Annotated in this window: 51 protein-coding genes, 16 tRNA genes and 2 rRNA genes (2 of these 69 only partly in view); 61 read left to right on the top strand and 8 right to left on the bottom strand. The window is 45.7% G+C overall.

The annotated features are described in order from the left end of the window. The 4 genes from MKX34_RS28190 to MKX34_RS28175 all read left to right on the top strand — a co-directional run. Nucleotides 1-790, top strand: the 3' portion of a protein-coding gene (locus MKX34_RS28190) for a PhzF family phenazine biosynthesis protein (RefSeq protein ID WP_249267772.1). The gene continues 29 nt to the left of window position 1, outside the view; only the last 790 of its 819 coding nucleotides appear in the window; its start codon lies off the left edge, out of view; it ends in the stop codon at nt 788-790. 88 nt (nt 791-878) lie between these two features. Then, nucleotides 879-2,069 (top strand): SAM-dependent methyltransferase, encoded by a 1,191-nt coding sequence (locus tag MKX34_RS28185; RefSeq protein WP_081384002.1) that lies wholly within the window; start codon nt 879-881, stop codon nt 2,067-2,069. Nucleotides 2,070-3,644: 1,575 nt separating this feature from the next. Beyond that, complete coding sequence (locus tag MKX34_RS28180) at nt 3,645-4,607, top strand: hypothetical protein (RefSeq protein WP_339203919.1); 963 nt, start codon at nt 3,645-3,647, stop codon at nt 4,605-4,607. A gap of 367 nt (nt 4,608-4,974) precedes the next feature. After that, complete coding sequence (locus MKX34_RS28175) at nt 4,975-6,306, top strand: hypothetical protein (protein WP_339203917.1); 1,332 nt, start codon at nt 4,975-4,977, stop codon at nt 6,304-6,306. Here the strand turns inward: MKX34_RS28175 and MKX34_RS28170 are convergent. Together MKX34_RS28170 and MKX34_RS28165 are read right to left on the bottom strand one after the other, a co-directional pair. Continuing rightward, a complete protein-coding gene (locus MKX34_RS28170) occupies nt 6,295-6,951 on the bottom strand; it encodes an SdpI family protein (protein WP_076224259.1) in 657 nt (218 codons plus the stop codon). The two genes, MKX34_RS28175 and MKX34_RS28170, sit on opposite strands and share 12 nt — an antisense overlap. Then, nucleotides 6,951-7,289, bottom strand: coding sequence for an autorepressor SdpR family transcription factor (locus MKX34_RS28165; RefSeq protein WP_051491108.1), 339 nt, complete (start codon nt 7,287-7,289; stop codon nt 6,951-6,953). Before MKX34_RS28165 ends, MKX34_RS28170 begins: the two co-directional genes overlap by 1 nt. A gap of 216 nt (nt 7,290-7,505) precedes the next feature. Between MKX34_RS28165 and MKX34_RS28160 the strand changes: the two genes are divergently transcribed. The 20 genes from MKX34_RS28160 to MKX34_RS28065 all read left to right on the top strand — a co-directional run bounded on the left by MKX34_RS28160 (nt 7,506) and on the right by MKX34_RS28065 (nt 24,870). After that, nucleotides 7,506-8,264 carry a glucose 1-dehydrogenase gene (locus MKX34_RS28160; RefSeq protein WP_076100948.1) on the top strand — a complete coding sequence of 253 codons (759 nt, stop codon included), beginning with the start codon at nt 7,506-7,508 and terminating at the stop codon, nt 8,262-8,264. Between the two features lie 350 nt (nt 8,265-8,614). Next, the gene (locus MKX34_RS28155) at nt 8,615-9,229 is read left to right on the top strand and encodes a DedA family protein (RefSeq protein WP_036680184.1); all 615 of its coding nucleotides are present in this window, start codon (nt 8,615-8,617) and stop codon (nt 9,227-9,229) included. After that, the gene (locus tag MKX34_RS28150; RefSeq protein WP_036680182.1) at nt 9,226-9,792 is read left to right on the top strand and encodes a thioredoxin family protein; all 567 of its coding nucleotides are present in this window, start codon (nt 9,226-9,228) and stop codon (nt 9,790-9,792) included. Before MKX34_RS28155 ends, MKX34_RS28150 begins: the two co-directional genes overlap by 4 nt. A gap of 4 nt (nt 9,793-9,796) precedes the next feature. Next, nucleotides 9,797-10,426, top strand: coding sequence for an MBL fold metallo-hydrolase (locus MKX34_RS28145; RefSeq protein ID WP_076100951.1), 630 nt, complete (start codon nt 9,797-9,799; stop codon nt 10,424-10,426). 545 nt (nt 10,427-10,971) lie between these two features. Next, a complete protein-coding gene (gene sigY / locus MKX34_RS28140; RefSeq protein ID WP_036680178.1) occupies nt 10,972-11,517 on the top strand; it encodes an RNA polymerase sigma factor SigY in 546 nt (181 codons plus the stop codon). Next, on the top strand, nt 11,504-11,833 hold the full coding sequence (locus tag MKX34_RS28135; protein WP_036680177.1) for a YxlC family protein: 330 nt from the start codon (nt 11,504-11,506) through the stop codon (nt 11,831-11,833). The genes sigY and MKX34_RS28135 overlap by 14 nt, the downstream gene beginning before the upstream one ends. Next, nucleotides 11,830-12,045 carry a hypothetical protein gene (locus MKX34_RS28130; protein WP_036680176.1) on the top strand — a complete coding sequence of 72 codons (216 nt, stop codon included), beginning with the start codon at nt 11,830-11,832 and terminating at the stop codon, nt 12,043-12,045. Before MKX34_RS28135 ends, MKX34_RS28130 begins: the two co-directional genes overlap by 4 nt. A gap of 52 nt (nt 12,046-12,097) precedes the next feature. Next, nucleotides 12,098-12,289 carry a PLDc N-terminal domain-containing protein gene (locus tag MKX34_RS28125; protein WP_036680175.1) on the top strand — a complete coding sequence of 64 codons (192 nt, stop codon included), beginning with the start codon at nt 12,098-12,100 and terminating at the stop codon, nt 12,287-12,289. Between the two features lie 17 nt (nt 12,290-12,306). Further along, nucleotides 12,307-13,203 carry an ABC transporter ATP-binding protein gene (locus MKX34_RS28120; protein WP_244886395.1) on the top strand — a complete coding sequence of 299 codons (897 nt, stop codon included), beginning with the start codon at nt 12,307-12,309 and terminating at the stop codon, nt 13,201-13,203. Next, nucleotides 13,200-13,970: an ABC transporter permease subunit gene (locus tag MKX34_RS28115; RefSeq protein WP_076104199.1), complete on the top strand. Its 771-nt coding sequence runs from the start codon at nt 13,200-13,202 to the stop codon at nt 13,968-13,970. Before MKX34_RS28120 ends, MKX34_RS28115 begins: the two co-directional genes overlap by 4 nt. 147 nt (nt 13,971-14,117) lie before the next feature. Next, a complete protein-coding gene (locus MKX34_RS28110) occupies nt 14,118-14,501 on the top strand; it encodes a hypothetical protein (RefSeq protein WP_036680170.1) in 384 nt (127 codons plus the stop codon). A gap of 256 nt (nt 14,502-14,757) precedes the next feature. Further along, entirely contained in the window at nt 14,758-15,255 is a 498-nt protein-coding gene (locus MKX34_RS28105) for a sigma-70 family RNA polymerase sigma factor (RefSeq protein ID WP_036680329.1), read from the top strand. A 24-nt stretch (nt 15,256-15,279) separates the two neighbouring features. Beyond that, nucleotides 15,280-16,584, top strand: a complete 1,305-nt coding sequence (locus MKX34_RS28100) for a DUF4179 domain-containing protein (RefSeq protein WP_076297342.1) — start codon at nt 15,280-15,282, stop codon at nt 16,582-16,584. A 26-nt stretch (nt 16,585-16,610) separates the two neighbouring features. Then, the gene (gene gatC, locus MKX34_RS28095) at nt 16,611-16,898 is read left to right on the top strand and encodes an Asp-tRNA(Asn)/Glu-tRNA(Gln) amidotransferase subunit GatC (RefSeq protein ID WP_036680166.1); all 288 of its coding nucleotides are present in this window, start codon (nt 16,611-16,613) and stop codon (nt 16,896-16,898) included. Nucleotides 16,899-16,925: 27 nt separating this feature from the next. Beyond that, entirely contained in the window at nt 16,926-18,383 is a 1,458-nt protein-coding gene (gatA, locus tag MKX34_RS28090; RefSeq protein WP_036680165.1) for an Asp-tRNA(Asn)/Glu-tRNA(Gln) amidotransferase subunit GatA, read from the top strand. A 23-nt stretch (nt 18,384-18,406) separates the two neighbouring features. After that, complete coding sequence (gatB, locus tag MKX34_RS28085) at nt 18,407-19,840, top strand: Asp-tRNA(Asn)/Glu-tRNA(Gln) amidotransferase subunit GatB (RefSeq protein WP_172628862.1); 1,434 nt, start codon at nt 18,407-18,409, stop codon at nt 19,838-19,840. A gap of 122 nt (nt 19,841-19,962) precedes the next feature. Further along, on the top strand, nt 19,963-20,433 hold the full coding sequence (locus tag MKX34_RS28080) for a GNAT family N-acetyltransferase (RefSeq protein ID WP_076100957.1): 471 nt from the start codon (nt 19,963-19,965) through the stop codon (nt 20,431-20,433). A gap of 45 nt (nt 20,434-20,478) precedes the next feature. After that, the gene (locus tag MKX34_RS28075; RefSeq protein WP_256715446.1) at nt 20,479-22,380 is read left to right on the top strand and encodes a DUF4097 family beta strand repeat-containing protein; all 1,902 of its coding nucleotides are present in this window, start codon (nt 20,479-20,481) and stop codon (nt 22,378-22,380) included. A 126-nt stretch (nt 22,381-22,506) separates the two neighbouring features. After that, nucleotides 22,507-22,938, top strand: a complete 432-nt coding sequence (gene perR, locus MKX34_RS28070; protein ID WP_036680160.1) for a peroxide-responsive transcriptional repressor PerR — start codon at nt 22,507-22,509, stop codon at nt 22,936-22,938. Between the two features lie 210 nt (nt 22,939-23,148). Further along, nucleotides 23,149-24,870: a glycosyl hydrolase family 18 protein gene (locus MKX34_RS28065; RefSeq protein ID WP_076297343.1), complete on the top strand. Its 1,722-nt coding sequence runs from the start codon at nt 23,149-23,151 to the stop codon at nt 24,868-24,870. Between the two features lie 117 nt (nt 24,871-24,987). On the opposite strand, the gene MKX34_RS28060 is transcribed toward MKX34_RS28065, so the two are convergent. Beyond that, nucleotides 24,988-25,353 carry a DUF2614 family zinc ribbon-containing protein gene (locus MKX34_RS28060; protein ID WP_036680151.1) on the bottom strand — a complete coding sequence of 122 codons (366 nt, stop codon included), beginning with the start codon at nt 25,351-25,353 and terminating at the stop codon, nt 24,988-24,990. Between the two features lie 127 nt (nt 25,354-25,480). Between MKX34_RS28060 and MKX34_RS28055 the strand changes: the two genes are divergently transcribed. The 19 genes from MKX34_RS28055 to MKX34_RS27965 all read left to right on the top strand — a co-directional run bounded on the left by MKX34_RS28055 (nt 25,481) and on the right by MKX34_RS27965 (nt 33,086). Next, nucleotides 25,481-26,359, top strand: a complete 879-nt coding sequence (locus MKX34_RS28055) for a nucleotidyltransferase-like protein (protein ID WP_076224245.1) — start codon at nt 25,481-25,483, stop codon at nt 26,357-26,359. 426 nt (nt 26,360-26,785) lie between these two features. Next, nucleotides 26,786-28,343: ribosomal RNA gene (locus tag MKX34_RS28050) — 16S ribosomal RNA — on the top strand. 232 nt (nt 28,344-28,575) lie between these two features. Continuing rightward, nucleotides 28,576-31,502: ribosomal RNA gene (locus MKX34_RS28045) — 23S ribosomal RNA — on the top strand. Together the 16S and 23S rRNA genes with 16 tRNA genes alongside form the textbook arrangement of a ribosomal RNA operon. Nucleotides 31,503-31,563: 61 nt before the next feature. After that, nucleotides 31,564-31,639, top strand: a tRNA-Asn gene (locus MKX34_RS28040). Nucleotides 31,640-31,642: 3 nt separating this feature from the next. Next, nucleotides 31,643-31,735: transfer RNA gene (locus MKX34_RS28035), tRNA-Ser, on the top strand. An 18-nt stretch (nt 31,736-31,753) separates the two neighbouring features. Continuing rightward, nucleotides 31,754-31,828: transfer RNA gene (locus tag MKX34_RS28030), tRNA-Glu, on the top strand. 55 nt (nt 31,829-31,883) lie between these two features. Further along, nucleotides 31,884-31,959: transfer RNA gene (locus tag MKX34_RS28025), tRNA-Val, on the top strand. Between the two features lie 16 nt (nt 31,960-31,975). Next, nucleotides 31,976-32,052: transfer RNA gene (locus MKX34_RS28020), tRNA-Met, on the top strand. A gap of 25 nt (nt 32,053-32,077) precedes the next feature. Continuing rightward, nucleotides 32,078-32,155 (top strand) — tRNA-Asp (locus tag MKX34_RS28015). Between the two features lie 10 nt (nt 32,156-32,165). Continuing rightward, nucleotides 32,166-32,241, top strand: a tRNA-Phe gene (locus MKX34_RS28010). Between the two features lie 28 nt (nt 32,242-32,269). Further along, nucleotides 32,270-32,345 (top strand) — tRNA-Thr (locus MKX34_RS28005). A gap of 5 nt (nt 32,346-32,350) precedes the next feature. Next, nucleotides 32,351-32,436 (top strand) — tRNA-Tyr (locus MKX34_RS28000). 6 nt (nt 32,437-32,442) lie between these two features. Beyond that, nucleotides 32,443-32,516 (top strand) — tRNA-Trp (locus MKX34_RS27995). 23 nt (nt 32,517-32,539) lie between these two features. Further along, a tRNA-His gene (locus tag MKX34_RS27990) sits at nt 32,540-32,615 on the top strand. Nucleotides 32,616-32,658: 43 nt separating this feature from the next. After that, nucleotides 32,659-32,734: transfer RNA gene (locus tag MKX34_RS27985), tRNA-His, on the top strand. 19 nt (nt 32,735-32,753) lie between these two features. Continuing rightward, nucleotides 32,754-32,828: transfer RNA gene (locus MKX34_RS27980), tRNA-Gln, on the top strand. A 6-nt stretch (nt 32,829-32,834) separates the two neighbouring features. After that, a tRNA-Gly gene (locus MKX34_RS27975) sits at nt 32,835-32,909 on the top strand. 10 nt (nt 32,910-32,919) lie between these two features. Beyond that, nucleotides 32,920-32,993 (top strand) — tRNA-Cys (locus tag MKX34_RS27970). A 14-nt stretch (nt 32,994-33,007) separates the two neighbouring features. Further along, nucleotides 33,008-33,086, top strand: a tRNA-Leu gene (locus MKX34_RS27965). Between the two features lie 137 nt (nt 33,087-33,223). Here the strand turns inward: MKX34_RS27965 and MKX34_RS27960 are convergent. Next, the gene (locus MKX34_RS27960; protein ID WP_076296415.1) at nt 33,224-33,979 is read right to left on the bottom strand and encodes an AraC family transcriptional regulator; all 756 of its coding nucleotides are present in this window, start codon (nt 33,977-33,979) and stop codon (nt 33,224-33,226) included. A gap of 329 nt (nt 33,980-34,308) precedes the next feature. Here MKX34_RS27960 and MKX34_RS27955 point away from each other — a divergent pair, with 329 nt between their 5' ends. The 9 genes from MKX34_RS27955 to MKX34_RS27915 all read left to right on the top strand — a co-directional run bounded on the left by MKX34_RS27955 (nt 34,309) and on the right by MKX34_RS27915 (nt 44,276). Then, nucleotides 34,309-35,448: a BMP family ABC transporter substrate-binding protein gene (locus tag MKX34_RS27955; RefSeq protein ID WP_036685574.1), complete on the top strand. Its 1,140-nt coding sequence runs from the start codon at nt 34,309-34,311 to the stop codon at nt 35,446-35,448. A 117-nt stretch (nt 35,449-35,565) separates the two neighbouring features. Then, the gene (locus tag MKX34_RS27950; RefSeq protein WP_076134098.1) at nt 35,566-37,128 is read left to right on the top strand and encodes an ABC transporter ATP-binding protein; all 1,563 of its coding nucleotides are present in this window, start codon (nt 35,566-35,568) and stop codon (nt 37,126-37,128) included. Further along, on the top strand, nt 37,121-38,167 hold the full coding sequence (locus tag MKX34_RS27945) for an ABC transporter permease (RefSeq protein ID WP_076296416.1): 1,047 nt from the start codon (nt 37,121-37,123) through the stop codon (nt 38,165-38,167). The genes MKX34_RS27950 and MKX34_RS27945 overlap by 8 nt, the downstream gene beginning before the upstream one ends. Next, nucleotides 38,164-39,102 (top strand): ABC transporter permease, encoded by a 939-nt coding sequence (locus MKX34_RS27940; RefSeq protein ID WP_036685567.1) that lies wholly within the window; start codon nt 38,164-38,166, stop codon nt 39,100-39,102. The genes MKX34_RS27945 and MKX34_RS27940 overlap by 4 nt, the downstream gene beginning before the upstream one ends. Nucleotides 39,103-39,142: 40 nt before the next feature. Beyond that, entirely contained in the window at nt 39,143-40,099 is a 957-nt protein-coding gene (locus tag MKX34_RS27935) for a nucleoside hydrolase (RefSeq protein ID WP_076272248.1), read from the top strand. A 3-nt stretch (nt 40,100-40,102) separates the two neighbouring features. After that, a complete protein-coding gene (locus MKX34_RS27930; protein WP_076272249.1) occupies nt 40,103-41,500 on the top strand; it encodes an ADP-ribosylglycohydrolase family protein in 1,398 nt (465 codons plus the stop codon). Nucleotides 41,501-41,986: 486 nt separating this feature from the next. After that, nucleotides 41,987-42,748: an ATP-binding cassette domain-containing protein gene (locus MKX34_RS27925; RefSeq protein ID WP_081383877.1), complete on the top strand. Its 762-nt coding sequence runs from the start codon at nt 41,987-41,989 to the stop codon at nt 42,746-42,748. After that, the gene (locus MKX34_RS27920; protein ID WP_036685560.1) at nt 42,741-43,403 is read left to right on the top strand and encodes a methionine ABC transporter permease; all 663 of its coding nucleotides are present in this window, start codon (nt 42,741-42,743) and stop codon (nt 43,401-43,403) included. Before MKX34_RS27925 ends, MKX34_RS27920 begins: the two co-directional genes overlap by 8 nt. A 42-nt stretch (nt 43,404-43,445) precedes the next feature. Then, the gene (locus MKX34_RS27915; RefSeq protein WP_036685556.1) at nt 43,446-44,276 is read left to right on the top strand and encodes a MetQ/NlpA family ABC transporter substrate-binding protein; all 831 of its coding nucleotides are present in this window, start codon (nt 43,446-43,448) and stop codon (nt 44,274-44,276) included. Nucleotides 44,277-44,365: 89 nt separating this feature from the next. Here the strand turns inward: MKX34_RS27915 and MKX34_RS27910 are convergent, their stop codons facing one another. The 4 genes from MKX34_RS27910 to MKX34_RS27895 all read right to left on the bottom strand — a co-directional run bounded on the left by MKX34_RS27910 (nt 44,366) and on the right by MKX34_RS27895 (nt 49,415). Further along, complete coding sequence (locus MKX34_RS27910) at nt 44,366-46,900, bottom strand: FtsX-like permease family protein (RefSeq protein WP_076296417.1); 2,535 nt, start codon at nt 46,898-46,900, stop codon at nt 44,366-44,368. Further along, nucleotides 46,897-47,595, bottom strand: coding sequence for an ABC transporter ATP-binding protein (locus tag MKX34_RS27905; protein ID WP_036685550.1), 699 nt, complete (start codon nt 47,593-47,595; stop codon nt 46,897-46,899). The genes MKX34_RS27910 and MKX34_RS27905 overlap by 4 nt, the downstream gene beginning before the upstream one ends. Nucleotides 47,596-47,697: 102 nt before the next feature. Continuing rightward, nucleotides 47,698-48,735 carry a HAMP domain-containing sensor histidine kinase gene (locus tag MKX34_RS27900; RefSeq protein ID WP_076296418.1) on the bottom strand — a complete coding sequence of 346 codons (1,038 nt, stop codon included), beginning with the start codon at nt 48,733-48,735 and terminating at the stop codon, nt 47,698-47,700. Further along, nucleotides 48,732-49,415 carry a response regulator transcription factor gene (locus tag MKX34_RS27895; protein WP_076104862.1) on the bottom strand — a complete coding sequence of 228 codons (684 nt, stop codon included), beginning with the start codon at nt 49,413-49,415 and terminating at the stop codon, nt 48,732-48,734. The genes MKX34_RS27900 and MKX34_RS27895 overlap by 4 nt, the downstream gene beginning before the upstream one ends. A 417-nt stretch (nt 49,416-49,832) precedes the next feature. Here MKX34_RS27895 and MKX34_RS27890 point away from each other — a divergent pair, with 417 nt between their 5' ends. From MKX34_RS27890 to zwf, 9 genes are all read left to right on the top strand, one after another. Continuing rightward, nucleotides 49,833-50,138 carry a hypothetical protein gene (locus MKX34_RS27890; RefSeq protein WP_036685544.1) on the top strand — a complete coding sequence of 102 codons (306 nt, stop codon included), beginning with the start codon at nt 49,833-49,835 and terminating at the stop codon, nt 50,136-50,138. 44 nt (nt 50,139-50,182) lie between these two features. Further along, nucleotides 50,183-50,860, top strand: coding sequence for a PspA/IM30 family protein (locus tag MKX34_RS27885; RefSeq protein WP_036685541.1), 678 nt, complete (start codon nt 50,183-50,185; stop codon nt 50,858-50,860). Between the two features lie 4 nt (nt 50,861-50,864). Then, nucleotides 50,865-51,332 (top strand): PspC domain-containing protein, encoded by a 468-nt coding sequence (locus MKX34_RS27880; protein ID WP_036685653.1) that lies wholly within the window; start codon nt 50,865-50,867, stop codon nt 51,330-51,332. Nucleotides 51,333-51,335: 3 nt separating this feature from the next. Beyond that, entirely contained in the window at nt 51,336-52,040 is a 705-nt protein-coding gene (locus tag MKX34_RS27875; RefSeq protein ID WP_036685540.1) for a PspA/IM30 family protein, read from the top strand. A 194-nt stretch (nt 52,041-52,234) separates the two neighbouring features. Beyond that, nucleotides 52,235-52,882 carry a cell wall-active antibiotics response protein LiaF gene (gene liaF, locus MKX34_RS27870; RefSeq protein WP_036685537.1) on the top strand — a complete coding sequence of 216 codons (648 nt, stop codon included), beginning with the start codon at nt 52,235-52,237 and terminating at the stop codon, nt 52,880-52,882. A gap of 30 nt (nt 52,883-52,912) precedes the next feature. Next, nucleotides 52,913-53,947, top strand: a complete 1,035-nt coding sequence (locus MKX34_RS27865; RefSeq protein WP_036685535.1) for a sensor histidine kinase — start codon at nt 52,913-52,915, stop codon at nt 53,945-53,947. 18 nt (nt 53,948-53,965) lie between these two features. Then, the gene (locus tag MKX34_RS27860; RefSeq protein ID WP_036685532.1) at nt 53,966-54,619 is read left to right on the top strand and encodes a response regulator transcription factor; all 654 of its coding nucleotides are present in this window, start codon (nt 53,966-53,968) and stop codon (nt 54,617-54,619) included. Nucleotides 54,620-54,811: 192 nt separating this feature from the next. Next, a complete protein-coding gene (locus tag MKX34_RS27855) occupies nt 54,812-55,627 on the top strand; it encodes a YwmB family TATA-box binding protein (protein ID WP_076104863.1) in 816 nt (271 codons plus the stop codon). 205 nt (nt 55,628-55,832) lie between these two features. Beyond that, on the top strand, nt 55,833-56,889 hold the 5' portion of the coding sequence (gene zwf, locus MKX34_RS27850) for a glucose-6-phosphate dehydrogenase (protein WP_036685526.1). The gene runs 494 nt beyond the window's last position; the window shows 1,057 of its 1,551 coding nt (coding positions 1-1,057); it begins with the start codon at nt 55,833-55,835; its stop codon lies off the right edge, out of view.

Below are 56,889 nucleotides of genomic sequence, written 5' to 3'. Positions count from 1 at the left end.
TATCGATGCTTTTGCAGAACAGGCTTATTCAGGCAACCCTGCGGCGGTATGTTTACTGGAGCATCCCGTCGATGAAGGTTATATGCAGAAGACAGCAGCGGAAATGAACTTGTCAGAGACAGCTTTTCTCTGGCCAGAGGAAGATGGATATCGCCTGCGCTGGTTTACACCTAAAGTTGAGGTCAAGCTATGTGGTCATGGGACTCTAGCAAGTGCACATGTATTATGGGAGAGGGGACTGCTAGCTCCTGATATGGAAGCAAGGTTCTATACACGCAGTGGGTTGCTCAGAGCTTCTCGTTCAGGAGATTTGATCTCACTGTACTTCCCGCCTTATCAGCTTCAACCCTCTCCTGTAATTTCAGGTCTCGCAGCAGCGCTTGGTATTGCAGAAGCGAATGTGGTGGAAACTATGCGATATGCTGACAATGTGCTTGTACGACTGGATCAGGAAGCACGGGTTCGCGAACTCAGCCCTGACTTCGGAGCTTTATCCGGGCTTGAAGGGAGAGGCTTCGCGGTTACCGCAGAAAGCTCTATCGAAGGTATTGATTGTGTATCACGTTTTTTTGCGCCGAAGGTAGGAGTGAATGAGGATCCGGTAACAGGCTCAGCGCATACTGCACTGGCACCTTTTTGGGCGGATAGACTCAATCGTACGCAGTTGACCGCTTATCAAGCTTCGAAACGTGGAGGTTTGCTTCAGTTAGAGGTAAGTAAAGACCAGATTAAGATGTCTGGGCGAGCATTAACTATAGTTAGTGGAGAGCTGCATGTTAAGCCCTGCTAGAACAAGGAACGCCCCTTGTTAACACGTGATATAATGAACGATGATGGTTAGGAGACATAGATTCTCCATTTTTAATCCCGAAAGTGAGATGTGCGTTGTGGAATCTTTAACAGCTCTAATTGAACAACTAATTAACGACCGTACTTTGATTACAGCTACCCTAAGTCAAGTGCGTTATAAAGGCGAAAATTGTACCAAGGTGCAGGTTAAACCTGTTGAACTAAAGGGTAAGCTGCATTATCAGTTTGCGTCCTATATTGGTACAAAGGTAGAACATCGCAACGTACCCGCAGAATTGGCGGCGGAAGAGATATCTCTTTTATTTAGAGAAACATATCGGCAAGGCTTGTTGTGTACAGTAGAAGCCGATTATCAGGTGCTTATTAGCAAAAAATTCAAAGTATCAATCCTAACTAAGTCTCCAAGTAAAAAAGAAGAGCCGGATCTAGCTCACAACCGCCGCAAACGTTATGTGCTGGAGGATGGAGAGCCTGTGCCATTTCTGGTGGAGCTTGGCATCATGAACAAAGAAGGCAAAGTGCTGGCCAAAAGATATGATAAATTTCGGCAGATCAATCGTTTTCTGGAGATGGTAGAGGACGTGCTTGCCGATCTGCCAACCGGCCGACCCTTGACGATTGTGGATTTTGGTTGTGGAAAATCATATTTGACCTTTGCACTGTATCACTATCTGACCGTTCGCAAGAAGCGGGAGCTTAATATCATTGGATTAGATTTAAAAGCAGATGTGATTGAGCATTGTAACGAACTTGCTGCCAAAATCGGTTATGATCACTTGAAGTTCTTCGTGGGTGACATTGCTGAGTACAATGAGCTGGAGCAAGTAGACATGGTGATCACACTTCATGCTTGCGACACAGCTACCGATGCTGCCCTTGAAAAAGCAGTACGTTGGGGAGCGTCTGTAATTTTATCTGTGCCTTGCTGCCAGCATGAATTATTCGCACAAATCGAAAATGAAGTAATGAGCCCTATGCTTTCGCATGGCATACTGAAAGAGCGTTTTTCTGCCTTGGCTACAGATGCCATTCGCGCCAAATTGCTCGACATGATGGGCTATAGCAGCCAGCTGCTGGAATTCATCGATCTGGAGAATACGCCGAAGAACATTTTGATTCGTGCCGTTAAGAGTTCAGCCGGGGACAACTCCGTCAAATGGCGCGAATACACCGCATTCCGCGATTTTCTGGGAGCAAAACCCTACCTCGAACGCGTATGCGCTGATCTGCTTCCCACTGGGAGTTCGGTAGAAGGGTAGAGGGTATTAAGGTAGAGAGCGTAGAACGGTAGGACTGTAGCATGGTAGAACGGTAGTACTGTAGAATGGGCACTTATAGGTGCAGGCTAATTCGATCAGTTGTGCTTTTTACAACTATATAGCATTTTTAATAGGAAATTGGATAGTACAGCTAGTGCGATCTAATGGTTAGGACGGTACGGCTAGTGTGATCTAATGGTTAGAACGGTGCAGCGAGTGCGATCTAATGGCGAGTTGGTTTAGTTGTACTTTGTGCAATTAAATATGCTCAGAAGCTGCGTTTTAGTGATTTAGTTGCACTTTGTACACTTAAAAACGAACAATACTCTGCATATGGCGGGATTCACGAAAAACAGTTGCACAAAGTACAATTAAAGTGGAAGTAAGCATGGAAAGTACAGGGTTAGTTGTACTTTTTACAACTATATAGCTTTTTTGAATGGGAATTCGGATAGGCAGCTAATGCGATCAAATGGTTAGGACGGTACGGCTAGTGTGATCTAATGGTGAGGACGGTACGGCTAGTGCGATCTAATGGTGAGGACGGTACGGCTAATGCGATCAAATGGTGAGGACGGTACAGCGAGTGCGATCTAATGGCGAGTTGGTTTAGTTGTACTTTGTGCAACTAAATATGCTCAGAAGCTGCGTTTTAGTGATTTAGTTGCACTTTGTGCACTTAAAAACGAACAATACTCTGCATATGGCGGGATTCTCGAAAAACAGTTGCACAAAGTACAATTAAAGTGGAAGTAAGCAGCGAAAGCACGGGATTAGTTGCACTTTTTACAACTATATAGCTTTTTTGGATGGAAATTCGGATAGGCGACTAATGCGATCAAATGGTGAGGACGGTACGGCTAATGCGATCAAATGGTGAGGACGGTACAGCGAGTGCGATCTAATGGCGAGTTGGTTTAGTTGTACTTTGTGCAACTAAATATGCTCAGAAGCTGCGTTTTAGTGATTTAGTTGCACTTTGTGCACTTAAAAACGAACAATACTCTGCATATGGCGGGATTCTCGAAAAACAGTTGCACAAAGTACAATTAAAGTGGAAGTAAGCAGCGAAAGCACGGGATTAGTTGCACTTTTTACAACTATATAGCTTTTTTGGATGGAAATTTGGATAGTACAGCTAGTGCGATCTAATGGTTAGGATGGTGCAGTGAGTGCGATTCAATGATGAGGACGGTACGGCTAGTGCGATCTAATGGTGAGTTGGTTTAGTTGTACTTTGTGCAACTAAATATGCTCTGAAGCTGCGTTTTAGTGATTTAGTTGCACTTTGTACACTTAAAAACGAACAATACTCCCCATACGGCGGGATTCTTGAAAAATAGTTGCACTAAGTGCAATTAAAGTGGAAGTAAGCAGCGAAAGCACGGGATTAGTTGTACTTTTTACAACTATATAGCTTTTTTGAATGAGAATTCGGATAGTACAGCTAGTGCGATCTAATGGTTAGGACGGTACGGCTCCTTTGTGGAGAGGTATCGTCTTTTTGCGTTCTAGTCTTGTATAAGGGAAATGTGGAAAGGATAGAGATAAATTAACGAGTACAGGGGTATCTAAATGTGGCGTTTTAAAAAAGACCGGAATCTGGAATCATCAATTGCATATATTTGTGGAGCCTTAGTGATAGCGGCTGGTGTGGGTGCTTGTTTGTTGCGGGGATTGTTTTTTACTGAGGAGATGTATCCCTTTCTAACCTTATGGTTTGTGCTGTGTTGTGCGTGCTCGCTTTATTATCTTGTTGGGGTTGGTGCATGGAGAAAAAGTGGGGGAGGAGTAGGTGCAGGTGCAGGTGCAGGTGCAGGTGCAGTAAGAGGTATTACGGGAGTCAATGGAGTTAGTGAAGTTAGTGGAGAAAATAGAGCGTTAAGAATATTATTAAGCGTCCCTTTAATTATTCTATCGCTTTATGTGATTCATTGGCTGTGCGGGCCACTTTCTTCCCAGGGAACTATGAATGAAATGCTGCGGTGGGGCTTGTATGCTAGCTTTGCAATATTGGTTTGTTTTTGTGCGGTGAACCGGGTGGGACGCCGGATTTTAAATGTAATTTGGTCTATGCTGGGTATGACTTTATGCCTGAGCGCTTTATTGGCTGTGTGTGGAGTGGTAAAGTTGCCTTTCGCTGTGGCCTACAGCAATTCAGCAGAAGTGAGCGCCACAGGGGTTAGATTAGCAGGATTGATGGAATATCCGAATGCTTTTGGTGCTGTGATGGCTGTTTTTCTGCTGGAACGGCTATTTGCTGTTGCTGTTTATTATGGGGATCCAAAAAAGAGCGCGAATATGTTGGAGGCAAGAAGTGTTGGGCTGGGGATGGAGTGCGCAGATGAGGAACGGAGGAGCAGAGGGGAAGAAGGCGTAGAAGCGGAGCAGGGAAAAGCGGGAAGCACGACCGCCGCGCTGCTGCGCTTGCTGCCGCTGTTCCCGTACACCGCCGCGCTGCTCCTCACCGAGTCGCGCGGCGCATGGCTGACGGCGGCTTGCGCCTGCGCCGCCGTCTTGCTCTGGAAGCGCGGCTAATCGCGCCGCTTCTTGCTGCTGGCGCCGCGCCCGTGGCCGCCGCGGCGCTACTCTACCGCCAACTGGCCCGTGCCGGGTTGGCGGTAGAGCCAGTGCCCGGCCTGCTGTTGCTGGCCGGGCTTTGGGCCGGCGCGCTGCTAGCCGGCCTATGGCTGTGCCGCCGCCAGCGCGGCGCGGCGGGCACTGCCCGAGCCGCCATGCTGGCATTGGCGGCGGCAGGTTGGACGGCGGCGGGGATCGCCGTCCTCCTGCACGTGCGCGAGCGGATCACCGGACCGTCATCGACGGTATCCGCGCGCGGGCTGTTCTACCGCGACGCCTGGCGGCTAGCGGCAGAGGCACCTTGGCTGGGACGTGGGGGTGAGACTTGGCGGCATTCATACCTTGCCGCCCAATCTCTCGCCCTTATGTGGGCAGCCAGGTGCATAATGGATACCTCGACATCCTGTTGAACTTAGGATTCGTTGGTCTTGCAGCCATACTCCTTATGCTGTTGGCAGCAGGCTGGCTGCTGGCTACTAAATCGCCGCGGTTGCTGCCGCCGTTTCTGGTCATCGTCTTACACAGCGTCGTTGATTTTGACTGGAGCTACGGATTATTTTGGTCGCTGCTATTCTGGTCGCCAGCGATTGCTCTGGCTGAGCATAAGCAGAAACATCAATCTGCGTCTACCCATCCTCAGTCTGAGACCAAGCTGTCAACTCACTCCACATCCACGAACCCGCTCACCAATGTCACTACACCTGCGAATCCACTAATCGCTCACTCCACATCCACGAACCCGCTCACCAATGTCACTACACCTGCGAATCCACTAATCGCTCACTCCACATCCACGAACCCGCTCACCAATGTCACTACACCTGCGAATCCACTAATCGCTCACTCCACATCCACGAACCCGCTCACCAATGTCACTACACCTGTGAATCCGCTAATCGCTCACTCTACATCTACGAACCTGCTCACCAACGTCACTACACCAGCGAATCCGCTAATAGTTTACCCTACATCCACGAACCCCCTTACCAATGTCACTACACCAGCGAATCCGCCAATCGCTCACCCCACACCCAAGAATCCGCCCCAAATCCGTCTTCGCCGACTAATCGGAACTGCGGCATGTTGTTTTTCGCTTCTGCTGGGGGTGCTATCTTTTCACGCCGCTCAAGGAGAGAAGTTCTATCGACAAGCGATTATGTCGGTGGATCCTTCGGTGAAGGTAGAGCTGCTACAGCAATCGCTGGGTTGGAATCCCCGGTCACCTCGAACGGCTATAGCATTATCTAGGCTGCTCTCGGGTGAACAGAGCGTGAGTCTGCTTCGGCAGAGTCTGTTGTATTCTCCCGAGAATGCCAGCTTAAGCTGGGAGCTGGCTGAAGTATGGATGAGCAGCGACCATCCGGGGGCAGCGTTATATTGGATAGGCCAGAGCCTTAAGCTGGATAAGTACAACAATGCCAAGTGGGTGAAGGCGATTGAAGGGATGCTTCTTATGGGGCAAAAAAAGCTTGCAGAAGGAAAGCGAAAGGAAGGCCTAATCTGTGTCGCCTCTGGGAATGAACTTCTTTTGAAATATAGAAGGTTGGCAGAAGAGGAGGCTAATAAAGGAGGGCAACATAATGACCGCGAGTTCCGAATGACAGAACAAGCCGACGACTTGAGTCGACGGCTTAGTATGTTTGCTTTACGATTTTAGCGGACGTGAAATCATCCAGGAGTAGAGAATGGGCACGATAATTGCAAGTACGAGTGCCGTAATAATAAGAAGCTGAGACAAGGCTCCGCTCAAAAAGGCTCCTGCAAAAATAAGTAGGCCACCGATCATCCACATTATCCCGGATAGGCGATGTGTTTTTCGCCATACCTCGGGGTTGGCGAGTGTCCAGGCTGTACGAACCCCAAACAAGTAATTATCTTTTACCTGTGGCATGTAATTGCCGAGAGCAATAAACATTATTCCGACAGCTCCTATGGCGATCTTCCCAACGTTTATATCTTTACCTAGACCGTAAGCAATCGACAGCACCAGCATTAGATTAAAAAGCACCCCAATAGCAAGTCTGCTCATGGCATAGGCGTTTTCGAATTTTTTGTAATTTTCCCGCTTAGGATCGATGCTGCGTGTGAACTGCATGATTAGCGGGAGCACAATCCCTAAGATTCCGAACACAAAAATAGCAATATTTTTGTCCCAGTATCTGTTGACCTTACCCGTAATTCCAAACTGTGCTGGTAACTCCTGCGGCAGCTTGCTGTAATTGATCAGAGCGTAGGCTAATGTAGCTAAACCTAATACTACTATTAGGGTATCCTGCCATCTCCATTTGAAATCTTTCATCATTAATCCGCCTCCTTTTTGGAATCGATATCCTGACGTTGCTGCTTTCCGTCCAGTGATTTACTCTCCGTCTCCGTTTGCTTTCCTGTACCAGTGAGCTCCAATAACCAACCGAGAACCTCTTCGAGGACTGTGGTGTTTAGCGAGTACATAATAAATTGTCCTTTTCGCTCATCCTGTACCAGATCGGCATGCTTCAGCGCATTCAGATGGTGAGAAATGCTTGGCTTAGACATGTTGAAAAAATCTGCGATTTCACCTGCGGTTCGATCTTTCTCCCTTAGTAACCGAATGATTTGGCGACGGGTAGGATCAGCTAGTGCTTTAAAGGATTCATTCATATTCCACCCTGCCTTTCGATATTTAAATAATTATCTAAATATATAATAGCTCTTCACTTTCATAGCTGTCAATGCAGTATTCACTTAGCAATAGCGTGTGTAAAAGTGTCACCGAATCTTTAAAATTAACTGCCGTCCAAAGCCGACTCCTGTTAATACTAACGATGGGCATGCATTCCTTGATGCACCGAACATACGATGCAGAGGAGCAGATATATGATACTAACCAATAAAGTCGCAATTGTTACAGGTGCAGGATCGGGGATTGGAGAAGCGATTGCTCTTCTTTTTGCCCAACAGGGGGCTAAAGTGATTGCTGCGGATATCCATCTGGACAATGTAGAAGCGGTGGCCAAAAAGGCAGAAACGGGTGAGGGACACGGAGTTATCTATCCCGTAAAGGCAGATGTCTCGAAGGAAGAGGACACACAGCGAATGATTGATGCCGCAACCACACAGTTTGGAGGCCTTCATATCCTTGTTAACAATGCCGGTATTATGGATAAAATGACGCCAGCGCACGAGATCACTGATGACATGTGGGAGCAGGTGCTTGCGGTCAACGTAACCGGTCCGATGAGAGCCATTCGTAAGGTTTTGCCGATTTTTATGGCACAGGAAAGCGGATGTATCATCAATGTAGCCTCTATTGGCGGCTTAGCGGGCTCGCGTGCGGGAGTGGCTTATACTTCCTCTAAACATGCTGTAATCGGGATGACCAAAAATATAGGATTTCAATACGCTAAGCTTGGAATTCGCTGTAATGCCATAGCGCCGGGCGGAGTAAAGACAAATATTGATCTGTCTGATCCAAGCCCTTTTGGGAGTCAAAAAGCGGGCGAAGGAATGGCGTCGATGCCACGGACAGGGGAAAGCAGTGAGATTGCTTCGGTAGCCTTATTTTTGGCTTCAGATGCTGCAAGCTTTTTGAATGGGTCGGTGATAACGGCTGATGCCGGTTGGATGGCTTATTAATTGAGCGCAGATAAAAAGGTGTTCATTTTCCCTTTATTGGTGGAATTTGTTCACCTTTTTTGTTTATGCCTGTTACTCAAACTCTTTTTAAGTGTGGATTGGAAGATGGAAGCTGCTTACCACGTAAGTAGAAGTGATAAGGTTGCTTGTGCTAGAATAGGCTAAGAGAAACTGGAAAATATAGCAGAGCGGCAAAGCTTTTAAAAATATAAGAAAGTATAAGATTAGTATCTATGCTTTTATGTTCTTATATTTCACTCGCTTAAACGCTTAGCGTCTTATAAAGATGCCAAAGGCGATTAGCTTGATACATGTAGCCATATTCTGCGGAAAAGGGAGGAGGAGCACGTTTGCATTTTATTTCTGATCTGATCTCGACATTATTTGAATGGATTCAGAGTCTTGGTTATTTTGGGATTATGATCGGACTGATGATTGAAGTTATTCCGAGTGAAATTGTATTGGCTTTCGGTGGTTTCTTGGTATGGAGTGGAGATATTAATTTTTTCGGCGCAGTATTGTTTGGTACGATAGGCGGAGTGATTGCCCAGATCTTTGTATATTGGATTGGCCGTTATGGGGGCAGGCCTGTACTGGAGAAATACGGGAAATATATTCTTATCCAAAAGAAGCATATTGATCATTCGGAAGAGTGGTTCAATAAATATGGGACAGGCGTAATCTTTACGGCACGCTTTATTCCCGTTGTTCGCCATGCCATTTCCGTTCCAGCGGGGATTTCTCGTATGCCTTTAGGTAAGTTCACTTTATTGACTACACTTGCTGTTATTCCATGGAGTGCTTTGTTTGTATATCTCGGTATGACATTGGGGAATAAGTGGGAAGATATTGACGAAGTAGCAGCTAAGTACACCAACGAAATTATTCTTGTAGCGTTAGCACTAATCATCATTTATTTTGTGTATAAGTGGTTTAAATCCAAGAAGAGAGGGACTGCAAAATGAAACCGAATGTAGCTCATAAATTTGGAAAAGGTCTTACACCGCGCCAATTTGTAGAAAGCATGACGAAGAACCAGCAGGCTTTTGAATCCTGGTATGAGAAGTTTTCTTGGGAAGATGAGAGCGACAAGGAATATTTCGAAAGTCTGAACCATCGTGACGATTTGCGGGTACTTATCCTTGCCGCTGATTGGTGTGGAGATGTAGTACGTAATGTCCCTGCGGTTTTCCGTATTTTGGAGACTGCCGGAATGAAGACAGAGGTATTCATTTTGGAAGAGAATCAGGAGCTTATGGATGAATTCTTGACCATGGGCGGAAGATCTGTTCCGATTGTGATCTTTGCGGATACCGGCGGATACGTGCTTGGACATTGGGGTCCTCGTCCAGAGCATGTGCAGAGCCTAATGAGAGAGTTCAAACGTGAGAATCCTGATCGTGAGGCTGCTGATTACGACAGCAAAATCGCAGAAGTACGTAAGGCTATGGGGCAAGCTTATGGGGAAGGAACGGAATCACAGGCAGTTATCGCAAAAGAGCTGCGTAGTCTGATTTCCGGATTCTAGACCGATGCTAAATATACGTTCGTTTAATTTAGGTCCGCTTCAGACCAATGCCTACTTGCTGACAGGTGCGGATCCAACGAAGGGAATCATTATTGATCCCGGCATGAATCCTGCGGCATTAGTGCGGAGTATCGAAGGGATGGAGATCGAGGCTATTTTGCTAACGCATGCGCACTTTGACCATATGGGCGGCGTAGACGAAATTCGTAAAGCTAAGAAATGTCCTGTTTATTTACATCCACTAGAAAGTGAATGGCTCAGCAGCCCTAAGCTGAATGGTTCATTGATGTGGACTGATATTTCGCCTCCTCTGACTACAGATCCTGCAGAGTATGATCTGGCAGAAGGACAAGTTCTGCAATTCATCGGACATACCTTCCGGGTGTACCACACACCTGGGCACTCTCCGGGCAGTGTCAGCTTCCTATGCGGGAATGATTTATTCTCTGGAGATGTACTGTTTAAGATGGGAGTTGGGCGCACCGATTTGCCTGGTGGCAGAGAACGTGATTTGTTCGATTCTATTCGTGGCAAGCTGTACAAAATGGATGATGAAGTGAAGGTTTATCCAGGTCACGGCTCACGAACAACTATCGGTTTTGAAAAAGTTCGTAACCCTTATATTCCTCAATAAACAGTCATTCTAGTAGAACTGACAAGAATCGGGGAATTTTTGATAGACAAAGGGATACAAAAGGACTACACTATTGTTAATTAAATGTAACATTAACCTCGCGAAGCACGCAGACTGCGGAATTAATCCCGGTTTGCGTTCTTTTTTTTGTCTACATATAGGTTTAAAAGCATGGGGGGAAATAGATTGGAGAAGAATATGTATTACCCGTTGGATTACGGATGGTATGACTCCAAGGAGAAATGGACTAGTTTTTGCAGCAGTAAATGCCAATGTTTTTCAGAATGTTCTGGAAGGGGAGGTTTTTGTACTTCCATAGAACGCAGGGACATACAATCTGAGAATAAGGATGGGAGAATACCAGTGGTTTCAGGAGGCGAGCCCAGAAGAACGCCTCTTTTTTGGCATTTTCCAGCAGAAGCAGGATTGCTTCAGCCATGGCGGCGTAAGCTCTGGGAGCTCAAAAAATAAAATTAAAACGGAATGAACGAATCACTATACATAATCGTATTACAAATAAGAACTAATCCTGAATGGAGGGGCAGATGAGCGATCAGGCGCTGGAGAAAATCAGGCAGGCACAGCAGGGAGATACTTCAGCACTGTCTTCACTGCTGCGAGAACATTATACTTTTTTGTTCAAATATTTACTTAAAGTGACTATGGACCCGTTACTGGCAGAGGATCTTGTACAGGACACGATGGTCAGATGTATGGAAAAAATCAATACCTATAACGGTTCTTCTTCGTTCTCCTCTTGGTTAATCACCATAGCTACCAGAATATTCATCGATCGAAAGCGGCGCTGGAAACGTGAGGCAGATTGGAAGAAACGGGAACAACAGGCCCAGGGCACCCGTTCGATTCGTTGGCGGTTTGAGAGCAGGGGGGAAGAATGGAGTGAAGTACTCGATTCCATCTCCAAGCTACCCTCTGCTCAGAGGGTAGCTGTGCTGCTGAAGCATTATTATGGCTATAGCTATGAAGAAATCGGTGTGATCATGCAAATTCCTTCAGGCACGGTCAAATCGCGTGTATCCCTTGGTCTTAACCAATTGCGAAAGGAGCTGAATGAGGATGGAGAAGGATAAGGAGCCAGAACTGTATTTGCACAAGCTTACTGAAGAGCTTGAGCGTTTGGATGCGCAATATGATGATATCACCCCACCTTCGTTACAGGAACTGGAGTGGTTAATGGCTGATGCAGCTGTGCACAGAAAGAGAAGGGAACGTAAAGAACTACTGTTATTCTGGGGGGTCTCATTGATCCTGATCTGCGCATTTCTATCCATTCTCACTTCTGCACCCATGATCTATTGGATTATTCAGGCGATCATTCCTGTTGTAGGACTGGGTGGCTTAGGGATCGCCAGGATCAGAAGAAATAGAGAAGGTGTACAAGAATGAATGAGCTACAAGATGTGCCTCTTTGGTTGTGGTTTGGCATAGCAGTAGCATTAATGCTGCAAGGGACCTTACTGTTCCGGGATGCAAGACGGCGCGGAAAAAAAGCTTGGTTCTGGGGATTGTGGGCGATTACTACAGTTCCGTCCCCAGCATTAGTCTACTTACTCGTTGTCATACTTCCTGACCGACGTAGAAGGAAGAAGCAGTTGTAAAGCTTTAGTAAGAAGCTCGTTCCTTTCATCCTATTACAAGGAGTGGTACTTCATGGAAGAGGTAAAATGGGGTTTAATCATGCCGTTAATTATTCTTCAGGCTTTGCTTGCAATTATTGGACTGATATCACTGGCCAAAGCGGATAACGTTCGTGGCCCAAAATGGATGTGGATTATTATCATTATTTGCGGAAATATATTAGGTAGCGTAGCTTATTTCACAATAGGAAGGAAAGATGTCTGATGTCACTCCTTCAAGTTATGAATTTGCGCAAAAGCTATGGGGCGCATATTTCCGTAAATGATATAAGCTTTGAAATTGAGAAAGGACGGTGCGTCGCTTTATTGGGGCCTAACGGTGCTGGGAAAACGACCACACTTCGTATGCTGGCAGGGCTGCTTGAACCCACCTCTGGCATGATTTCATTTGAGGGGAGCCGTCCTGGAGCCGAATATCGCAGAGGATTAGGATATGTGCCACAGTCTCCAGCTTTTTATGGGTGGATGACTGGACATGAGTATGTTGTTTTCGCTGCAAAGCTTAGTGGAATGGGAACTAAAGACGCAACCAGCAGGGCATTGGAATCGCTCGAGCGTGTAGGGCTTAAAGGTGATGCTCGTCGCCGGATTGGTGGATACTCCGGCGGGATGAAACAGCGGCTGGGTCTGGCTCAGGCGCTTGTGCATCGGCCTCGTCTGTTATTGCTTGATGAGCCTGTATCTGCACTTGATCCGATTGGCCGCAGAGAAGTAATGGGACTGGTGCGGGAAATACGTGAGGAGACAACTGTAGTTTTCTCTACACATGTGCTGCATGATGCAGAAGAAATTTGCGATGATATTATTTTAATGAATCAAGGCTTGATTGCTGAGAAGGGATCTTTATCACAGCTTCGTTCACAATACAGCCTTCCTGTTATTCGTTTACGTACGGAGAAGCAAGAAAAAGCTATTCAGTGGCTGGAGTCTCTTGCTGCCAAACCGTTTGTACTGGAGACTCAGTTGTTCGGAGATCATGCCATTTTTAATGTCAACGATGTAGACATGGCCCGTTGGACGATTCTGCAAGAAGCGGCGCAGCTCGAAATTCCATTACTGCAATTTGAAGCGGGTTCTTCCACGTTAGAGGATTTATTTATGAAGGTGGTGGGAGTATGAGAAGCGCCTGGGTCCTTTATCGCAAAGAAATGCTCGAAATGGCTCGCAGTTATAAGTTAATCTGGATACCTGTCGTTTTTATCCTATTAGGCATTATGCAGCCGTTAACTACTTATTATTTGCCGGAAATATTAAAAGCTTCAGGTGATGTTCCTCCAGGTCTCCTAGAGGGGTATGAAATACCGAGTGCCGCAGCTGTGATGGCGCAATCTTTGGGACAGTACGGAACGATCGGAATGTTAGTATTGGCGCTTGGCGCGATGAATGTTTTAGCTGGTGAGCGCTATAGCGGAACTATGGAATTAATTCTGGTAAGGCCGGTTTCTCCAGCCGCAATAGTGTTCGCTAAATGGGCAGCACAGCTGACCCTGTTGATCGTTGCTCTAGGATTAGGTGCAGCGGGCGCTGCTTACTACACGGAGCAGTTGATTGGTTCACTATCTTGGGGAGATGTCATCGCAGCTGCTGGAGTATATGGATTGTGGCTGTTATGTGCTGTATCAGCTACGTTGTTGTTTAGTGGGTTTTTAAAATCCCCAGTTGCCGCTTTTTTAGCATTGGTGCTAATGGCAGCATTATCATTAGGCCAAAGCTTATTGCCTTCATGGTTTGAATGGGCACCTGCGGGGCTTGCCGGGTTGTCGGCTGAAATCCTTATGGCTGGAGAAGGATTCAGGGTTGGACCCTATCTTTCAGCAGCTATTTTGATCTTGATTTGTTTAGTGGGTGCTGCACTTTTGACAAGGAAGAATAACTTAACCGCTTGAAACTTAAGTTATGTTTTTATTAAATATAGTATATTTTCATAGAATTTGTAGGATCGGCCAGCCTTCAACTAGACAGTTCTATCTTTTTTTAGTAGACTGTTGAAACAAGCAAAATCTTGAAAGATTTTGGGGTTAGGAGGTAGGGCGATGCTGCGTTTAGGAGAGAAGATTGTCATTGTTGCGGACGCTTTCGAGCAGAGTCTTCCTATCGGGGAATACGGCTACCTAATTGCTTACGACCGCAATCCCGATAATGCGTTTGACTATGTTATTCGTGTACCAGAGGCGAATAGGAACTTTTATGTTCCGGCTGAGGACATTGAGGCGGAAGAACATTTATTAGTAGCTGAGGCTGAAAGAGCAACGCATGAAGCGTTGATTGATTACGCTTTGTCCACGTACAATGAGAAGCTGTTCCATCATTTGATGAACGGTGAAGATATGGATATAGAAGAGACGGAATCAACGTCAAGCGAAAGCATGTCCCAAGCGGATTTCATCAAACAAGTGAATCTTCGAGCTTGGATTTAAGGAAGGCCGGCGCAAGCCGGCTTTTTTGTTTTGTCATAAAAAGTATTTCCCCCACATTAATCCTCTGAATTTACACATCATTTTCAAAATCTTTTCTTTTATTCCTTCTTTATAGTTTTCGAAAGTTTGTTTTTTATTTTTTTGGTATACAACCAATCTCCTGTTTTATGTATCTAAATTATTGAGAGCCGAATACGAGAATGCAGATCTGCGGTATAGGCGTTTTAACTTAAATAAAGGAGAACCTCAAGTGAAGATGATAACCGCTGTTCAAAAAGCGAGAAATGGCGATAAAGAAGCGTTTATCCAGCTATGCCGGCAGATTGAACCTGAAATGTACGGCATGGCCCGATCTATTTTGGGCAGGGACGAGGAATGTGCAGATGCCATGCAGGAAGCCACCCTAAAGGCTTACCGGTCTATCCATGGATTGCGGCAACCAGAATTTTTCAAGACATGGATGCTTCGCATCCTTATAAACGAATGTCATAAGCTCCAACGCAAGCGGACAAATATTGTGGAGTTTGGAGATCCCCTTACTGCTTTGGAATGCCATTCCTCCGGTGCAGAATATGAGAAAATTGAGCTGCGGGAAGCAGTAGAACGATTGGATACTTCGCTCCAGACCGTGATATCGCTGCATTATTTTCAGGACATGCCCGTTAAGCAAATTGCCGATCTTCTGAATATTTCCGAAACGGCAGTCAAATCGCGCCTCTACAGAGCAAGAAAAAACTTATTGAATGGATTCTAATGATATTTAGAAAGGATGGAACAGATGAAGAAGAGAACAGCGCAAGAGCTTGAATTGCTTTTGAAAGATATGGACATCCTCCCGGCAAATGAGCTTCCCTCTATGATTCGCCAACGTCAAGAGGATACGTATACAATGCTGGATCATGTGAAGATAAAGAGATCCACGCACAAATTTCGTAATGTTAAGAGGACAGCGCTTGGCTTCGGGGCAGCTCTTGTTTTGGGGGTTATCGTGCTTGGAAGCGGCTTTACTTCTCCCGCATTGGCTAGGTCGCTGGAACGTATTCCGTTAGTCAATAGTATTTTTGAGCTCGCAGGTGATATGGGACTTCAAGCGGCGAGTCGCCAAGGCTTAACGACTGCAGTTGATACCAGTGATCTTGTTCAAGATGTTATTATCCGTGCTAATGAAGTTATATATGACGGCACACGGCTTTCTGTAGCATTGAAACTTGAAGGTGAAGATGAAGAGGGAATATTCAGTGGAGACATTCAGGATTTGCAGGTATTTATTGATGGACAGCCTTTAAACGCTGCTGGGGAGGAAGAAGAGGATTCTTTTAAACACAATATTGGCCTTATCCTTTCTCCGGGAGTAGATGAACAATCGTTGATTTTGCAATTTTCAGAGAAATCCTATGATGAGGGAGGCATTACTTTACCAGAGCAGTTCCAAATGACAGTAAAAGGTCGTCTGTCCGGAATCGATGATGATTTTCAAATTGAAATTCCTGTAAAAAAGGATACGAGTCATAATATTGTTCAGCAACCCGGAATCAGTCAAACTTACAATGATGTAACGACCACAGTGGAGAAGATTACACAGACTCCGGCAACTACACAAATACGGATGAGTGCTGTAGCCCTCGAGGGTATTCCTTATACTTATCTGACAGATACCAATAACCTGGCATTAAATTATGAAGTCTATGATGATAAAGGTAACCTGTTGCAATATGTAAACGGCAGCAATGGTTGGTCGGATTCGAAAAAGATAGATGACACAATCCATTATAGTCTTAAAGAGGATGTTAATATTGTACCGCTGCCCAAGGATGTAAAAGCACTGACAATCAAAACCTTTTTCTACAAATATACTGGAGAGGGTAGTGGAAAACGAAATTTGCTAGACAATAATGGATACCCGGCAGTCGAATATATTCCGCAGCTGGAAATGACAATCCCTATATATTGTGATGAACGATACGCTCCTTTAAAATGTGTAGGAATCCCCTTCACTTTGATAAAGGAGCGTTTGTTTTACAGCCCATCATTGAATTGTCCAAGCTTCTACAATATAATTAAAAACGTTATCCGGGCGCTTTAGCCCTTTAAACAGGAGGGATTTTTCTTATGAGCATTACCGTTAAAGATGTGCAGCATGTGGCCAAGCTGGCTCGTCTGCAGCTGAGCCCGGAAGAAGAGGCAACCTTTACAGAACAAATGAATGCTATTTTACAATATGCCGAGAAATTAAATGAGCTAGATACGGAGAATGTAAAGCCGACCACGCATGTGCTGCAAGTCAGCAATGTAATGCGGGAGGATGTTGTGAAGGATAGCCTTACGCAAGAGGAAGCACTTCTTAACGCTCCAGATGATGAAGACGGACATTTCAAGGTTCCAGCTGTTTTGGAATAACTACATAATTAGAAAGGGGGAAGAATCTTGAGCCTGTTTCAAAATCGATTGCCTGAAGTACACCGCATGTTAACTGCTAAAGAGGTATCGGTCAGTGAACTGACTGAAGAATCGCTGGCGATTATCGCTGAGCGGGATAAGAACGTAAATGCATTTTTGACCTTGAACGAGGAGGGCGCACGTGCGACAGCACGCGCTTTGGACGATAAACTGGCATCCGGAGCAGCACGTGGATTGCTATTTGGTCTTCCTGCCGGAATCAAGGATAATATTGTAACTAAAGGCCTGCGCACAACTTGTGCCAGCCAATTTTTGAGCGATTTCCAGCCGATTTATAACGCTACTGTAGCTTCTAAATTGCAGCAGGCAGATGCCGTAACAATCGGTAAATTAAATATGGATGAATTCGCAATGGGCGGATCTAATGAGAATTCAAGCTTTGGTCCTGTACGCAATCCTTGGGATTTAGAACGTGTGCCGGGCGGTTCCAGTGGCGGATCTGCTGCAGCAGTAGCTGCGGGCGAAGTGTTCTTCTCACTAGGTTCGGATACTGGGGGTTCCATCCGCCAGCCAGCTTCCTATTGTGGTGTTGTAGGTCTCAAACCTACTTACGGTCTTGTATCACGTTACGGGCTGGTAGCCTTTGCTTCCTCACTCGATCAGATAGGACCATTAACACGTAATGTAGAGGATTCTGCCTATGTGCTTCAAGCGATTGCTGGTTATGATGCCCAAGACTCTACTTCTGCTAAAGTAGAAATTCCTGATTATTTGAGTTCACTGACTGGTGATGTTTCCGGACTTCGCATTGCTGTACCTAAGGAATATTTGGGAGCAGGTGTCGATGCTTCTGTGCGTGAGACAGTCTTGTCTGCACTTAAAGTGCTGGAAGGAATGGGTGCTGTCTGGGAGGAAGTATCATTACCGCATACGGAATACGCAGTAGCAGCTTATTATTTGCTGTCCTCTTCGGAAGCTTCATCTAACCTTGCGCGTTTTGACGGTGTGCGTTATGGCGCACGTGTAGATGAAGGCGGAGGATTGCTTGATCTATATCTTAATTCCCGCAGCCGCGGCTTTGGCCCTGAGGTCAAACGCCGTATTATGTTGGGTACTTATGCACTCAGCTCCGGGTATTACGATGCTTACTATTTAAAAGCACAAAAGGTACGCACTTTGATTAAACAGGACTTTGATGACATCTTTAAAAAATATGATGTGGTCATCGGGCCAACAGCGCCAACGACAGCATTCAAATTGGGCTCACAGACTGAAGATCCGCTGACCATGTATCTGAACGATATTCTCACGATTCCTGTAAGCTTGGCGGGTATTCCTGCTGTGAGCGTTCCGTGTGGTTTTGCGGAAGGCATGCCTGTAGGTCTGCAAATTATCGGTAAGGAATTTGACGAGAGCACGATTCTGCGTGTCGCTCATGCCTTTGAACAAAATACAGATCATCACAAGCAGCGTCCACAGCTGTAGTAAAGGAGGGAATGGGATTACTTATGTCTAAATACGAAACGGTCATCGGCTTGGAAGTTCACGTAGAGCTTCATACCAACTCCAAAATCTTTTGCGGATGCTCCACTGAATTTGGAGCCCCACCTAACACTCATACCTGTCCTGTCTGCTTGGGTCACCCCGGCGTATTGCCAGTGCTCAACAAACAAGCGGTAGAATACGCTATGAAAGCAGCGATGGCGCTGAATTGCACCATTGGTGATGTTAGCAAATTCGACCGCAAGAACTATTTTTACCCGGATTCACCAAAAGCTTATCAGATTTCACAATTTGATCAGCCTATCGGGCTGAACGGTTGGATCGACATTGAAGTTAATGGAGAGACCAAACGGATCGGCATTACTCGTCTTCATTTGGAAGAGGATGCAGGTAAGCTTACGCACGTAGATGGCGGTTTTGCCTCGCTTGTCGATTTTAACCGGGTGGGAACACCGCTTATCGAAATCGTATCCGAGCCTGATCTGCGCTCTCCTGAGGAAGCTCGTGCTTATCTGGAGAAAATCCGTGCGATTATGCAGTATTGTGACGTATCCGATGTTAAGATGGAAGAAGGATCGATGCGCTGTGACGCGAACATCAGTCTACGCCCAGAAGGACAAGAGGAATTCGGCATTAGAGCAGAGCTTAAGAACATGAACTCCTTCCGCGGTGTATTGCGTGGACTGGAGTATGAGCAATATCGTCAGGCTGAGATCCTGGATGATGGTGGAGTTGTTGTGCAAGAGACTCGCCGCTGGGATGAAGCACAAGGGAAAACATTATCGATGCGTGGGAAAGAAGAAGCGCATGATTATCGTTACTTCCCGGACCCGGACTTGATCGTTCTGCATATTGATGATGCTTGGAAAGAATCCATTCGTTCAACGATTCCAGAACTTCCGGATGCACGGAAAGCTCGTTATAGCGAGGAACTGGGCCTGACAGCTTATGATGCAGGCGTTATTACATCCTCTAAACTGTTAGCGGACTTTTTCGAAGGATGTCTTGCCTATACGCAGGATGCCAAGGCTGTAGCTAACTGGATTATGGGTGACTTGCTTGCCTATTTGAATGGTAATAATCTGGAGTTGTCGCAGGTACAAATTACACCACAAGGGCTAGGCGAGATGATCGGACTGATTGCAGCCGGAACCATCAGCAGCAAAATCGCTAAAACAGTATTTAAAGAAATGCTAGAGAGCGGTAAACTGCCAGCTGTTATCGTTGAGGAAAAAGGTCTGGTGCAGATCAGCGATGAAGGTGCTATTAAAGGGATTGTGGAAGCAGTCGTAGCCGCCAATCCGCAATCTGTGGAAGATTATAAAGCAGGTAAACAGAAAGCAATCGGCTTCCTGGTCGGACAAGTTATGAAAGAAAGTAAAGGTAAGGCGAATCCGGGTCTTGCTAATAAACTTCTCATCGAGGTATTGAGCAGCTAAACGCTTGTCGTCCATAAAAGGACGCCGAAGGCGTTTATACTTGGGGTAATATACTTATGTAATAAGCTAAGGGCTTGTCGGCAACGGCAGGCCCTTAGCGGCATATAAGGGGACTGGTTAGGATGAATACAATTAACAAGCTAAATCTGCAGGATGAAAGCACCGTTAATGAATTATGGAGTCTTCAGCATAAGGCCTATAGACTGGAAGCTGAACTAATCGGCTTTCGTGAAATTCCACCTTTGATGGAGACGAGAGAAATGCTCAGCAGCTCTAAAGAGGATTTTTATGGCTGCTTCGATAAAGATGAGGAACTAATGGGTGCTGTTGCTGTAGAGGAAGAATCTCCTGGCAAATTGACGATTACACGAATGATGGTGGGGCCGGACTTTTTTCGCAGAGGTATTGCTAGCCATCTTTTGGAATATGTATTTGAGCATTTTGCAGGGATGGAGCAATTCATTGTGTCGACAGGCAAAAAGAATACACCCGCCGTTTCGTTGTACAGTAAATATGGCTTTATGCCCACCGGTGTGGAGGAAGTCGCTCCAGGAGTTGAATTGATTGAATTTCATCGGAGTGGTTCTCTTTGAAAAAAGATATTCATAGACAACTATTTACGAAAGGAGGAGTCCAAAATGAAACATGACTCTGCAATGCTCCCAGAGCAGGAAGAACTGCAAGATTCTGTTGATATAGAGACTAAGGAGAATGAGATACAGAAGAGGATTATTCCTCCGCGTCCGAAGCGGCGCCACCGCAAACGTAAATTTATCGCTGGACTGCTGGCAGCTCTCATCCCTGGGACGGGGCATTTGTATTTTGGGCTTCTCCGAAAAGGGATCACCTTCATCTTTCTAATTCTTTTGGATATCTCAGCTTTATTGTATTTCTCATCCATCGGGATGCAGATTAATGTTCCACTACTTATTTTACTTGCGCTCATTATTCCGGCGATCTATTTTTATAACGTGTATGACGTATTGCAATCAGCGGATAGGCTTCTTCGCTTCCCAGAGGATCATGAGCTTGATATCCCTGTGACCAAAGCAAACGTGGCTCCTAAGCGTCGTAGTATCGTCAGCGAGCCTGGGATATCCTTTGGGCTCATACTGCTATTAGGGGGAGCCCTGCTTATTCTGTTCCGGCAAAAACCAACATGGCTCCAGTTCTTTATTGAACATTATGCTGAAATGGCCGTATCTGTCATTTTAGTATGCGGTGGCTTATTTATAGGAGCTAGAGAAATTGCCAGAGCAGTTGTGCAGCGTAAAGACAATGAACCTCGCAAGCGGCGCGTAGGAAGATATACGGCTTCTGTATTGCTGATAGCTATTTCTGTTCCTTTGTTTTTGGATTGGAGAGAGGGAACTGACTATATGCTCCTGCTCTTGAAGTGGTGGCCAGTCATCCCGGTGTTATGGGGGATTGAGTTCCTGCTGATGTTTATCTTCTCTAACCGTTCAGCCAAGGGAACCAGAATCAGATTGGATTTACGTGGGCTTTTATCCGCTATATTGCTAGCTGCGAGTGTATTTATTGTTGCAGAGCAAGAACATTATTTATATCTATGGAAAAATGTCAGTCTAAACCTGACGGCAGCAGCAGTGGACTATGGTGAGGCTAAAGGCAGCAAATATCAGAAAGCCCCGCTAATTGTTCCGGTGGAATTAAATACAGCCAAAATATCTATTGATAGTATTAATGGTGATATTTTATTGCATCGCGCTCCAGTGGATGATATTCAAATTACGACGACAGTTTGGGTAGATCAGTTGGATGGGCCGATGGCTGAAGCTATTTCAGAACAGTCCTTTGTGGACGTCGTTGAAGGGCCCAACATAAAAATAACCTCAAATAGCAAGGCTTATGGAGAATCCGGCAAACGCCAGCCACGCATGGATTTAGACATTTACTTGCCGGAGGATCGCCGCTTTAACCTCGATGTTCGCACCATGAATGGCGGGATCACATTGCAGAATGTAGAAGCCATTGAAGACATTTCTCTGGAAACGGGGAATGGAGAGCTGATCCTTCATCGTATCTTTGGTAATGTTAAGGGAAAAACACTGAATGGAGCTGTCCGTGCCAGATCTGTTCAAGGCAGCGTTGATTTAACAACGAGCGGAGGCAATATGAATGCTTGGGATGTTACCGGTGCTTTGAAATTATCGACGGCTGTCGGCAATATTAGTGCGATCGGAAATAGCAATGATATCGATATTACTACTAAAAACGGTAATTTAGAGGTTGATGGAGCCAGATCCAAGCTACATGCCGAATCTCTAAATGGTACCATTGATGTTCGCTCTTCAGATGTCGCTGGAGACTGGGATATTTATAGCGCAGTTGGTGATATTCAATTGTATTTGCCAGTGTTAAGCAACTATACAGTGAATGGTTCCAGTGGATATGGTGATATTACTTCAGATTTGCCTGAACTTACAATTGATAAGAAAAAAGTATCAGGTGAAGTGGGGACCGGTGAGTTCAAGCTTCATGTTGAAGGAAATAGCAATCTAAATGTTAGGAAATATTGAAAAAAGTAATTTTTCTTATATAATAATAAATATAATGTATAGACTTCGTTGACAACATTGAAAAACCAGTCTTACAATCTTAAGAAGTACTTCTTTTATTTTTAAATTCAAAAGGCGGTGACAGTAATGGGGAGTGGAGTACAACATGCACTGGAACAATTAAAGACAACAGGTGTCCGTATAACGCCCCAGCGTCATGCGATTCTTACGTATTTGATGGAAGCAATGAATCATCCTACAGCTGACGATATATACCGGGCGCTAGAGCCGAAATTTCCGAGCATGAGCGTTGCAACTGTATATAATAATCTCAAGATGTTTATGGAAGCCGGCATGGTTCGCGAGTTGACCTACGGAGATAGTTCCAGTCGTTTTGATGCCAATGTATCTGATCATTATCATGTCATCTGTCAGCTATGCGGTAAGATTGAAGATTTTAGTTATCCTTCGCTTCATGATGTTGAGATACATGCAGAGCAGGAAACGGGCTTCAAAATTACGGGTTTGCGTATGGAATTGCATGGAGTTTGCAAATGTTGCAGAGAGAAGCAACAATAAGACAGAATACTACTGTACTTAAGGGCGTATAGCCAAGCTACACAATAAACGTGTGAAATCCGAAAGCGGAGGACTCACGTTTTTATTTTTTTCAAAATAACAAAATATAGTGAAAATGACTAACTTATACTGGTTATCCGGAACCAAGTGGATGTTATAATCGTATTGTTAGACTTAACTTAAAATCATCTAATATTTGGAGGATATATTTTGGACAGAAGATATAGACAGAAACGCGTCAAAAAGCGCGGAGGTCTTTTCCGACGCTTTTTTGGACTTTTGCTCATTGCGGCAGCAGCTTATTGGGTTGTGTTTTTTGTATTGCCAAATCGCCAGCACATCGATCCAGACTGGAAAGGCCTAGAACATCCTATCTTCGTAAAAGGAGAAGTAACAGGATATTCCGCATCAGGGACCGGTGATAGCATGCTTTTACCTCTACCATTACTGCAGGAACATGTGGACTCCTCTATTCGTTATGAAGAAAAGACTAAATCGGTCATCCTATCAACGGAAAGTGAACTTCTATATATGCAAGAGGATAAAACCGATGCTAGTCTGAACAATCGTCCGCTGCAGCTGCGGCTGGCACCTGAAGTTAAGGAGAAGATAACCTATCTTCCTGCAGATGTATTAGAGGACCTTTATGGATTTGAAATTGAAGAGGATACGACCACCGGGGCTGTGCTGTTAATGATAGCAGGGGAGACTGTACCTCTGGGGAAAGTGAAAGGTGAAGCAGGAGATAAGACAGTCGCTCTTCGCAACGAAGCGTCGATTCACGCACCCATCGTGGCGGATATGTCCCCAGGAGCCAGTGTGAGTATTTGGAATAAGGAAAATGAGGACTGGCTGTATGTGCAGTTAAGCAGCGGTTACGCGGGGTATGCCAAGGCCAGTGATATTATCTCGGACGGTCAAAAAACAGTGGAACCCAAAAGCACCACTCCCTCACGGGCAGAACGAAGCTGGAAAGGGAAGTCAGTGAATTTGTATTGGGAAGCAGTTTATCAACGTAAACCTGATCCAAGTACATTCGGTGAGCTTCCAGGGGTTAACGTGGCTAGCCCGACTTGGTTCAGTATCATAGATGGTGATGGAAATGTGCGCAGTCAGGCTGACAGTGCGTATGTGCAATGGGCGCATGAGCGCGGTTTGGAAGTGTGGGGGCTGCTCAGCAATAGCTTTGATCCGGACATAACCACTGAGGCATTGTCGAGCTATGAGAAGCGGATGAACGCGATCGTACAGATCCTCGAGTATTCAGATTTATACAAGCTGGATGGAATTAATATTGACTTTGAGAATGTATATACGAAAGACGGGGAGAATGTTACACAATTTATGCGAGAGCTAAAACCTATGGCTCAAGCCAAAAACTTAATCGTCTCCATAGACGTAACCCCTAAATCCAACAGTGAGATGTGGTCAGCTTTCCTTGATCGTAAGGCTCTTAATTCCGTAGTTGATTATCTTATTGTTATGGCTTATGACGAGCATTGGGCGGCTAGTCCTATCGCGGGCTCTGTTGCGTCTCTACCGTGGGTAGAAAGCTCGTTAAGCCGGATCATAGAGGAAGACGATGTACCGCCTGAGAAGCTGATTCTGGGGATTCCACTGTATACTAGAATCTGGACTGAGGCCCAGGTAGATGGCAAGACCAAAGTAAGCTCTAAATCGGTTAGTATGAATGCCGTTGAAAAAATTATTAAAGAGAAGAAGCTAACCCCAACCTTTGATAAGGCAGCTGGGCAGAATTACGTTGAGTATAAGGAAGATGGCGCTCTTAAAAAAATATGGATCGAAGACAATGTTTCCTTAAAAGCTAGAGTTAAGCTTGCTAAGTCTTTAGGGCTTGGTGGCATCGGTTCATGGAATCGCAGCTTTAGTAATCTGTCTGCATGGGAGGCATTACAAGGAATTCATAAGTAATTATTATTTCATTCATAATAAACAAAGGGGCTCCCAATACGGGGGCCCCTTTGTTGTATTAAGCAAATGTTTGATTGCATTATAAATCGCTAGTAATAAGCTTCTGTAAGATGTGTTTTATTGATTAAGCTGCTGACTCTTAAGTTGTTCCGCAGTAATATTGGCCTCAGCTGGATCCATAGTAAGGATGGTATGGCAGAACATACAGCGGTCTGTTTTGCCCAGCATTTTGGTCAGCTTGTGACATTCAGGGCATTCCAGTTGGACTGCGCTAGTTGACAGCATCCCAGCCCAGAAATAGATTGCAAGACTTGCCATCATTGAGATTAAACCGATTACAAGACCGATTCCAGCGAATACTTTTCCAGTTGAGCCCCAAAACACGATGCCCGCTGTACCCAAAACCATAAGTCCCATTCCGAGCATTGTGAGCAGTAATCCCCATGTGCGAAAAGCGTTGATCTTAGCCGTTTTAAACTTCATGAGTGTTTGCTCCTAACTAAATATAGTTGGGTTGTCCAGAAGGAACTGTCTTTCATATGTAGAATAATAATTATAACTGAATTATAACTGACTGGACGCAAAATCGCCAAATTTAATGGAGGGAAGCATGGAACTGTCCAATGTAACTTTGTTGAGTGGAGAAACGTTTGATGAGAATGTTTTAGGAGCGGTCGTTTTGCGGCAGAATGGGGATATTCCGTTTCAAAGCGCACTTCTTCAAGATTTTGATATGGTAGTGTTAGTATTGCATGAAGAACAGGATAGAGAGCATATTGTTCGCCATACCATTGCCGGTGACCAACGGACCCAGTCAGTCCATATCGGCCTATTTGCTTTGGAGCAGGCTGTTATGGCAGGGGATAATAACGAACTTCTTATCAGTTTGATGAGGGGGGAAGTGATCTGGGACCCCAAGGGAATACTCGAGGAAATGCGCAGCGAGATATTGCAATTTGAAGGACCGATCAAGGAACGGGTCGCATTTATGGAGTTTGCCCGCTTTTTGCATATGTATGTGAAATCCAAGCGCTATATAGAGGCTGGCTTTATTATGGATGCTTACAACTGTGTATTGATAGCCTTATATCATTGGGCAAGAATAGAAGTGAGTGAAGTGGGTGCTTTCCCCGAGCCAGCTATTTGGGAGCAGGTTAAAAGCATGAATACCTCTGTTCATAAACTTTATGAGGAGTTAACGGTCAGTACTGAGACCTTAGAGCAACGTGTGGAGCTTGTGCTTCTTGCATGTGAATTTGGGATTATGTCCAAAATGACGGACTGTTGTCTATTGCTCTTTAATATTTTGAATAGCCGTAAGGAAGCATGGAGCATTAAAGAATTACTGCAGCATTCAGGTCTGAGTCAATTAGAGTCTGAACTACCCCTTGTTTTACGAAAGCTGGTTTCTCGTTCGCTAATCCGAGAGATTACATCTTGGGCTGATGTTCACGAGGGAGAAGGGCATGCGATCCGCTATACATTATAGAGATGAATTAGATACAGTAGAAGATGTTTAATTATAGAGAGATGAGCAAGGATAGGGAGAGGCTGAGCACTCTCTTTTTTATTTGTTTACTAATATGAAACGCTCATATTTATTCAGAAAAATTAATGGTTGACTCTTTCCTTGTTCATGTGTTAAATTATAACTCGTCCCTCTGACACAGAGATGTGCTTTCGAAAACATTCGAAAGACAACCGAAAAAAGAAATTAAAAAAAAGGTTGACTAAAACGAGGGTGCTGTGATATATTATAAAGGTCGCTGCTGAACAACACATCGACGAAATAAACGGCTTGATCTTTGAAAACTGAACAACGAGTGAGTAGGAAATCACGTAAGTGAAATCCAAAATTAGAGAATTAATTTTCTCGTCAGATGTTTCAAAATGAGCATATCGCTCTTTTCAATACTAATTGGAGAGTTTGATCCTGGCTCAGGACGAACGCTGGCGGCGTGCCTAATACATGCAAGTCGAGCGGAGTTATTTTGAAAGCTTGCTTTCAAAATAACTTAGCGGCGGACGGGTGAGTAACACGTAGGCAACCTGCCCTTCAGACTGGGATAACTACCGGAAACGGTAGCTAATACCGGATAATTTCTTTTTTCTCCTGAGAGAAGAATGAAAGACGGAGCAATCTGTCACTGAGGGATGGGCCTGCGGCGCATTAGCTAGTTGGTGGGGTAACGGCCCACCAAGGCGACGATGCGTAGCCGACCTGAGAGGGTGAACGGCCACACTGGGACTGAGACACGGCCCAGACTCCTACGGGAGGCAGCAGTAGGGAATCTTCCGCAATGGGCGAAAGCCTGACGGAGCAACGCCGCGTGAGTGATGAAGGTTTTCGGATCGTAAAGCTCTGTTGCCAGGGAAGAACGTCCGGTAGAGTAACTGCTACCGGAGTGACGGTACCTGAGAAGAAAGCCCCGGCTAACTACGTGCCAGCAGCCGCGGTAATACGTAGGGGGCAAGCGTTGTCCGGAATTATTGGGCGTAAAGCGCGCGCAGGCGGCTATTTAAGTCTGGTGTTTAAACCTTGGGCTCAACCTGAGGTCGCACTGGAAACTGGGTGGCTTGAGTACAGAAGAGGAAAGTGGAATTCCACGTGTAGCGGTGAAATGCGTAGATATGTGGAGGAACACCAGTGGCGAAGGCGACTTTCTGGGCTGTAACTGACGCTGAGGCGCGAAAGCGTGGGGAGCAAACAGGATTAGATACCCTGGTAGTCCACGCCGTAAACGATGAGTGCTAGGTGTTAGGGGTTTCGATACCCTTGGTGCCGAAGTTAACACAGTAAGCACTCCGCCTGGGGAGTACGGTCGCAAGACTGAAACTCAAAGGAATTGACGGGGACCCGCACAAGCAGTGGAGTATGTGGTTTAATTCGAAGCAACGCGAAGAACCTTACCAGGTCTTGACATCCCTCTGAATCTGCTAGAGATAGCAGCGGCCTTCGGGACAGAGGAGACAGGTGGTGCATGGTTGTCGTCAGCTCGTGTCGTGAGATGTTGGGTTAAGTCCCGCAACGAGCGCAACCCTTAACTTTAGTTGCCAGCAGGTAATGCTGGGCACTCTAGAGTGACTGCCGGTGACAAACCGGAGGAAGGTGGGGATGACGTCAAATCATCATGCCCCTTATGACCTGGGCTACACACGTACTACAATGGCCGGTACAACGGGAAGCGAAGCCGCGAGGTGGAGCCAATCCCATCAAAGCCGGTCTCAGTTCGGATTGCAGGCTGCAACTCGCCTGCATGAAGTCGGAATTGCTAGTAATCGCGGATCAGCATGCCGCGGTGAATACGTTCCCGGGTCTTGTACACACCGCCCGTCACACCACGAGAGTTTACAACACCCGAAGTCGGTGGGGTAACCCGCAAGGGAGCCAGCCGCCGAAGGTGGGGTAGATGATTGGGGTGAAGTCGTAACAAGGTAGCCGTATCGGAAGGTGCGGCTGGATCACCTCCTTTCTATGGAGAATCGTTCTCTGCAATGAGAACATTCAAATCGGAAGCTTAGCTTCCAAAACTCAGGTTTAGGCCTGTTACTCACTCGTTGCTCAGTTTTGAGAGTTTAAGCTCTCAAGTAAGACTTGATCCTTGAAAACTGGATACCGAAACGAATTTGCGTTTTAGAACATCTTTTAGCAACTTGTGCAAACAAGTAAATGTTATTAGTGAGATTTTTCTTCGGAAGAATCAAGGTTAAGCTAATAAGAGCACACGGAGGATGCCTAGGCGCCAGGAGCCGACGAAGGACGTGGCGAACAACGAAACTGCCTCGGGGAGCTGTAAGCAAGCTTTGATCCGGGGGTGTCCGAATGGGGAAACCCAGCTGTGGTAATTCGCAGTTACTCATTTCTGAATACATAGGAAATGTAGAGGCAGACCAGGGGAACTGAAACATCTAAGTACCCTGAGGAAGAGAAAACAATAGTGATTCCGTCAGTAGCGGCGAGCGAACGCGGAACAGCCTAAACCTAAGAGCTTGCTCTTAGGGGTTGTGGGACGTCTCACATGGAGTTACAAAGGAATATGGTAGGTGAAGAGGTCTGGAAAGGCCCGCGATAGAGGTAAAAGCCCTGTAACCTAAACTGTGTTCTCTCCGAGACGGATCCCGAGTAGTGCGGGGCACGTGAAACCCCGTATGAATCCAGCAGGACCATCTGCTAAGGCTAAATACTACCTGGCGACCGATAGTGAAACAGTACCGTGAGGGAAAGGTGAAAAGCACCCCGGAAGGGGAGTGAAATAGAACCTGAAACCGTGTGCTTACAAAAAGTCAGAGCCCGATCTATGGGTGATGGCGTGCCTTTTGTAGAATGAACCGGCGAGTTACGTTTAACATGCAAGGTTAAGCCGAGAAGGTGGAGCCGCAGCGAAAGCGAGTCTGAATAGGGCGAATTAGTATGTGGACGTAGACCCGAAACCGTGTGATCTACCCCTGTCCAGGGTGAAGGTGCGGTAACACGCACTGGAGGCCCGAACCCACGTACGTTGAAAAGTGCGGGGATGAGGTGGGGGTAGCGGAGAAATTCCAATCGAACTCGGAGATAGCTGGTTCTCCCCGAAATAGCTTTAGGGCTAGCCTCGGTATAAGAGTAGTGGAGGTAGAGCACTGATTGGGTGCGGGGTCCGCAAGGATTACCAAGCTCAGTCAAACTCCGAATGCCATATACTTATTGCCGGGAGTCAGACAGTGAGTGCTAAGATCCATTGTCAAAAGGGAAACAGCCCAGACCATCAGCTAAGGTCCCCAAGTGTGTGTTAAGTGGGAAAGGATGTGGAGTTGCACAGACAACCAGGATGTTGGCTTAGAAGCAGCCACCATTGAAAGAGTGCGTAATAGCTCACTGGTCGAGTGACTCTGCGCCGAAAATGTAACGGGGCTAAACACACCACCGAAGCTATGGCTAGATACGTATGTATCTGGGGTAGGGGAGCGTTGTGTAGGGGTTGAAGGTGTACTGAAAAGAGCGCTGGACACTACACAAGTGAGAATGCCGGTATGAGTAACGAAAAGATCAGTGAGAATCTGATCCGCCGAAAGCCCAAGGTTTCCTGAGGAAGGCTCGTCCGCTCAGGGTAAGTCGGGACCTAAGGCGAGGCCGAAAGGCGTAGTCGAAGGACAACAGTTTGAAATTACTGTACCACCGTAATCCGCTATGAGCGATGGGGTGACGCAGGAGGGTAGTGACGCGGACTGATGGATGTCCGTCTAAGCAGTGAGGCTGATGTGTAGGCAAATCCGCACATCGTTAAGGCTAGGCTGTGATGGGGAGCGAAAATTATAGTAGCGAAGGTCATGATCTCACACTGCCAAGAAAAGCCTCTAGCCAGGAGAAGGTGCCCGTACCGCAAACCGACACAGGTAGGCGAGAAGAGAATTCTAAGGCGCGCGGAAGAACTCTCGTTAAGGAACTCGGCAAAATGACCCCGTAACTTCGGGAGAAGGGGTGCCCCGGTAGTGTGAATAGCACGAGGGGGCCGCAGTGAAAAGGCCCAAGCGACTGTTTAGCAAAAACACAGGTCTGTGCGAAGCCGCAAGGCGAAGTATACGGGCTGACGCCTGCCCGGTGCTGGAAGGTTAAGGGGAGTGGTTAGGGGTAACCCGAAGCTATGAACCGAAGCCCCAGTAAACGGCGGCCGTAACTATAACGGTCCTAAGGTAGCGAAATTCCTTGTCAGGTAAATTCTGACCCGCACGAATGGCGTAACGACTTGGGCGCTGTCTCAACGAGAGATCCGGTGAAATTTTAATACCTGTGAAGATGCAGGTTACCCGCGACAAGACGGAAAGACCCCATGGAGCTTTACTGCAGCTTGATATTGAATTTGGGTACGATCTGTACAGGATAGGTGGGAGCCGTAGAAATCGGAGCGCAAGCTTCGGTGGAGGCGCCGTTGGGATACCACCCTGATCGTATCTAGGTTCTAACCTAGTACCCTTACCGGGTACGGGGACCGTGTCAGGCGGGCAGTTTGACTGGGGCGGTCGCCTCCTAAAGAGTAACGGAGGCGTTCCAAGGTTCCCTCAGAATGGTTGGAAATCATTCGCAGAGTGCAAAGGCATAAGGGAGCTTGACTGCGAGACCTACAAGTCGAGCAGGGACGAAAGTCGGACTTAGTGATCCGGTGGTACCGCATGGAAGGGCCATCGCTCAACGGATAAAAGCTACCCTGGGGATAACAGGCTTATCTCCCCCAAGAGTCCACATCGACGGGGAGGTTTGGCACCTCGATGTCGGCTCATCGCATCCTGGGGCTGAAGTAGGTCCCAAGGGTTGGGCTGTTCGCCCATTAAAGCGGTACGCGAGCTGGGTTCAGAACGTCGTGAGACAGTTCGGTCCCTATCTGTCGTGGGCGCAGGAAATTTGAGAGGAGCTGTCCTTAGTACGAGAGGACCGGGATGGACGTACCGCTGGTGCACCAGTTGTTCCGCCAGGAGCATGGCTGGGTAGCTACGTACGGACGGGATAAGCGCTGAAAGCATCTAAGCGTGAAGCCCCCCTCAAGATGAGATTTCCCAATTAGTAAGACCCCTTGAAGACGACGAGGTAGATAGGTTGGAGGTGGAAGTGCAGCAATGCATGGAGCTGACCAATACTAATCGGTCGAGGGCTTATCCTATACTTAGAATGCAGATTCGTTTCGGATTCAGTTTTCAGGCGATTAAGCCTGGTATGAATATTCCCTGATAGCTCAGTTGGTAGAGCACTCGACTGTTAATCGAGTTGTCACAGGTTCGAGTCCTGTTCGGGGAGCCATATGGAGAGGTGTCCGAGTTTGGCCGAAGGAGCACGATTGGAAATCGTGTAGGCGCCACAAGCGTCTCGAGGGTTCGAATCCCTCTCTCTCCGCCACAAATTTTTAATTAGTATGGCCCGTTGGTCAAGGGGTTAAGACACCTCCCTTTCACGGAGGTAACATGGGTTCGAATCCCATACGGGTCACCAAATTTTCACTTGATTTATCCTAGTGGACTTTGGTACAATAACAATTGTTGTTTATGGAGGCTTAGCTCAGCTGGGAGAGCATCTGCCTTACAAGCAGAGGGTCGGGGGTTCGATCCCCTCAGCCTCCACCATAACATATTTTACTGGCGCGGGGTGGAGCAGCCCGGTAGCTCGTCGGGCTCATAACCCGAAGGCCGCAGGTTCAAATCCTGCCCCCGCAACCAATTAACTTAAGCAATTATATCTTTTGGAACCGTGGTGTAGTTGGCCTAACATGCCTGCCTGTCACGCAGGAGATCGCGGGTTCGAATCCCGTCGGTTCCGCCATTTTCATCATGGCTCGGTAGCTCAGTCGGTAGAGCAGAGGACTGAAAATCCTCGTGTCGGCGGTTCGATTCCGTCCCGAGCCACCATTTATCATCACAAAAGAATGAGTGCCATGCCGGTGTAGCTCAATTGGTAGAGCAACTGACTTGTAATCAGTAGGTTGGGGGTTCAAGTCCTCTCGCCGGCACCATCCTTGGAGGATTAGCGAAGTGGCCAAACGCATCAGACTGTAAATCTGCTCACGTAAGTGTTCGGTGGTTCGAATCCATCATCCTCCACCAGTTTTTAGGGGCATAGTTTAAAGGTAGAACAACGGTCTCCAAAACCGTTGGTGTGGGTTCAATTCCTGCTGCCCCTGCCAAGTTCTTTCTAAAGTTTAATATGGCGGCCGTGGCGAAGGGGTTAACGCACCGGATTGTGGTTCCGGCATTCGTGGGTTCGAGACCCATCGGCCGCCCCATTTTCTTTAAAATGAATAATGGCAACAATATCAACTTAATATGGCGACTGTGGCGAAGGGGTTAACGCACCGGATTGTGGTTCCGGCATTCGTGGGTTCGAGACCCATCAGTCGCCCCATTTTACTTTAAAATGTTATTGGGGATTAGCCAAGCGGTAAGGCAACGGACTTTGACTCCGTCACTCATAGGTTCGAATCCTATATCCCCAGCCATTTTATGCGGACGTGGCTCAGCGGTAGAGCATCGCCTTGCCAAGGCGAGGGTCGCGGGTTCGATTCCCGTCGTCCGCTCCAAAATTTACATGGCGCCATAGCCAAGTGGTAAGGCAAAGCTCTGCAAAAGCTTTATCCCCAGTTCAAATCTGGGTGGCGCCTCCATTTAGTTCATATGTGCCGGCGTGGCGGAATGGCAGACGCGCTCGACTCAAAATCGAGTGGGAAACCGTGGAGGTTCGAGTCCTCTCGCCGGTATCTTAAAAAGGTTAGTAAGAATGCTTTTATAAGCAATCTTACTAACCTTTTTTCTTTATGTTCTTAGTTTTACAGGATTAAGCCGTTGAATAGAGGAGTTTCTCTATTTCAACGGCTTTTTTTAATCTGATTAGTGATTAACCTGATTGATTATTAATGCGGAATGCTCGCGGGGTATGACCTATTTCTCGTTTAAACATATTGCAGAATTGGGCATCGTTCACAAAACCTGCAGCAGCAGATACTTCAGAGATTTGCATCTGAGTATGACGTAATAGAGATTTTGCATAATCCAGGCGTTTTAACAGCAAATACCGCAGGGGTGAAGACCCGAACCGTTCTTTAAATAGATGGCGAAAACGATCGTAGCTATATCCGGACATTTCTGATAGTGTTTCGACGGACAATTTATGGCGATAATGCTCATTCATATAATTAAGGACATATTGTACTCGGTCTTCTGTTGGGGATTGATATCCAGAGGCACTAAGAAGCCTCATAAGATGGACGGTAATCTCGCTCATTTGTAGGTTTAGAAGCTCAGAGAATCCGTCTTGCTTGCGTGTAAACTCTGCTTTCATTCGCAGCAGGATTTGAAGAACGGTCTTATCTTTATCATCTTCATATACGCCGAGCAGATTACTCATATTAGGGTGTTCCGAGTGGAAGCCTACAAATAATACATTTGCATCCTCACGGTGGTGCTCGTCATGTTTATGATTGGGTGGCACAAGCGCGAAAGAAGAGGAGCGAAAATGGTAACTTCGTGGGCCAACATTGGTTGTCCCTACCCCCTGTAAATAATAGACCAGTTCGTAGCATTCATGCTGGTGTGGAGGGATATAAGTATTTAGCTCATGTGTGGCACTTACAATATATAGAACACGATCCATGATGATCCTCCAATACTTATGTTTTAGCCGAATCGTACAAAACTATGACCGAAATCATATAATTATTTTTAATAATATTTGTTATGATCGTATCAATAAATCCGAAAGTTCGCAACCTGACTGGCCATCTCGTTCGGAAATAAAGCGGATTATTAATAATAATGGTATTTTTATTGCTATTTTTGAGCCTAAACGTTAAATTTATTACTTTTAATGATACTTTATTTGGAAAAAAGAGAATTTCCATTTGAACCGTGAATTATACAATGGGTGAAGATGGGGATTCTGCCGGATTACTAACCAACTAAAATTAGGGGTGGAATAGAGTAATGAATAAAAAAGTTCTTTCTTTGTTGTTATTAATGGTGATGGTTCTGGTCACAGCATGTGGGAATAACACGTCCAATAACGGTTCTTCTGCGAATACTGGATCAAACGCTGCTGAGGGTGGAGAAACAGGTTCAGGGGATAAACTCAAGGTTGTATTGCTGATTCCGGGGACACTTGGGGATAAATCATTTTTTGACTCCGCTAATAACGGCTTGCAAAAGGTTAAGGATGAACTAGGTGCAGTAACAAAGGTTGTTGAAATGGGCGTTGATAAAACGAAATGGGAGCCTACATTTAACGATATCGCTTCCGAGGATTGGGATGTAATTATTTCTGGCGGTTCTGAAATTACAGAGATGTTTAATGCAACGGCAGAATTGTATCCAGACAAAAAATTCATTAATTATGATACCGACATCGATGAAGCACCAGATAACATGTACAACATGTCTTATGCGACAAATGAAGTATCTTTCTTGGCAGGTGCCGTAGCAGCATTAGCTACACAATCGGATATGCCGAATGCTACCCCTGAGAATGTGATTGGGTTTGTGGGCGGTATGGATATTCCGGGGATTAATGCTTTCTTGGTCGGCTACATTCAAGGTGCTCAGTACGTTGATCCTGATGTAAAAGTGGCTGTGTCGTACGCTGGTGATTTTGTTAACCCGGCAAAAGGTAAGGAGCTGTCTCTAATTCAATATAACTCCGGTGTGGATGTTATTTTTAACGTGGCTGGGGGTACAGGTCTTGGGATCTTTGACGCAGCTAAAGAGAAGAAAAAATATGCAATCGGTGTAGACTCCGATCAGGCAATGTTGATTAACGATACGGATAGTGAAAAAGCAAATCTAATCGTTACTTCATCTATTAAAAAGATTGATACGGCTATTCTAGGTGCAGTGAAGAGATTGCAAGAGGGAACGCTAGAAATGGGCAAACGTGATGTGTTGAGCTTTGTAGATGATGGTGTAGGTATTGCTGAGAATGATATTTATAAAAATGTATTCCCGGCTGATCTTCAGGCCAAGGTTGAAGAAGTGAAGCAAAAGCTGATCAATAAAGAAATTAAAGTGGATAATGCGATGGGGATGGAAACCGCAGAGGTAGAAGCTATTCGTAACGCAGTTAAGCCTTAAGCTTTAAATCTTAAGATCAGCTCTATAGAGATAAACCTACAGTTGGAGATTCTTCTAGTCAGGGGAATTCCAGCTGTATATTTTTGCAGACCTCCAAGTTGAAAGGCGTTGAGACCTATGTACAAAGCTCTGCTGGAAATGCGGGGAATTACCAAGGTATATCCCAATGGCGTCGTTGCAAATAAAGACGTGCATTTTTCTTTACGTGAGGGAGAAATACATGCGATTGCAGGTGAGAACGGTGCTGGTAAATCGACTTTAATGAAGATTATGTTCGGCATGGAAGAGCCAAGTGAAGGCGAGATCTATATCAAGGGTGAAAAAGTAAAGCTGCAATCCGCTCAGGACGCCATTGATAGAGGCATCGGCATGGTCCATCAGCATTTCATGTTGGTACCTTCTTTTACGGTGGCAGAGAATATGGTGCTGGGTATGGAGCCGCGCAGAGGAGTTGGCATTAATTATGCCGAGGCTGTGCGCATGACGGAAGAGACCGCAAGGAAATACAATCTGGCCGTGGATCCTAAAGCAAAAGTAGAGGATCTTACAGTTGGGATGAAGCAAAAGGTTGAGATTCTTAAGGCGCTGCTGCGTGGTGCGAAAATTCTGGTGCTTGATGAGCCGACTGCGGTGTTGACTCCACAGGAAACAGAGGAATTGTTCCGCGAGCTTAAGCAATTAAGGGAACAGGGTCATACGATAGTTTTTATTTCGCACAAATTAAAGGAAGTCAAAGCGATTTGCGACAGAATTACGATTATGCGCAGCGGCCGTAGTGAAGGTGTTTTTCAAACACAGGATGTGACAGAACAGGAAATCTCGCGACTAATGGTCGGCAGAGACGTCGTGCTGAAATATGACAAAGAGATTCTGGCTGTTAGTGAGCCAGTACTAACGGTGCAGGGACTCGGTGTGAATGATGCAGATGGCAAAGCATTATTGTCGGATATCAATTTTGCGGTACGTGGTGGGCAGATCGTTGGGATTGCTGGTGTAGAAGGCAACGGGCAGACACAGCTCATTGAAGCTCTTACAGGTAGCTTGAGAGGTGTCTCAAGTCAGGGCTCTGTACTAGTGAAGGGAAAGGATATCCGTGAATCGGATATTTTGGATATTCGTAAGCTAGGCGTTTCCTATATACCGGAGGATCGGATGCGGCAAGGGATCGCTAGTGAGGCAAGCATAGCTGATAATCTGCTATCTACTCAGTATCGTACAAAAGCAATGAATAAAGGTCTTTTTTTGAATGGCTCACGAATTGCCAAGCTAGCAGTATCCCTTGTAGAGGAATTTAAAGTCCGCTGTTCAGGACCTTCTCAGCCCATAGGAATGTTGTCAGGTGGTAACATGCAGAAGGTAGTCGTAGCTAGAGAGTGTTCGACTGAACCGCAGCTGCTTATTGCAGAACAGCCGACACGGGGTGTGGATATAGGCGCAGCCCAGTTCATACATCAAAAGTTGTTGGAATTACGTTCAGACGATTGCGCGATTTTGCTAGTGTCGGCAGATTTGAATGAGATCTTGGAGATCAGCGATAGTCTGTTAGTAATGTACGAGGGTAAGATTGTTGCCTTTTTCGAGGAGCCATCTAAGGTTAGTGAGGAAGAATTAGGTCTTTATATGCTGGGGATTCATCGACAGGACGAGGAGCACATCGGGAGGGCCGTAAATCATGTTTAAAGTTAAATATTTTGAGTACATTCGGACATCGGCGGTAATCGTTATTGCACTCGCTATTGCCTTTCTGATCATCTCTTTGGTCAGTAATCAGCCTGTGAAGACGATTGGTATATTCCTATTAGAGCCGTTATCCAGTAAAGGTCATATTGGTAATGTGATTGAGATGGCGATTCCGCTCATGTTCACTGGGTTGGCAGTATCCTTGTTGTTTCGAGCCAATATGTTCAACCTGGGAGCTGAAGGGATTTTCTATTTCTCCGGTGTTGTAACTTCCGTATTGGCTATTCATTTAACGTTGGACGGCTGGCTGCATCCGATGGTAGCTATTGCTGCAGGTTCAATTGTAGGAGCGTTGCTCTCGGCAATACCTGGTATTCTGAAGGCAAAATGGAATGCTAATGAGTTGGTTACATCCTTAATGTTCAATAATATTTTGTTCGGAGTAGGGCTATTCCTACTGAACTATCATCTACGTGATGCTAAAGCTTTTGCCAATGTATCCTACAAATTCGAGAAAACGGCACTGCTGAGTAAAATGGTCTCCGGCACCCGTATTCATACCGGTCTTATTATCGTTATCGTGCTTATTATTGCAGCTCATCTATTCCTATACAAAACGAAATGGGGATATGAGCTGCGCATGACAGGCATCAACCTGGACTTTGCCCGTTATTCCGGTATGAAGACAGCCAAGGTTATTATTCTCGTTCACTTGATTGCAGGTTTTATCGCAGGTATGGGGGGTTCCGTAGAAGTGCTGGGGATGTATAACCGTTTCCAATGGACGTCACTGCCTGGTTATGGTTTGGATGGTGCCCTTGTAGCGATGTTAGCCAAAAATAATCCGCTGTCCGTAATCGGCTCTGCATTGTTCCTAGCGTACATTCGAATTGGGGCTGACATGATGGCGCGTCTGTCTGATGTACCTTCAGAGATGATCTCAATTATACAGGCAATTATCATTCTTCTGATTTCGGCTGAGCAATTTCTGAAGTTCTGGAAAAATCGGATGCTCTTGAAGGAGGCGAAGGAAGCGTGAATAGTTTGTTTGATGTAATTTTTACAACTGACTTTGCGTTCTCTGTCCTTCGCGTGACGACTCCGATTCTGTTCGCCGCGCTCGGCGCACTCATCTCCAACCGTGCAGGGATCATTAACATTGGGATGGAGGGCATCATGCTTGTTGCCGCTTTAGCGGGTGTCATCATAAGCAGCTATACGCATAGCGCGTGGGTAGGTCTGCTTGGGGCGGTGCTGTCTGGAACATTGATCGCTGGAATATTAGCTTTTTTCACCCTGAAATTCAAAACACATATCATTCTCGGGGGTGTGGCCATTAATATGTTCGCTTCGGGAGGAACTGTGTTTATCCTCTATCTGCTTAGTGGCGACAAGGGTTCTTCCACTTCTCTGGCGAGTAAAGTTTTGCCTAGTGTCCAGATTCCTTTGTTGAAGGATATCCCGGTGCTTGGACCTATTTTATCGGGGCATCACATTCTGACGTATGTTTCTATATTGGCTGTGTTTGTTGTCTACTATCTATTAAATCGTACACCGCTTGGACTGCGCATTCGTTCAGTGGGCGAAAATCCACATGCGGCTCAATCCGTGGGTGTAAGTGTTGTGAAAATACAGTATATGGCTTTGCTGCTTAGCGGATTTTTTGCCGGTTTAGGCGGTGCTTATATGTCGATGGGGTATTTGTCACTGTTTACCCGCGATATGATCGCTGGCCGGGGCTGGATTGCCATTGCCGCTGAGTCGATGGGAAGAAGTACGACCGTAGGCACGGCGTTGACCTCTTTATTATTTGGTACTGCAGATGCATTGTCGAATGCGCTACAGGTGTTGAAGATTCCTGCGGAGCTAATCGCTACTCTTCCTTATGTAGCCACAGTAATTGGACTTGTGATCTACGCAGTATCTGAGACACGAAAAAAGAATAAAAAACTTAAAAGCCCGCTAGTTAAATAGCGATTGAAATGATTGATACACAGACAAGGAGTGAGTAACTATGCCAACACCTATTATTATTGACTGCGATCCAGGGCATGATGACGCAATAGCGATACTGCTTGCCATAGCAAATTCGGAGAAGTTAGATCTGCGCGGAATTACAACGGTTGGTGGAAACCAAATTTTAGATAAAATCACGGAAAACGCCCTGAAGGTGATCAGCTTCGTGAATGCTGACATTCCTGTAGCTAAAGGGGCTGCTGGCCCACTGTTCGGCAAGCTTGTTACAGGTGAGGAAGCGCATGGTGAATCGGGCATGGATGGGCCGCTTTTGCCCCCAAGTAAATTCCGCCCTGTAGAGCAGGGTGCTGTGGAGTTTATGCTGAATATCATCCGTTCTTCAGAGGAGAAGATTACGCTCGTGCCGATGGCTCCTTTAACAAATATCGCACTGCTAATCACGGCTTATCCAGAGATTAAAGACAGAATTGAAAAAATCTCACTAATGGGCGGAGGTATCTCTTATGGGAATGTCACCTCTACTGCGGAGTTTAATATCTATGTAGATCCTGAAGCAGCCCGTATTGTGTTTGAGTCGGGGATTCCGATCATAATGAGTGGTCTGGATGTGACCGATAAGGCTGCTATTTTTGAAGATGAGATCCTAGCATTGAAAGAGCGGGGACCAGTGTCTACAATGGTCGGAGAATTGCTGGATTTCTATTCGATTTACGGTAAAAAAATGGGCTATGTCGGCAGTGCGCTGCATGATCCATGTGCTGTTGCCTGGCTGCTGCATCCGGAACTATTTGAATTTGAGCATCTATATGTAACGGTGGAGACAGAAGGCAAGCTGACGCGGGGAATGACAGTTGCAGACAGACGGAAGAAGACGGATCGTCCAGCGAATGTGCAAGTATTGGTGGGAGTTGACCGGGAAGCATTTATGAAGCTGATCTTTGATTCACTGGAAAAGCTTGATCAAGAGCTGCTGCTAGCGGCTGAAGGGAAGTAGCCTATGGCAGGATGGGAGAGACTTCAAGAGACCGTGCAGTTTGAAATTGCTCAGCGTGGAGAAGAAGGTTGCGAGATTGATGGGTTCGCGGATAAGCTAGCGGCTGCTGGTGCCGATGAGCTCAAGCTGATGCAGGTATACAATGAGCTAATGGAGCTTACGATCAGTGAGGATTTTCCGTATCAAGAGCCATCCTCTCTGGAGGAGATTCGTCAACTACGTCCAGAAGGCCCACGTAAGCTTGAGGCGGACTGGAGCGAAGCGGAATGGAGAGATAAGTTCTATGGAGCCTGGCTCGGTAGAAGTGTCGGCTGCGCACTCGGGAAACCGCTGGAGTATTGGGACTATCTCTATGGGAAAGATGGCCGTCCGGGCTGGGAGAATATTGAGCTATGGTTTCAGGGTGCGGACGCCTGGCCAATTACTGGCTATACGCCTGGGCATTCACGGGCAGAGGCTGAATATGGTCTTGGCTTAAGCGAATGGACACATGCCAGTACCCGCGAGACGATCAAGTATATGGAAAGCGATGACGATATTCGTTACACTGTCCTGGGTCTTATGCTGCTGGAACAGAAAGGTCTGAACTGGGATTCTTGGGATATCGGAAAGCTGTGGCATACACATTTAACATATAGTCAGGTGTGCACGGCGGAGACACAGTCATATATGAATTTTGCGCAGGAGACCTCTCATCTGCATGGCGAGAAGCCTGCGGATTGGCTGGTGCGGCAGGAAAGAGTGCGGATGCACTTAAACCCTTACCGCGAGTGGATTGGTGCCGCTATACGCGCAGATGGACTGGCTTATGGTGCAGCAGGTTATCCTGAGCTTGCGGCAGAATTAGGCTGGCGTGATGCTTCATTTTCACATGTGAAAAATGGCATCTACGGTGAGATGTTTAATGCGGCGATGATATCGGCAGCTTTTGCAGAGAAGGATAATGAACGGATCCTAGAGATTGGCCTTAGCGAGATTCCGCGTACCAGTCGTCTTGCCAGTGATGTTTTGCGGGGGATAGATATTGCGCAGAAGGCCAAAAGCGAGCGGGACTTGGTTCGTAACATTTGGGATACTTTTAGCCACTATGATGCGGTCCATACAAATAATAATGCTGCTCTTGTAGCCGCGTCGCTTGTTTATGGCGGGAATGATTTTGAAAAAACAGTCGTCACTTCCGTATACGGTGGAATGGATACAGACTGTAACGGGGCAACTGTGGGCTCAATTATGGGAGCGAAGCTTGGAGCAAGTAAGTTGCCGGCTTCGTGGATTGAACCGCTTCACGATACGTTATATGCGGATCTGCCCGGATTTCATCCGATAGCGATTTCGGAATGTGCGGAACGCAGCTACCAAGTGTTCTTGAAGATTCGCGGAGAGCTTGGCGAAAAGGGATAAAAGATTTAGCGAGTATGGGACTCGATAGATCAGGGATTCAGGGATTACTATATGAATTATGGGATGTCTTAAGCTACCGGCTTAGACATCCTTTTTTGCGTAACAGCAGGTCTTTAAATCACACTCCAACGAACCAAATGTAGCTTTAACTGCATTTCATACACTTAAAAAAACTAAATATGGCTATATTAACAGTGGAGCGTTTTGTGGTGGGGCAATAGGAGAATCATGATTTCAAGAGGGAAAGATTACCTTTGCTAACCCTTTTTATTTTGTTAATAAATGTGTAAAAAGAGCCCGGTATAAAGGGTTTTTAGGTTTTTATCAAACTTCCTGGTATATCATTTAAATAAAAATGATGACACAGCAGAAGAAATGTCTTATTATTTAAGGAGATTTTTAATAAAACAGATTTTAGAAAATTGTAATACAATGTCTCACTTCATGGAGGTTCATTATATAAGGGAAAGGAAGGGGGAGCTTCTAATACTGTCGCTGAGTCGGGTAAGTAAAGGGTTCAAGCTGAAGGAAGGCATCTATCAGGCTGTGGATGAGGTATCGCTGGAGGTAAAGCAGGGATCCATTCACGGGATCATTGGTGAGAGTGGTGCGGGGAAATCTACGCTGCTGCGACTGATGAATCTTCTGGAACAGCCGGATCAGGGAACGGTTACTGTAGATGGCCACAACCTGACCGAAATGCCTAGTAAAGCACTGCGTAAAGCAAGGCAAAAGATTGGAATGATCTTTCAACAATTTAATCTTGTTTATAACGTCACAGTAGAGCGGAATGTTTCGATCCCGCTGGAGCTGGCAGATGTCCCAAAGCATGAACGAATGAAACGTGTGAAGGAGTGTCTGGATTTTGTTGGACTGGCAGATAAGGCAAAACAATATCCTGCACAGCTCAGCGGAGGACAACGTCAGCGTGTTGCGATTGCCCGCGCGCTAGCGAACAGTCCGGGAATATTGCTATGTGACGAGCCAACGTCCTCTCTGGACCCAGGAACCACTACAGATATCTTGAACGTGCTGAAGCATGTGAATTCAAGTCTTGGAGTAACGGTTGTCATTGTTACGCATGAGATGGATGTTGTCAAAAGCATATGTACTCATGTATCGGTGATGGAAAAAGGGCGCATTGTAGATTCATTCTCTCGTGAAGACGGTGAATTCCGTCCAGCAGCAGCCAGCACCGGGACATACCGCGATCAGATTCTTGGTAAAGCGGGGGAAGGTCATGTTTGACAGTGTACTTCAATATCAGGCACAGATGTGGGATTCGATCGGTGAAACCTTTGTGATGGTTGGTATTTCTGTTGGGGCGGCAGTACTGCTGGGGCTTCCGCTGGGCACCTTGTTGTTTTTTTTCCGAAAAGGGCAGCTTTATGAGAATACAACGTTGTCTCTGGTGCTCAACAGTATCGTTAATATTATCCGCTCGTTTCCGTTCCTGCTGCTGGTCGTTGCGCTAATTCCAGTCACTCGTTTCCTGGTCGGGACCGCCATTGGGACGATTGCAGCAGCGGTTCCATTATCTATAATCGCTATTGCCTATTATGCTCGGTTAGTGGAGCAGTCGTTGCTGGAGGTTCCTAAAGGGGTCATTGAAGCAGCATTATCGATGGGAGCCTCGAAGCTGGGCTTGATCTTTAAATTTTTGTACGTGGAAGCTCGTTCGGGTCTAGTCCTTGGACTTACTACTTCTACAATTAGTTTTATCTCCTTCTCGACCGTGATGGGAGTTGTTGGTGGGGGAGGGGTTGGTGATTTCGCTATCCGTTATGGTTATCAGCGTTTTGAGACGGAAGTGATGATCTATGCCATTCTAGTGATGATTGTATTGGTCCAATTGGTTCAGTTCACTGGGGGGACTATCGCAAGGCTGTTGGATAAGCGTTAATACAAAATAGTTCAATATATAAACTGGGGGTTAGTAGTACTAATGAAAAAATCAATGATACTTGTGCTTACATTAATGGTATTGGTCGTAGCGGGTTGTGGCTCTAATAAAGCAGCCGAGAATAATGCTGCAAAAGGTAGTAATGATGAGTTAACCAAATTAAAGATCGCTACACTGATCCCACCTATGACAGAAATTCTGGATATTGTGAAGCCGCTCCTTAAGGAAGATGGCATTGATCTGGAGATCGTTGTTCTCTCTGACAATGTGCAGCCTAATGAGGCTTTAGCTAATAAAGAGGTAGACGCTAACTTTTTCCAACACGTTCCTTATATGAAGCAATATAATGAAAGCAAAGGCTCTAATCTGGTAGAGGTACAGCCTGTCTATGACGCTATTTATGGCGGATACTCCAAACGTTACAAGACTATAGCTGATCTTCCTGAAGGGGCTACGCTTGTAATGGCTAATGATCCATCTAACATCGGTCGTTCATTGCAAATGTTCGCTGCAGCTGATCTTATTAAGCTAAAAGAAGGCGTAGGCATTCAAGCCACACAAGCAGACATTACTGAGAATCCAAAAAAATTCAAGTTTGAAGAAGTCGATCTCCTAATGCTGGCCCGTATGCTTGATGATGGCGATTTAGTAGCCATGACTCCGGCTTATGCGAGCCCACTAGGATTGACACCGAAGAAAGATGCGCTGATTACGGAAGGCGAAGATTCCGAATTCACAATTACTTTGGTGGCACGTGAAGACAACAAGGATTCTGACGCCATTCAAAAGCTGGCTAAACGGATCAGCGGTCCTGAAGTGAAGAAGTTCCTTGAGGATAATTACGCGGATATTGCGTTGCCTGCGTTTAAATAAGCTGAATATGGATCTATAAAAAAAGGGCAGCCCGGCGATATTTACCGGGCTGCCCTTTTTGTAATAGGACTATTTAGGTGTGTCTTACATTACTCGGCTTCTCTCAGCCGTTCCACTATGGATGCTTGGGATAACGTTTTATAGGCTCTCAGTGTCACTGTGTAAGCGAGAATTAACAAAATAGGAACGGTGAGGATAAACGGCAGCCAACTCATCTGAAATACCATAAAGGCCATATTTTCCGTGATGCTTTTGGAAAGGTTATAGGTCAGCAATACACCTAATGTTGAGGTTATGAGGACGGTTAGCAAAACGGTGTATAATCCTTCAAGGATCAGCATACGTTTTAGCTGCTTTTTGGTCATGCCAATACTCTCCAGCATGGCAAATTCATTGCGGCGTGAGACTACCCCGGTGAGTACAGTGTTGATATAATTCAGCACCCCGATTAGAGCAATGACCAGGCTAAGCCCATACCCCACGGTTTGAAAAATGCGAATGAATCCACCGAGCTCATCTTTATAATCCTCCCTGGATTTCAAGGATAATTCATTTGTCGAATCTGTTAGAGCCTTGGCTGCTTGTTCTACTAAATCCATTTTAGCTGGATCGACATGTAGTGTGGCTGAAACAATATTGGCTGGATCTGTACCTTGCGGCATTTCCTTCTGCAGCTCCGAAGCAGGGAGGAAGACGTTGTACCCTAACAAAGAGAAAGATTTTGTTGTGGCAGCATATACTGCATCATTTTTTACTACTGCCATCACTTCATAAGATTTACCCGACTTCTCGAAAGTGACTGTATCTCCAGGATGATAATAGGCGCGGTAGCTATCTTCTTCTATAAACATGGCCTCAGCTATGACCGCATATTTTCCTGAAGCAAACTTCTGCCTGTTAAACTCCCCTTCAATAATATCCTTGTCCACAAGATCAAACCAGCCCGGATCTAATCCATATAAATTATTGTAGATCACCCCCCTCTTATCTAAAGTGGAGAGAAGATAGGGATGTGGATCAGCAGCTGCCATTGGCTCCAAAATAGCCCGGACAGCATCATCGACAGGAGATGGAACATATCTGTGGTAAACCTTATCTACACTTTCTACACCGTCAATTTTACTTAGATTGTTGGCGAAATCCTCTGAAAGCTTGTATGGATCACCGTCTCGAGGCCCTGTAATACTGACTAACACTTCATTCTGAACCAAAAAATCACCGGAGATAAAGGAAGCCAGATATTTGTTCACATCCAGTGAGGAAATTACTGTGAAAATGGTACTGAACAAGATGATACTCAAGGAGAGTGAAGAGAGCATCAGGATCAGCTTCTTTTTGCTTCTGAACAGGTTGGAGAACGCCATGTTGTGAAGTTTTGCGCCATGTTTTGATTTTTTGGCGTTCCGTTTTCCGCCGCTGCTGACTCCGGCAAATTTTACAGCCTCTACCGGCGAGGTTCGCGAAGCCATCCGGCCCGGTTTGCTTGCGGCGATCCATACGGTCATAAACGAGAATGCTGCTGCACCAATAAATATCCACGGGCTAGCAGAATAGACATTATCAGTAGAACCGTTTAAAAATGAGGAGGTCATAGGGAGAATCAGCAGACCTAGCAGATATCCCAACCCCAATCCAAAAGGCAATGCGACTAGATAAAGTGAGCGGGCCTGAATGGAGATGATCTTTTTTAGTTGTCGGGGTGTGGTACCGATGGTCTTTAGCAGGCCATAAAATTTGACATCCCGCACGACGGAAATAAAAAAGATATTGTAGATTAGTAAATAGCCGCTCAGCATGGTGATAAGAATGACAACTGCATAAGGAATGATATTCATTAGATTATCGGAGAGAGACACACTTGTATAAGCCGGATTGACACCATAAGGTACATCCAGGCCGGTGTCCGTCAAAATCTTTTGTACCTTCTGTTCAATATTATAAGAATTGTTAAACATCACCCCTAGACCTGCGGTGTTTACATAAGAACCCGTTGCCTCAGAGATATCCGGGTCAATATGGGAAATGTTCTTCTGTGTAAATGCTTCGGATACAAAAGCTAATCCTGACATCGCCAAATTTTGATCGGTTTCGTAATACCCGGAGAGCTTAAAGTCTTGGCTTATGACTTTTTCACCAATGTCTATATCCAGCTTCACAGTCTGGCCTAACTCATGTTTTGCTCCAAGCAAGTCAAGCGCCCAAGTATTTAGGACGATTTCATTCTCTTGGGAGGGCAGTCCGCCAGCTATAAAGTTGATAAATCCGTGTTTGGCATAATTCTCGTCAATTCGAAGGACCTCTACCCGGTTATTCTTGAACAGACTGGTGCTTATATCGCCAACCTTAAGAAAAACGCCATACTCTTTGATGGATGGGTGATTCTTCAGCTTCTCCAACTCGGCAGGATTCAGATATTTGAAGCTTCCATGATAATCGCTGCCAGTAGTCTGCATTTGTGCGCGTTGCATCGATTTGTTAATACTGAGCGCCAAGGTAAACACGGTGGTGATCAAAAGCGTAGTCAGTACGATGGCACAGATGATAGTGAAATTGCGAGCACGGTTGGCTTTGAGGCTTTTTTTGGCTAAAGTAGCAATAGTCTTATGGTTATTCGTGCTGATCATGGCTGGCTCACTCCGGAGCTACGGGGTTGTCCAGTGAAAATGATGCCATCTTCAATACGGATAATACGGTCAGCAGTTTGAGCGATTTGTTCATTGTGTGTGATCATCACAATGGTTTGGTTGAATTTTTCGCTCATCTGTTTAAGTAAAATCAGCACTTCTTGGCTTGTTTTGCTGTCCAGATTACCTGTAGGTTCATCTGCTAAGATGATTGAAGGTTTGGTCGCCAATGCTCTGGCTATTGCCACCCGTTGCTGCTGTCCGCCAGACAGATTAGAAGGTAGAGTATTCATCTTTTCCTGCAAGCCTAAAGTGCGGATGATCAGATCAAGATAAGTTTCGTCAACTTTGCCACCGTCCAGTTCAATGGGCAGCACAATATTCTCCCGCACATTTAGTATGGGTACCAAATTATAGTTCTGAAAAACAAACCCAACCGATCTGCGCCGAAAAATGGTCAGCTTCTCATCACTCATCGCAAAAATATCATTCCCGTCCACGTAAACCTTGCCCTCTGTTGCCCGATCTAATCCGCCAAGCATATGAAGAAGGGTGCTTTTGCCGCTGCCGCTAGTGCCGACAATGGCGACAAACTCCCCTTTTTCCACTGACAGTGATATGCCGTCCAAAGCCTTAACGCTTGAGCCCACCTTTCCATAGTGTTTTTTTAAATTTTCAGTCTGTAGAATCGGCATAACTCTTCCCCTCCAATGAGATCTGTTTGTCCATAATTTAAGGGTAGCAAATCAATCTGACAGGAGAGTGTCTGAATTCTGACCATAATGACACATTCTATTTCAGCGCTGGGGCAGGTAAACAGAGAAAGTTGTACCTTTTCCAGTTTCAGAAATGACGTTGATATGGCCGCCTTGCGCCGTGATAATCTCTCTGGACAAAAACAACCCGATGCCGACCCCCTCGAATTCACGCGCTTGCTTCCCTCGGTAAAACCGCTTAAAGATGTGAGGGATTTCTTCGCTGGGGATTCCAAGCCCAGTATCGGTAAGGTGAATACAGGTGAACATCTCATTGCTTTCAGCAAGAACGGAGATTTGTCCGCTATGCGGCGTGTACTTCACAGCATTCTCGAGCAGGTTGAATAGCGCTTCACTTGTCCATTTGACATCGTGGCAGGCTAAGATGTGTGTCCCGCAGTCAATATTGATCGTAATTTGTTTGTTTTCCGCTTGTGCATAAATCTGGGATAAAGCCTGCATCAGAGTTTGTATGAGCGGTTTCGCCTCAATCTGCTGTAGGGAGATCATTCCTGTTTCCAAACGTGATAATTTGATTAGAGACTGGATCAGCCAATCCAACTTATCTGACTGCGCTTTAATATGCTGTATGTAGTGCCGGACATTCTCATTTAGTCCGGGCATCTCTTCCAGCAACTGACTGAATACCATGATATTAGAGAGGGGGGTCTTGGTTTGATGGGAGATATCCGAGATCAGCTCTTTTATTTTGTTTTTCTCTGTTTGAATATTTAGTTCATTCGCCTTAGCCATCCCTATATACCGCTTTAGTTTATGTTCCATCGAAGACAGAGCGGTTTCTTCATAGTTAGTGAGTGGCGGCTGGTCATGTATAGCCCGCTCAATCGCTGTATCCAAGGTCTGTATATAGATTGTGATCTGACGGTTCCATAACCAGACCCATACGGCTCCTGTCGCTAATATACAGATGATGAATAGAGAAGTCAGTTGGAGCAGAGTGGGGTCGAACCCGTACAGAAACATTATACTGCCGATAAAACAGGCCACTAGTATAAGGATGATCAGTAAAAAGAGCCTATGAATTTGCTTGAAATTAGCAGGTGGGCTATTGGTTTTCATGGTTTTTGCCCTTCAGTCCACATGTATCCAAGTCCGTAAATGGTCTTGATATATTTAGGCGCTGCCGGGTCATCCTCAAGTTTAGCACGCAGCCGTTTGATGGCTACTGTCAATGCGTTTTCATCCACAAATTCGGCATCCTTGCTCCAGATCTTGTCTATCAGCTGTTCTCGGGTCAAAATATTGCCCGTATTCGTCACCAGCAGCCGCAGCAGCTTTTGCTCAGTTTTGCTCAGTTGGAGCGATTGTTTGTTTTTGCTGTACTCCAGTTTCTCAAAATCGAGTTCTAACGGACCCAATGTTATTTTTCCAGTCCCTAGCGATTCCGTTCTTCTGAGTACTGCCATTACTCTGGCGCGAAGCACCATTAGGCTGAATGGTTTGGTGATATAGTCATCGCCCCCCAATGCAAAACCGGTGATAATGTCGGACTCCATATCATTGGCGGTGAGGAAAATAATGGGTACGCGTGAGGTCTTGCGAAGTTGCTCGCAATAATCCAGCCCACTGCCGTCTGGCAGATTGATGTCCAGAATGATGAGATCAATAGGGTTAACTGCGAAGATATGCTCCGCCGCGGCAATATCGTAGGCTTGATGGATCACAACATTGTTTTGAGAAAGAGTGAGAGCGATCCCTTTATTTAAACTACGGTCGTCCTCAACGATCAGTATGTTCATAGTAATTCTCCTTTGTTTCTTATTTGATCATTATACATTCTCGGGATTTATTCGAAAGCGAGATTTTTATTTAGTAGGCACTTGAAAGTGGGCTTCATATCTAAGAAGACTATTATCGAAAGATTACGGAGCGAGGTTTTTTGATAAAGAGCCACATAGTTAAACCATAAAGGAAAGTTCAAAAGGACATCACCTATGTAGGGTGGTGTCCTTTCAATTTTCGATGGGGGCGCATCCCCTTTTTATATGTGAAAAGGTTGGTTATGACCTACAACTAGCCCAACAGTGGTCTGTAGTCGTACAGCTACCTCGACTAAGGTCCAGTACTAAAAACCGTCGTTGGTCTGTTTTGAAAGTCTGCGATTTACCCTAGAATAAGGCTATAAGGTTAAGGACAACGAAAGGCGGTGAGAAAAAATGCAAAGAAGACAAGGAAACGGATTAGCGGTTGTACTGATTGTGATTGGTGCGGTTATGCTGCTCGGCATTGCGCTTCCTCTGATCCACGGAATGTTCAGATTACTTTTCCCGGTATTGCTGGTTGTTCTCGGGTACTACGGGATTAAGAGCGGACGCAAGATTATCGGTTGGGTGCTGATGTTCATTGGTGTGATGTCCCTGATCGCGAAGCTTTCCTGGATCATTGGACCACTTCTAGGAGTGGCGTTGATCGTCTGGGGCGTATCAGCATTAAAGGGCAGAAGTAATAATGGTACTTATTAAGAAGCAATGTACTTAAACAAGAAGCAGGGAGGGAGCAGGAGATCATGAGTGTTTTTCGTCGCATGAGGGATATTACTGTAGCTAATTTAAATGAACGTCTGGAGCAAAGCCAAGATCCCGTGAAACTAATTGATCAATTTCTACATTCAACCCGTGAGGAAATCAGTGAAGCTGAAAGGCTGTACCAGCAATATGCTTCCCACACGAAGCAATTGCAGCAGCAAGTGAACCAAGCAACTGCCATGAGAAACAAACGTGAAGAACAGGCGTTGTTGGCACTGAAAGCAGGCGAGGATCATCTCGCGAAGCTGGCTTTACAAGAAAAGATCATTCACGAGGAAAAACTGGAGCAATACAGCGGGCTGTTAGAACAGAGCAAGCAATCCTTGTTTGAACTTGAAGCACAGCTGAATGAGCTGAAAATAGAGTATCAAACGGTGTACAGCAAACGTCAGTATTATTCGGCACGAATGGAGTCGCTGCGATTGCAGCAACGCATGAATCAAAGAGCCAGTGCTTATGGCAATGGTGGTGATGTTCCCAAAATGTTCGGTCGTCTGGAAGATCAGATGTCGGATTGGGAATTAGAAGCAAAGAGCTTGCGTGATTTGCGGCGCATGGGACAGGAATATGCGGTGCAAGCGGGTGAGACCGTAGCGACCGTACTCGAAAGAGAAATGGCTCGCCTAAAGGAGAAACTGAACAATGGTGGAAAGGAGTAACGCTATGAGTCGATTGTATCGTTCAACTAGAGATAAAGTGATGACGGGTCTTGCAGGTGGATTATCTGAGACACTCGGTATTGATTCCACGTTATTCCGGATTCTATTACTGGTCAGCATTCCGTTCACAGGTGGTGCGGTGATTCCGGTATACTTCATTGCAGCAATGGTCATTCCTAAGGAACCGACGCATTATAATCCTTTTGGACCAGGGCCTGGGGCACCGGGTGGCCCATACGGCGGACCCTACTCAGGCAGACCGGAACATGGACACGGACCACAAGCTACTGGCGGATATGGACCTTATGGACGCCAGCCAAATTACAATCCTAATTTTGAGAAGAACAACGCTTATTCCGCACCGGACTCCGGTTTGGATGCGATGATGAAGGATATTGAGAAGAAGGCTTTGCAAAAAGAAGTAGAAGAACTCAAACAAAAACTGTCTAAATATGAGAAAGGGGAATTGTAAATCATGGGAGTATTTCAAAGAATTAAAGATATGACAAAAGCGTCGGTAAATGACTTGTTGGATAAGGTAGAGGACCCAATCGTAATGCTTAACCAATATCTGCGCGATATGGAGGCTGAGATTCACGAAGCGGAAGTAACAGTTGCTAAACAAATGGCTAACGAACGCCGTATGAAGCAACGTGTGGAAGAAGCAGCAAAAATGTCTGCACAACGTGGATCACAAGCTGAACTGGCACTGAAAAATGGCCAAGAAGAAGTAACTCGCAAGCTGTTGGAAGAAAAAATCTACTTTGACCAAAAGCAAGTGGAATACAGTGATCTTCACGCACAAGCTGAAGTACACGCTAAGGAATTGGTGCAACAACTGCATGACATGAAGGATGAGTTCTACAAGCTGCGCAACAAACGTAATGAGCTTGTATCCCGTGCTCAAATGGCTAAAGCCAAAAAACAAATGTCGCAAATCAGCAGTGTACATTCCATTGAAAGTGGCAGTGCATCACTCGGATTCCACCGGATGGAAGAGAAAATTATGCAGCTTGAGGCTGAAGCAGATGTAATGCGTGCACCTTACAGCCCATCCGCTGCTTATAGCAAACCCGTTGATGTTGAGAAGCAACTGAAAGTGGATGAGCAATTGGCGCTACTGAAAAACAAGCTGAATGATACACCTGCGGCTCCTTCTCTAAACAAAAAAGAACAATAAATCCTGTTCCTAAAACTTGGACGGATATGATATGCTGGACAAGAAGAAGCCATACGGTATGGATCTCCATACCGATATGGCTATTATAGCGGCTAGCTATAATATTTAACGGTGATAATATTCCTCATAGTGACGGATATCTATCCGATATTATAAAATGAGTTTTGCTTCGCAAAACTTTTAGGAGGTGCGAAATGGATAAACGAAACCGTTTGATTGCCATCGGACTGATTGCTGTTGGCTGCATGATGATTTTTGGTAGATGGCTCGGCTTTTTCTCCATTGTCGCGCTTCTGTTCCTGCTGCTGGGCGTCTACCGTACGACATCAGGCAAAGTAAAGCAGGGCTATAAACTGCTCGGGATAGGTGCTGTATTGCTTTTGCTGGACCATTTGGTGCTCGTGCTGGGGATTTGCTTAATCTCACTTGGGATGTTTTTCACCAAATCCAAAAGAGTGCAGCGCAAGGAAGGGTTTATGCAGAAGCAGAACTTTTCATCCAGATTTGACTGGGACCGCTCACCTTGGGTGATGCACAGCCTTAGCTCTTGGCATGTACTGGGTGAGGCCGATGTGGATCTTTCATTAGCTATGGCGGATCATAAGGAAACGGTCATGCTGTTTCAAGGGATTTTTGGCGATATGGACATTAACCTGTCCGATGATTACGGCGTGGAAATTGAAGCTTTTGTGCTCTTTGGGTCCATTGAATTCGGCAACCAGCGGGATACAGGAATGTTAAACCGTCTGAATTGGAAATCAGCCAATTATGACAGCAGTGAATACAAAGTGAAATTTAGTGTTTCTTATTTAATGGGAGATCTAGATGTACGTTTATCCTGATAAGCTTGATAGAGAAGGGAGAGTCCCCGTATGGAAAAAAAGAACAAAAACATGATATCACGCAGCATGGGTGAGGGGGCTCTGTTCTCTTTTGTCATGCTGCTTGTGATAATGTATGTCATGTATACATATGGCTATTTGAAGCCTTTTGAAAGCTGGAAATTTGGCGTGCGGACAGCCGTTACCCTAATTCTTTTGCCTATGGGTTTTGGGATTGGTTATGGCTTTTATCAGAGCTTCCGTGTGAAGCGACAGTTGGAACGTCTTAGGCAGACCCTCGTATTATGGGAAAAGGGAAATTTGACGCTGTCCATGCCGGATCTAGGTGATGATGAGCTGGGAAGGCTCGGAGAACAGCTTGGCCGGATTAGCGGCAAATGGGAGAATCAAGTGACGACGCTGCAGCGGTTGTCCACGAATAACGCGAAGCTTGCGGAGCAGGCGCGGGTATCTGCTATTATGGAGGAACGGCAGCGGCTTGCGCGTGAACTGCACGACGCTGTTTCCCAGCAGCTATTTGCAATCTCCATGACTGCCACGGCGGTAGGCCGGACGTTGGAGAAAGATTTCGATAAAGCCCAGCGGCAAATTGCGCTTATAGAAGAAATGTCTGCCGTAGCCCAATCGGAGATGAGGGCGTTGCTGTTGCATTTGAGACCTGTTTATTTGGAAGGAAAGGGACTCGAACAAGGTCTGCAGGAATTGATCAAGGAGCTTAAGGTCAAGGTTCCAATCGAAATTGTATTTGAGATGGACCCTGATGTGCAGCTGTTAAAAGGGGTAGAGAATCACTTGTTCCGTATCGTCCAAGAGGCGATTTCTAATACACTTCGTCATGCGAAAGCAGAAAAAATAGAAATCCGGCTGCATAGACGGGGAGATACAGTTCGCTTGACGTTGCGTGATGATGGGATCGGCTTTGAGATGGACGACACCAAACAAGCTTCCTATGGTTTGTCGAACATGCAGGAGCGGATTAATGAAATCGGAGGCTCCATTCAGTTCATTACCGCTCCGGGGAAAGGGATGCGTATTGAAATTACCGTTCCGTTAGTCAATGAATAATAGGAGGAAAGAGTAACCATGGAGATGGAGGAAGCAATTAAAGTACTACTCGTAGATGATCATGAGATGGTACGGATCGGGCTAGCAGCTGTTTTAGGTACCGAGGATGGAATTGAGGTCGTAGGTGAGGCTGGAAGTGGAGAAGAAGGTATTCGGCTGGCTCAAGAGTACAATCCCGATGTGGTCTTAATGGATCTCGTAATGGATGGGATGGATGGCATAGAAACGACTAAACAGCTGATGAAGCAATACCCAGAGATCAAAGTTATTGTTCTTACAAGCTATTTGGATGATGAAAAGATGTATCCTGTTATTGAAGCGGGTGCCTTTAGTTATCTGCTGAAGACTTCGCGGGCTAGTGAAGTGGCGGATGCGATCCGCGCTGCGGCAAGAGGACAGTCCGTGCTCGAGTCACAGGTGGCCTCTAAAATGATGAACCGTTTTCGAAACAATGCAAAAGGAGAATCACCTGCTTATAAAGAGCTTACGGAGCGCGAGATGGAAGTATTACGTCTGTTGGCGCAGGGTAAATCGAATCAGGATATTGCTGATCAACTAATTATTGGAATCAAAACTGTGAAATTTCATGTAACGAATATTCTCGCGAAGCTGGGCGTGGAAGACCGGACCCAAGCAGCAATTTATGCATATAAAAATGGACTAGCTGAATAACAACAAAGGACTGAAGCCTCTGCTTCAGTCTTTTGTTATAATATAAGAAAGTAGTTTTGGGGCCTCCGCAAAGTATCTGAGTACGCATTGAAACAAATCCCTCTCTTTGTGGGAATATTTCAGGTATAGAATCTCCTAATTCGAACATACTGTCTAGTAGATTGCTAGAGAGGTTCGAAGGGAGAATGACATATGCGGAAGATGAAGCTGAACAACGGAACAAAAAAAGGGACTTTTTTTATAATGATAATCGTGTGCTGCGCTGCGGCTCTGCTAGTTAATCTGCAAAGTGTTAAAGCGAATTCAACCGTTCTTGATGAGGGCGTTAACCAAGCTTCAACAGGAGCCGAACTAAATCATGCTCTTGGGAGTTTAATAGATCTTGGAAAAGAAACGACGGTTTCTGGTTCACCGCTGCGTCTAGTGTTAAAGTGGCAGGGAGAAAGCAGCAATTACGCGGATCTGTCTGCCGAAGTTGCTAAGTTAAGCACAAGTCTCGGATTGAATGTACCGTCAGGTACTGAGGAAGATGGACATATGACTTATCGTACAGAAGCTGTAAAACCATATGAATCGCGGCTCTCCTTATTTTGGAGTGAGCTTAGTGCAGGAAACAGTTATGTGATTGTAACGTTAGATACGGCTGATCTGCAAAATGAAGCTGGCTTTCAAGCGGCTGCTCGTGAAATAAGTATGATTCTTGAACAGAATAAAATTAAGGCCGAATGGAATGTATCCCTTCAAGGAAGCGCGCAAGAACAGGGAGCACCTGAAAAAGTTCTAGCACAGACGGAGTCATTGATGCATGACCGGTTTGAAGCTGTGACCGGAGGAGAAAGCTACAAGGATATCTCAACGGTTAGCCGTACGTATTCGATTCCTAATTTGAATCGCTCTGTGATGAGTGGAAATCAGTCAGTTTCTGCCCAAATCGCAGTGCATCATGAAGATCAGAAGGGGACAAACCGCGTAACTATAGGCTTTCCTTTAATAACCATCGAATATTGACATTTTTCTCTTATATAAGTGCAGATATAGTTAATAATAAGAAATATTAATTGAAATTTGCGAAATCCCGAGAGTATTTGTCAGGAATGTGATAGCATCCTTTTTAGGAATATGCTAAAATGACATAACGTCGTTATTCACCTTATGTTAGTACCGACGCTGAGCATGTCAATAAACTATATTACATACAGAAAGATGAGGAGCCATGGCTGAAAATCAAACCCTTGATGCACTGCACACACCCGGTGCTGTCTTTTTTATCTTTGGGGCAACCGGAGACTTAGCCCGGCGTAAGCTTTTCCCGGCGATTTACAGCTTGTACCGTGAAGGTAAGCTGGCACAAGATTTTGCGGTAATTGGCGTGGCGCGGCGCCCGCGTACTCAGGAAGAATTTAGAAGTGATGTGAAGGAATCCATCCTTGAATTCTGCCGTTACAAAGCGGGAGAAGAGAGCGAATGGAATGAATTTGTACAGCATTTCGAATACAAATCTCTGGACATAAACAATATTGATGGTTTCCGCGAGCTAAGAGCACAAACTGAAGTTCTTGAAGAGAAATTCAGTATTCCGGGCAATCGGATGTTCTATCTTGCGCTGGCGCCTGAATTATTCGGCAGTGTCTCCTTCAACCTTAAAGCTGGCGGGATGCTGGATAGTACGGGTTGGAATCGCCTCGTAATTGAGAAGCCTTTTGGCTATAATCTGGAGTCGGCTGAACAGCTGAACGAACAGATTCGTCAGGTCTTCAAAGAAGAGGAAATTTACCGGATTGACCACTATCTTGGTAAAGAAATGGTACAGAATATCGAAGTGATTCGTTTTGCTAATGCTTTTTTCGAACCGCTCTGGAATAATAAACATATTGCCAATATTCAAATTACACTTGGCGAAACCGTAGGTGTAGAAGAACGCGGTGGTTACTATGACCATGCGGGAGCCTTACGGGACATGGGCCAGAATCATATACTGCAACTACTGACTATGATTGCTATGGAACCACCAAGCCGTCTGCTCGCAGAAGATATTCGTGATGAGAAAGTGAAGGTACTTCGTTCCCTTCGTCCTTATGCGACATCTGATGAGGTTCGTGAGAATGTCGTAAGAGCACAATATATTCAAGGCTTACACCAAGGCAAAACCCTTCCTGCTTACCGTCAGGAAGATAAGGTTGATCCTGAGTCGAATACAGAGACGTATTTTGCTGCCCGTGTATTTGTAGATAACTTCCGCTGGGCTGGAGTTCCTTTCTACATCCGTACAG

The sequence above is a fragment of the Paenibacillus sp. FSL R5-0636 genome (assembly GCF_037974255.1).
Classification (GTDB): domain Bacteria; phylum Bacillota; class Bacilli; order Paenibacillales; family Paenibacillaceae; genus Paenibacillus_AQ; species Paenibacillus_AQ odorifer.
The sequence above is the reverse complement of the archived record's forward strand: the minus strand, read 5'-3'. Positions and strand labels throughout refer to the sequence as shown.

What these genes read in the sequence shown, in the direction of transcription:
- MKX34_RS28150 (WP_036680182.1), top strand. Translation starts at nt 9,226, where the DNA reads ATGAAACCGAATGTAGCTCATAAATTTGGAAAAGGTCTTACACCGCGC.
- MKX34_RS27860 (WP_036685532.1), top strand. Translation starts at nt 53,966, where the DNA reads ATGGAGATGGAGGAAGCAATTAAAGTACTACTCGTAGATGATCATGAG.
- MKX34_RS27895 (WP_076104862.1), bottom strand. Translation starts at nt 49,415, where the DNA reads ATGAACATACTGATCGTTGAGGACGACCGTAGTTTAAATAAAGGGATC.
- MKX34_RS27875 (WP_036685540.1), top strand. Translation starts at nt 51,336, where the DNA reads ATGGGAGTATTTCAAAGAATTAAAGATATGACAAAAGCGTCGGTAAAT.
- MKX34_RS27905 (WP_036685550.1), bottom strand. Translation starts at nt 47,595, where the DNA reads ATGCCGATTCTACAGACTGAAAATTTAAAAAAACACTATGGAAAGGTG.
- MKX34_RS27915 (WP_036685556.1), top strand. Translation starts at nt 43,446, where the DNA reads ATGAAAAAATCAATGATACTTGTGCTTACATTAATGGTATTGGTCGTA.
- MKX34_RS28130 (WP_036680176.1), top strand. Translation starts at nt 11,830, where the DNA reads ATGAATGAGCTACAAGATGTGCCTCTTTGGTTGTGGTTTGGCATAGCA.
- MKX34_RS28120 (WP_244886395.1), top strand. Translation starts at nt 12,307, where the DNA reads ATGAATTTGCGCAAAAGCTATGGGGCGCATATTTCCGTAAATGATATA.
- MKX34_RS27885 (WP_036685541.1), top strand. Translation starts at nt 50,183, where the DNA reads ATGAGTGTTTTTCGTCGCATGAGGGATATTACTGTAGCTAATTTAAAT.
- MKX34_RS28170 (WP_076224259.1), bottom strand. Translation starts at nt 6,951, where the DNA reads ATGATGAAAGATTTCAAATGGAGATGGCAGGATACCCTAATAGTAGTA.
- MKX34_RS27910 (WP_076296417.1), bottom strand. Translation starts at nt 46,900, where the DNA reads ATGATCAGCACGAATAACCATAAGACTATTGCTACTTTAGCCAAAAAA.
- MKX34_RS27955 (WP_036685574.1), top strand. Translation starts at nt 34,309, where the DNA reads ATGAATAAAAAAGTTCTTTCTTTGTTGTTATTAATGGTGATGGTTCTG.
- MKX34_RS28055 (WP_076224245.1), top strand. Translation starts at nt 25,481, where the DNA reads ATGGAACTGTCCAATGTAACTTTGTTGAGTGGAGAAACGTTTGATGAG.
- MKX34_RS27855 (WP_076104863.1), top strand. Translation starts at nt 54,812, where the DNA reads ATGCGGAAGATGAAGCTGAACAACGGAACAAAAAAAGGGACTTTTTTT.
- MKX34_RS28165 (WP_051491108.1), bottom strand. Translation starts at nt 7,289, where the DNA reads ATGAATGAATCCTTTAAAGCACTAGCTGATCCTACCCGTCGCCAAATC.
- MKX34_RS27890 (WP_036685544.1), top strand. Translation starts at nt 49,833, where the DNA reads ATGCAAAGAAGACAAGGAAACGGATTAGCGGTTGTACTGATTGTGATT.
- gatC (WP_036680166.1), top strand. Translation starts at nt 16,611, where the DNA reads ATGAGCATTACCGTTAAAGATGTGCAGCATGTGGCCAAGCTGGCTCGT.
- MKX34_RS28100 (WP_076297342.1), top strand. Translation starts at nt 15,280, where the DNA reads ATGAAGAAGAGAACAGCGCAAGAGCTTGAATTGCTTTTGAAAGATATG.
- MKX34_RS28075 (WP_256715446.1), top strand. Translation starts at nt 20,479, where the DNA reads ATGAAACATGACTCTGCAATGCTCCCAGAGCAGGAAGAACTGCAAGAT.
- gatB (WP_172628862.1), top strand. Translation starts at nt 18,407, where the DNA reads ATGTCTAAATACGAAACGGTCATCGGCTTGGAAGTTCACGTAGAGCTT.
- MKX34_RS27930 (WP_076272249.1), top strand. Translation starts at nt 40,103, where the DNA reads ATGGCAGGATGGGAGAGACTTCAAGAGACCGTGCAGTTTGAAATTGCT.
- MKX34_RS27960 (WP_076296415.1), bottom strand. Translation starts at nt 33,979, where the DNA reads ATGGATCGTGTTCTATATATTGTAAGTGCCACACATGAGCTAAATACT.
- liaF (WP_036685537.1), top strand. Translation starts at nt 52,235, where the DNA reads ATGGATAAACGAAACCGTTTGATTGCCATCGGACTGATTGCTGTTGGC.
- MKX34_RS28185 (WP_081384002.1), top strand. Translation starts at nt 879, where the DNA reads ATGTGCGTTGTGGAATCTTTAACAGCTCTAATTGAACAACTAATTAAC.
- MKX34_RS28115 (WP_076104199.1), top strand. Translation starts at nt 13,200, where the DNA reads ATGAGAAGCGCCTGGGTCCTTTATCGCAAAGAAATGCTCGAAATGGCT.
- MKX34_RS27880 (WP_036685653.1), top strand. Translation starts at nt 50,865, where the DNA reads ATGAGTCGATTGTATCGTTCAACTAGAGATAAAGTGATGACGGGTCTT.
- MKX34_RS28160 (WP_076100948.1), top strand. Translation starts at nt 7,506, where the DNA reads ATGATACTAACCAATAAAGTCGCAATTGTTACAGGTGCAGGATCGGGG.
- MKX34_RS28145 (WP_076100951.1), top strand. Translation starts at nt 9,797, where the DNA reads ATGCTAAATATACGTTCGTTTAATTTAGGTCCGCTTCAGACCAATGCC.
- MKX34_RS28060 (WP_036680151.1), bottom strand. Translation starts at nt 25,353, where the DNA reads ATGAAGTTTAAAACGGCTAAGATCAACGCTTTTCGCACATGGGGATTA.
- MKX34_RS28180 (WP_339203919.1), top strand. Translation starts at nt 3,645, where the DNA reads ATGTGGCGTTTTAAAAAAGACCGGAATCTGGAATCATCAATTGCATAT.
- MKX34_RS28135 (WP_036680177.1), top strand. Translation starts at nt 11,504, where the DNA reads ATGGAGAAGGATAAGGAGCCAGAACTGTATTTGCACAAGCTTACTGAA.
- MKX34_RS27865 (WP_036685535.1), top strand. Translation starts at nt 52,913, where the DNA reads ATGGAAAAAAAGAACAAAAACATGATATCACGCAGCATGGGTGAGGGG.
- MKX34_RS27935 (WP_076272248.1), top strand. Translation starts at nt 39,143, where the DNA reads ATGCCAACACCTATTATTATTGACTGCGATCCAGGGCATGATGACGCA.
- MKX34_RS28125 (WP_036680175.1), top strand. Translation starts at nt 12,098, where the DNA reads ATGGAAGAGGTAAAATGGGGTTTAATCATGCCGTTAATTATTCTTCAG.
- MKX34_RS27950 (WP_076134098.1), top strand. Translation starts at nt 35,566, where the DNA reads ATGTACAAAGCTCTGCTGGAAATGCGGGGAATTACCAAGGTATATCCC.
- MKX34_RS28080 (WP_076100957.1), top strand. Translation starts at nt 19,963, where the DNA reads ATGAATACAATTAACAAGCTAAATCTGCAGGATGAAAGCACCGTTAAT.
- MKX34_RS28110 (WP_036680170.1), top strand. Translation starts at nt 14,118, where the DNA reads ATGCTGCGTTTAGGAGAGAAGATTGTCATTGTTGCGGACGCTTTCGAG.
- perR (WP_036680160.1), top strand. Translation starts at nt 22,507, where the DNA reads ATGGGGAGTGGAGTACAACATGCACTGGAACAATTAAAGACAACAGGT.
- MKX34_RS27945 (WP_076296416.1), top strand. Translation starts at nt 37,121, where the DNA reads ATGTTTAAAGTTAAATATTTTGAGTACATTCGGACATCGGCGGTAATC.
- sigY (WP_036680178.1), top strand. Translation starts at nt 10,972, where the DNA reads ATGAGCGATCAGGCGCTGGAGAAAATCAGGCAGGCACAGCAGGGAGAT.
- MKX34_RS28105 (WP_036680329.1), top strand. Translation starts at nt 14,758, where the DNA reads ATGATAACCGCTGTTCAAAAAGCGAGAAATGGCGATAAAGAAGCGTTT.
- MKX34_RS27900 (WP_076296418.1), bottom strand. Translation starts at nt 48,735, where the DNA reads ATGAAAACCAATAGCCCACCTGCTAATTTCAAGCAAATTCATAGGCTC.
- MKX34_RS27920 (WP_036685560.1), top strand. Translation starts at nt 42,741, where the DNA reads ATGTTTGACAGTGTACTTCAATATCAGGCACAGATGTGGGATTCGATC.